Annotated in this window: 53 protein-coding genes (1 of these 53 only partly in view); 30 read left to right on the top strand and 23 right to left on the bottom strand. The window is 66.0% G+C overall.

Features of this window, described 5'->3' with window-relative positions; genetic code table 11:
- From AC3WXD_RS12705 to AC3WXD_RS12685, 5 genes are all read left to right on the top strand, one after another.
- On the top strand, positions 1-498 hold the 3' end of the coding sequence (locus AC3WXD_RS12705; protein ID WP_492323842.1) for an FAD-dependent oxidoreductase. 837 nt of this gene lie to the left of the window's left edge; only the last 498 of its 1335 coding nucleotides appear in the window; its start codon lies off the left edge, out of view; its stop codon occupies positions 496-498.
- The gene (ilvD, locus tag AC3WXD_RS12700) at positions 495-2180 is read left to right on the top strand and encodes a dihydroxy-acid dehydratase (protein ID WP_454732874.1); all 1686 of its coding nucleotides are present in this window, start codon (positions 495-497) and stop codon (positions 2178-2180) included. Before AC3WXD_RS12705 ends, ilvD begins: the two co-directional genes overlap by 4 nt.
- Before the next feature lie 22 nt (positions 2181-2202).
- Complete coding sequence (locus AC3WXD_RS12695) at positions 2203-3180, top strand: Bug family tripartite tricarboxylate transporter substrate binding protein (RefSeq protein ID WP_492323841.1); 978 nt, start codon at positions 2203-2205, stop codon at positions 3178-3180.
- Positions 3181-3315: 135 nt separating this feature from the next.
- Positions 3316-3660 (top strand): ArsR/SmtB family transcription factor, encoded by a 345-nt coding sequence (locus tag AC3WXD_RS12690; RefSeq protein ID WP_020200654.1) that lies wholly within the window; start codon positions 3316-3318, stop codon positions 3658-3660.
- Entirely contained in the window at positions 3657-4142 is a 486-nt protein-coding gene (locus AC3WXD_RS12685; protein WP_059413649.1) for an SRPBCC family protein, read from the top strand. The genes AC3WXD_RS12690 and AC3WXD_RS12685 overlap by 4 nt, the downstream gene beginning before the upstream one ends.
- 88 nt (positions 4143-4230) lie before the next feature.
- On the opposite strand, the gene AC3WXD_RS12680 is transcribed toward AC3WXD_RS12685, so the two are convergent.
- The 10 genes from AC3WXD_RS12680 to fisR all read right to left on the bottom strand — a co-directional run bounded on the left by AC3WXD_RS12680 (position 4231) and on the right by fisR (position 13172).
- On the bottom strand, positions 4231-5211 hold the full coding sequence (locus AC3WXD_RS12680) for an ABC transporter substrate-binding protein (RefSeq protein WP_059413648.1): 981 nt from the start codon (positions 5209-5211) through the stop codon (positions 4231-4233).
- 124 nt (positions 5212-5335) lie between these two features.
- On the bottom strand, positions 5336-6433 hold the full coding sequence (locus tag AC3WXD_RS12675) for a mandelate racemase/muconate lactonizing enzyme family protein (RefSeq protein ID WP_492323840.1): 1098 nt from the start codon (positions 6431-6433) through the stop codon (positions 5336-5338).
- Between the two features lie 35 nt (positions 6434-6468).
- Entirely contained in the window at positions 6469-7164 is a 696-nt protein-coding gene (locus tag AC3WXD_RS12670) for a GntR family transcriptional regulator (RefSeq protein ID WP_492323839.1), read from the bottom strand.
- 311 nt (positions 7165-7475) lie between these two features.
- Positions 7476-8297 carry a sulfite exporter TauE/SafE family protein gene (locus AC3WXD_RS12665; RefSeq protein WP_059413646.1) on the bottom strand — a complete coding sequence of 274 codons (822 nt, stop codon included), beginning with the start codon at positions 8295-8297 and terminating at the stop codon, positions 7476-7478.
- A 57-nt stretch (positions 8298-8354) separates the two neighbouring features.
- Complete coding sequence (locus tag AC3WXD_RS12660; protein WP_020423624.1) at positions 8355-8600, bottom strand: cyd operon YbgE family protein; 246 nt, start codon at positions 8598-8600, stop codon at positions 8355-8357.
- A 29-nt stretch (positions 8601-8629) separates the two neighbouring features.
- Positions 8630-8746: a cytochrome bd-I oxidase subunit CydX gene (gene cydX, locus AC3WXD_RS12655; RefSeq protein WP_020200647.1), complete on the bottom strand. Its 117-nt coding sequence runs from the start codon at positions 8744-8746 to the stop codon at positions 8630-8632.
- A gap of 18 nt (positions 8747-8764) precedes the next feature.
- Positions 8765-9901, bottom strand: a complete 1137-nt coding sequence (cydB, locus tag AC3WXD_RS12650) for a cytochrome d ubiquinol oxidase subunit II (RefSeq protein ID WP_492323838.1) — start codon at positions 9899-9901, stop codon at positions 8765-8767.
- 10 nt (positions 9902-9911) lie between these two features.
- A complete protein-coding gene (locus AC3WXD_RS12645) occupies positions 9912-11480 on the bottom strand; it encodes a cytochrome ubiquinol oxidase subunit I (RefSeq protein ID WP_492323837.1) in 1569 nt (522 codons plus the stop codon).
- Entirely contained in the window at positions 11477-11671 is a 195-nt protein-coding gene (cydP, locus tag AC3WXD_RS12640; RefSeq protein ID WP_020200644.1) for a cytochrome oxidase putative small subunit CydP, read from the bottom strand. Before cydP ends, AC3WXD_RS12645 begins: the two co-directional genes overlap by 4 nt.
- Before the next feature lie 190 nt (positions 11672-11861).
- On the bottom strand, positions 11862-13172 hold the full coding sequence (fisR, locus tag AC3WXD_RS12635) for a sigma 54-dependent transcription regulator FisR (RefSeq protein ID WP_492323836.1): 1311 nt from the start codon (positions 13170-13172) through the stop codon (positions 11862-11864).
- Between the two features lie 238 nt (positions 13173-13410).
- Here fisR and AC3WXD_RS12630 point away from each other — a divergent pair, with 238 nt between their 5' ends.
- A complete protein-coding gene (locus AC3WXD_RS12630; protein WP_059413644.1) occupies positions 13411-14307 on the top strand; it encodes an MBL fold metallo-hydrolase in 897 nt (298 codons plus the stop codon).
- Positions 14308-14337: 30 nt separating this feature from the next.
- Positions 14338-16014, top strand: a complete 1677-nt coding sequence (locus AC3WXD_RS12625) for a bifunctional protein tyrosine phosphatase family protein/NAD(P)/FAD-dependent oxidoreductase (RefSeq protein ID WP_492323835.1) — start codon at positions 14338-14340, stop codon at positions 16012-16014.
- 127 nt (positions 16015-16141) lie between these two features.
- Here AC3WXD_RS12625 and AC3WXD_RS12620 read toward each other — a convergent pair whose 3' ends face one another.
- Positions 16142-19672, bottom strand: coding sequence for an autotransporter domain-containing protein (locus AC3WXD_RS12620; RefSeq protein ID WP_492323834.1), 3531 nt, complete (start codon positions 19670-19672; stop codon positions 16142-16144).
- A gap of 138 nt (positions 19673-19810) precedes the next feature.
- On the opposite strand from AC3WXD_RS12620, the gene AC3WXD_RS12615 reads away from it, so the two are divergent.
- A complete protein-coding gene (locus AC3WXD_RS12615; RefSeq protein ID WP_454732884.1) occupies positions 19811-20647 on the top strand; it encodes a helix-turn-helix transcriptional regulator in 837 nt (278 codons plus the stop codon).
- Positions 20648-20760: 113 nt separating this feature from the next.
- Here the strand turns inward: AC3WXD_RS12615 and AC3WXD_RS12610 are convergent, their stop codons facing one another.
- Positions 20761-22965 carry an OsmC domain/YcaO domain-containing protein gene (locus AC3WXD_RS12610; RefSeq protein ID WP_492323833.1) on the bottom strand — a complete coding sequence of 735 codons (2205 nt, stop codon included), beginning with the start codon at positions 22963-22965 and terminating at the stop codon, positions 20761-20763.
- A gap of 253 nt (positions 22966-23218) precedes the next feature.
- Positions 23219-23353: a hypothetical protein gene (locus tag AC3WXD_RS12605; protein WP_269432177.1), complete on the bottom strand. Its 135-nt coding sequence runs from the start codon at positions 23351-23353 to the stop codon at positions 23219-23221.
- Positions 23354-23631: 278 nt separating this feature from the next.
- On the opposite strand from AC3WXD_RS12605, the gene AC3WXD_RS12600 reads away from it, so the two are divergent.
- On the top strand, positions 23632-24126 hold the full coding sequence (locus AC3WXD_RS12600) for a hypothetical protein (RefSeq protein WP_029043103.1): 495 nt from the start codon (positions 23632-23634) through the stop codon (positions 24124-24126).
- Between the two features lie 11 nt (positions 24127-24137).
- Here the strand turns inward: AC3WXD_RS12600 and AC3WXD_RS12595 are convergent, their stop codons facing one another.
- Complete coding sequence (locus tag AC3WXD_RS12595) at positions 24138-25040, bottom strand: LysR family transcriptional regulator (protein ID WP_492323832.1); 903 nt, start codon at positions 25038-25040, stop codon at positions 24138-24140.
- Positions 25041-25201: 161 nt separating this feature from the next.
- On the opposite strand from AC3WXD_RS12595, the gene AC3WXD_RS12590 reads away from it, so the two are divergent.
- The 4 genes from AC3WXD_RS12590 to AC3WXD_RS12575 are packed head-to-tail and all read left to right on the top strand — an operon-like array spanning position 25202 to position 28539.
- Positions 25202-25948, top strand: a complete 747-nt coding sequence (locus tag AC3WXD_RS12590; protein WP_059413640.1) for an SDR family NAD(P)-dependent oxidoreductase — start codon at positions 25202-25204, stop codon at positions 25946-25948.
- A 31-nt stretch (positions 25949-25979) separates the two neighbouring features.
- Positions 25980-27083 (top strand): alkene reductase, encoded by a 1104-nt coding sequence (locus AC3WXD_RS12585; RefSeq protein ID WP_492323831.1) that lies wholly within the window; start codon positions 25980-25982, stop codon positions 27081-27083.
- A 40-nt stretch (positions 27084-27123) separates the two neighbouring features.
- Complete coding sequence (locus AC3WXD_RS12580; protein ID WP_059413638.1) at positions 27124-27870, top strand: SDR family NAD(P)-dependent oxidoreductase; 747 nt, start codon at positions 27124-27126, stop codon at positions 27868-27870.
- A 36-nt stretch (positions 27871-27906) separates the two neighbouring features.
- The gene (locus AC3WXD_RS12575) at positions 27907-28539 is read left to right on the top strand and encodes a glutathione S-transferase family protein (RefSeq protein WP_492323830.1); all 633 of its coding nucleotides are present in this window, start codon (positions 27907-27909) and stop codon (positions 28537-28539) included.
- A 244-nt stretch (positions 28540-28783) separates the two neighbouring features.
- On the opposite strand, the gene AC3WXD_RS12570 is transcribed toward AC3WXD_RS12575, so the two are convergent.
- The gene (locus AC3WXD_RS12570) at positions 28784-29212 is read right to left on the bottom strand and encodes a hypothetical protein (RefSeq protein ID WP_492323829.1); all 429 of its coding nucleotides are present in this window, start codon (positions 29210-29212) and stop codon (positions 28784-28786) included.
- A gap of 315 nt (positions 29213-29527) precedes the next feature.
- On the opposite strand from AC3WXD_RS12570, the gene AC3WXD_RS12565 reads away from it, so the two are divergent.
- Positions 29528-29926 carry a hypothetical protein gene (locus AC3WXD_RS12565; protein ID WP_492323828.1) on the top strand — a complete coding sequence of 133 codons (399 nt, stop codon included), beginning with the start codon at positions 29528-29530 and terminating at the stop codon, positions 29924-29926.
- Between the two features lie 296 nt (positions 29927-30222).
- On the opposite strand, the gene AC3WXD_RS12560 is transcribed toward AC3WXD_RS12565, so the two are convergent.
- Positions 30223-30546: a hypothetical protein gene (locus AC3WXD_RS12560; protein WP_082079824.1), complete on the bottom strand. Its 324-nt coding sequence runs from the start codon at positions 30544-30546 to the stop codon at positions 30223-30225.
- Positions 30547-30861: 315 nt separating this feature from the next.
- On the opposite strand from AC3WXD_RS12560, the gene AC3WXD_RS12555 reads away from it, so the two are divergent.
- Both AC3WXD_RS12555 and AC3WXD_RS12550 read left to right on the top strand, forming a co-directional pair.
- Positions 30862-31365 carry a helix-turn-helix domain-containing protein gene (locus AC3WXD_RS12555; protein ID WP_492323827.1) on the top strand — a complete coding sequence of 168 codons (504 nt, stop codon included), beginning with the start codon at positions 30862-30864 and terminating at the stop codon, positions 31363-31365.
- On the top strand, positions 31362-32066 hold the full coding sequence (locus AC3WXD_RS12550; RefSeq protein ID WP_492323826.1) for a nucleotidyl transferase AbiEii/AbiGii toxin family protein: 705 nt from the start codon (positions 31362-31364) through the stop codon (positions 32064-32066). The genes AC3WXD_RS12555 and AC3WXD_RS12550 overlap by 4 nt, the downstream gene beginning before the upstream one ends.
- Positions 32067-32189: 123 nt before the next feature.
- On the opposite strand, the gene AC3WXD_RS12545 is transcribed toward AC3WXD_RS12550, so the two are convergent.
- The 3 genes from AC3WXD_RS12545 to AC3WXD_RS12535 form a co-directional block, all read right to left on the bottom strand.
- On the bottom strand, positions 32190-32717 hold the full coding sequence (locus AC3WXD_RS12545) for a hypothetical protein (RefSeq protein WP_155887903.1): 528 nt from the start codon (positions 32715-32717) through the stop codon (positions 32190-32192).
- Between the two features lie 324 nt (positions 32718-33041).
- Positions 33042-35138, bottom strand: a complete 2097-nt coding sequence (locus tag AC3WXD_RS12540; RefSeq protein ID WP_492323825.1) for a hypothetical protein — start codon at positions 35136-35138, stop codon at positions 33042-33044.
- A 315-nt stretch (positions 35139-35453) separates the two neighbouring features.
- Positions 35454-35795, bottom strand: a complete 342-nt coding sequence (locus tag AC3WXD_RS12535; protein WP_492323824.1) for a hypothetical protein — start codon at positions 35793-35795, stop codon at positions 35454-35456.
- A 542-nt stretch (positions 35796-36337) separates the two neighbouring features.
- Here AC3WXD_RS12535 and AC3WXD_RS12530 point away from each other — a divergent pair.
- On the top strand, positions 36338-36619 hold the full coding sequence (locus tag AC3WXD_RS12530; protein ID WP_020200626.1) for a hypothetical protein: 282 nt from the start codon (positions 36338-36340) through the stop codon (positions 36617-36619).
- A gap of 34 nt (positions 36620-36653) precedes the next feature.
- Here AC3WXD_RS12530 and AC3WXD_RS12525 read toward each other — a convergent pair whose 3' ends face one another.
- Positions 36654-36854: a DUF3606 domain-containing protein gene (locus AC3WXD_RS12525; RefSeq protein ID WP_492323823.1), complete on the bottom strand. Its 201-nt coding sequence runs from the start codon at positions 36852-36854 to the stop codon at positions 36654-36656.
- 278 nt (positions 36855-37132) lie between these two features.
- On the opposite strand from AC3WXD_RS12525, the gene AC3WXD_RS12520 reads away from it, so the two are divergent.
- The 9 genes from AC3WXD_RS12520 (at position 37133) to AC3WXD_RS12480 (ending at position 47159) form a co-directional block, all read left to right on the top strand.
- On the top strand, positions 37133-38341 hold the full coding sequence (locus AC3WXD_RS12520; protein WP_492323822.1) for a porin: 1209 nt from the start codon (positions 37133-37135) through the stop codon (positions 38339-38341).
- A 175-nt stretch (positions 38342-38516) separates the two neighbouring features.
- Entirely contained in the window at positions 38517-39704 is a 1188-nt protein-coding gene (locus AC3WXD_RS12515; RefSeq protein ID WP_492323821.1) for an alpha/beta fold hydrolase, read from the top strand.
- A 72-nt stretch (positions 39705-39776) separates the two neighbouring features.
- Positions 39777-41498 (top strand): AMP-binding protein, encoded by a 1722-nt coding sequence (locus AC3WXD_RS12510; RefSeq protein WP_492323820.1) that lies wholly within the window; start codon positions 39777-39779, stop codon positions 41496-41498.
- A gap of 1 nt (position 41499) precedes the next feature.
- The gene (locus AC3WXD_RS12505) at positions 41500-42360 is read left to right on the top strand and encodes a VOC family protein (protein ID WP_492323819.1); all 861 of its coding nucleotides are present in this window, start codon (positions 41500-41502) and stop codon (positions 42358-42360) included.
- Between the two features lie 11 nt (positions 42361-42371).
- Positions 42372-43547, top strand: coding sequence for an FAD-dependent monooxygenase (locus AC3WXD_RS12500; RefSeq protein ID WP_492323895.1), 1176 nt, complete (start codon positions 42372-42374; stop codon positions 43545-43547).
- On the top strand, positions 43544-44011 hold the full coding sequence (locus AC3WXD_RS12495; RefSeq protein ID WP_492323818.1) for an acyl-CoA thioesterase: 468 nt from the start codon (positions 43544-43546) through the stop codon (positions 44009-44011). Before AC3WXD_RS12500 ends, AC3WXD_RS12495 begins: the two co-directional genes overlap by 4 nt.
- A gap of 81 nt (positions 44012-44092) precedes the next feature.
- A complete protein-coding gene (locus tag AC3WXD_RS12490) occupies positions 44093-44848 on the top strand; it encodes a maleate cis-trans isomerase family protein (RefSeq protein WP_020200618.1) in 756 nt (251 codons plus the stop codon).
- Between the two features lie 76 nt (positions 44849-44924).
- Positions 44925-46181, top strand: coding sequence for an MFS transporter (locus AC3WXD_RS12485; protein ID WP_492323817.1), 1257 nt, complete (start codon positions 44925-44927; stop codon positions 46179-46181).
- 204 nt (positions 46182-46385) lie between these two features.
- Positions 46386-47159, top strand: a complete 774-nt coding sequence (locus AC3WXD_RS12480) for a TetR/AcrR family transcriptional regulator (RefSeq protein ID WP_454732902.1) — start codon at positions 46386-46388, stop codon at positions 47157-47159.
- A gap of 9 nt (positions 47160-47168) precedes the next feature.
- Here AC3WXD_RS12480 and AC3WXD_RS12475 read toward each other — a convergent pair whose 3' ends face one another.
- The 3 genes from AC3WXD_RS12475 to AC3WXD_RS12465 all read right to left on the bottom strand — a co-directional run bounded on the left by AC3WXD_RS12475 (position 47169) and on the right by AC3WXD_RS12465 (position 51055).
- Positions 47169-48623 carry a purine-cytosine permease family protein gene (locus tag AC3WXD_RS12475; RefSeq protein ID WP_492323816.1) on the bottom strand — a complete coding sequence of 485 codons (1455 nt, stop codon included), beginning with the start codon at positions 48621-48623 and terminating at the stop codon, positions 47169-47171.
- 70 nt (positions 48624-48693) lie between these two features.
- Positions 48694-49833, bottom strand: a complete 1140-nt coding sequence (locus tag AC3WXD_RS12470) for an acyl-CoA dehydrogenase family protein (RefSeq protein WP_020200614.1) — start codon at positions 49831-49833, stop codon at positions 48694-48696.
- Positions 49826-51055 (bottom strand): CaiB/BaiF CoA transferase family protein, encoded by a 1230-nt coding sequence (locus AC3WXD_RS12465; RefSeq protein ID WP_492323894.1) that lies wholly within the window; start codon positions 51053-51055, stop codon positions 49826-49828. The genes AC3WXD_RS12470 and AC3WXD_RS12465 overlap by 8 nt, the downstream gene beginning before the upstream one ends.
- Positions 51056-51220: 165 nt before the next feature.
- Between AC3WXD_RS12465 and AC3WXD_RS12460 the strand changes: the two genes are divergently transcribed.
- From AC3WXD_RS12460 to AC3WXD_RS12445, 4 genes are all read left to right on the top strand, one after another.
- Positions 51221-52123: a LysR family transcriptional regulator gene (locus AC3WXD_RS12460; RefSeq protein ID WP_059413624.1), complete on the top strand. Its 903-nt coding sequence runs from the start codon at positions 51221-51223 to the stop codon at positions 52121-52123.
- Positions 52124-52270: 147 nt separating this feature from the next.
- Complete coding sequence (locus tag AC3WXD_RS12455; RefSeq protein WP_020200611.1) at positions 52271-53935, top strand: DUF262 domain-containing protein; 1665 nt, start codon at positions 52271-52273, stop codon at positions 53933-53935.
- 200 nt (positions 53936-54135) lie between these two features.
- Positions 54136-54663 (top strand): 2,4'-dihydroxyacetophenone dioxygenase family protein, encoded by a 528-nt coding sequence (locus tag AC3WXD_RS12450; RefSeq protein ID WP_020200610.1) that lies wholly within the window; start codon positions 54136-54138, stop codon positions 54661-54663.
- A gap of 129 nt (positions 54664-54792) precedes the next feature.
- Positions 54793-55684: tripartite tricarboxylate transporter substrate binding protein (locus AC3WXD_RS12445; protein WP_492323815.1), on the top strand; the 892-nt coding region annotated here is incomplete at its 3' end.

The raw sequence follows: 55684 nt of genomic DNA, 5'->3' as shown, positions 1-55684 counted from the left end.
GTCTGCACCTACCTGAAGGCATTCCGCAAGTACGTGCCCGGATTCGAGTCCGCCTTTGTCATGGATACGGGCGCGGTCATTGGCATCCGGGAAAGCCGGCGCACCATCGGCAGCTATGTCCTCACCGACCGGGACGTGCTGGAGGGCGCGCGCTTTGACGACGCCATCGCCTGCTGCGCGTGGCCGATGGAGGATCACGCCGCCGGCAGGGCCACCAAGTGGATCTGGCTGCCGCCCGGCACGTATTTCCAGATTCCCTTGCGCTCGCTGCTGCTGGAAGGCTTCGACAACCTGATGGTGGCGGGCCGGTGCGCGTCGGCCACCCACGGCGCGCAGGCCTCGATCCGCGTGACCGCGCAATGCTTCGCGATGGGCGAGGCGGCCGGCCACACCGCCGCGGCTGCCGCGGCGCGCGGCACCAGCTTCCATCGCGTGCCGGTATCCGATATCCAGCAGGTGCTGGAAAACAATGGTGCCTTCCTTGGAGCCCCGCAATGACTTCCCCGAAATACCGTAGCAATTTCGACCCGGGCACCACCCGATGGGCGCTGCGCAAGGCCCAGTGGCAGGCGCTGGGCCTGAGCGACGCGGACCTGGACAAGCCGAAGATCGCGGTAGTCAACACGTCCTCGGAGCTCTCGAGCTGCTTCAGCCATCTCGACGGCGTGTCCGCGCAGGTCAAGGCGGCAATCCGCGCGGCGGGGGGCGTGCCCTTCGAGATCCGCACGGCCGCGCCCAGCGACTTCATCACCAGCGCGGGCAAGCAGGGGCGCTACATCCTGCCGTCGCGCGACCTGATCGTCAACGACATCGAAGTGCAGGTCGAGGGCGCGCAACTCGACGGCATGGTCTGCCTGGCGTCCTGCGACAAAACCACGCCGGGGCAGATGATGGCGGCGGCGCGGCTCGACATACCGACGCTCATGGTGATCTGCGGCTACCAGGCCAGCGGCCAGTACAAGGGCGAGCATGTCGACATCGAAGACGTCTTCGAGAAGGTGGGCATGCACGTGACGGGCCAGCTTTCCTTCGAGGACCTGGACGGGATGTGCAAGCGCGCCGTGCGCAGCCCTGGGGTGTGCGCCGGTCTCGGCACGGCGAATTCGATGCACATCGTCTGCGAGGCCCTGGGTCTGACGCTGCCGGGTGCCAGCCCGGTGCTGGCGAACTCGCCCGCGATGGTCGACCAGGCCCGGGCAGCCGGCGCGCGCATCGTCGAGATGGTCAATGAGGGGCTGACCCCGCGCAGCATCCTGACTCCGGCGGCGTTCCGCAACGCCGTGCGGGTCGCGCTGGCGCTGTCGACGTCGATCAATGTGCTGCGCCACCTGCAGGGCGTCGCGGAAGAGGCCGGAACGGAGGTCGATCTCTACGAGCTGTTCGATCGCCTCGGGCGCGAAGTCCCGCTGCTGGCAACGGTCAAGCCCAATGGCCCGCACCGCACCGAGGCGCTCGAAGCGGCGGGCGGCACGCTGGCGACGATCAAGCGGCTGGCGCCGATGATCGAGCAGACCTGCCTGACGGTCTCGGGCAAGACGTGGCAAGCGATTCTCGATGCGTACGAGGCGCCGTCGCCGTCCATTCTCCGGACGCTGGACGATCCGGTCTCGACCAAGCCGTCGCTGGTCATCCTCAAGGGCTCGCTGGCGCCGGAGGGCAGCATTCTCAAACTTGGCAATGCCGGCGAGAAGGCGGAGAGCTTCCGCGGCAAGGCCGTGGTCTTCCACTCGCAGGAAGAAGCGCTTGCTGCGCTGGCCGATGGCCGGATCACGGCCGGAACCGTGGCGTGCCTGCGCGGCATGGGGCCCATCGGCGGCCCGGGCGTCGCCCTGGCCTCGTCGTTCGTCGCCGCTGTCGAAGGCGCCGGCTTCAACGGCAAGGTCGCGGTGGTGACCGATGGGCAGTTGTCGGGCCTGAACCGGGGCGTCGCCGTGGGACAGGTCTGCCCCGAGGCCGCCGCGGGCGGTCCGCTGGCGCTGGTCAAGGACGGCGACGACATCGAGATCGACATTCCCGGCCGGCAGATCAACCTGCTGGTCGACGAGAGCGAGATGGCCGCGCGCCGCGCCGTGGCGACGCCGATTCTGGGCGCCGCCGAGCAGGGCTGGCTGAACATCTACAGCAAGACGGTCAAGCCGCTCGCAAGAGGCGCAGTACTGATACCCATCCAACCTCGATAATCAAAACCTGGAGGAGACACCCATGAAAACACGAATCCACATTTCCTGGCGCCTGGCGATCGGCGCGGCAGTTCTGGTCTCGGGCGCGGCGGCGGCGGCGGCCTATCCGGACAAGCCCGTGCGCATTGTCGTGCCATACCCCCCGGGCGGTGCATCCGATACCACCGCGCGTGTCCTGAGCGAAAAGCTGAAGGATGTCACGGGCGGCACATTCGTCGTGGAAAACCGGCCTGGCGCCAACGGCAACATCGCGGCGGAGTTCGTCGCCAAGTCGCCCGCCGACGGCTACACGCTCCTGATGGCGAACGTCGGCCCCAACGCCATCAGCCAGACGATCTATCCGCGCCTCAACTACGACGTCAACAAGAGCTTCGCGCCCATCGGCCAGACCACCACCGTGCCCATCGTGCTGGTGGCCGGACCCAAGGTTCAGGCCGCGGACATCAGCGGGCTGGTGGCGGAGGTCAGGGCGAATCCGGGCAAATACACGTTCGCTTCCGCCGGCAACGGCTCCTCCAACCACCTCGTCGGCGAGATGTTCAAGTCCGGGCTGAAGCTGGACATGATGCACGTGCCCTACAAGGGCGATGGTCCGGCGATGACGGATGTCATGGCCGGGCAGGTGTCCATGATGTTCACCACCGCCGTCGCCGCGCGCCCGTTCGTGACGGGCGGCAAGCTCAAGCTGATCGCGGTGGCAAGCAAGAAGCGCGTGCCGGCGTTCCCGAATGCGCCAACCATCGACGAATCGGTGCTGAAGGGCTTCGACGCATCCTCGTGGGGCGGTCTCGTCGCGCCCGCCGGCACCTCGCCGGAGATCGTCAGGCAGTTGAACGCGGCCCTGACCAAGGTGCTCGCCATGCCGGAGGTGAAGGGCAAGCTGGCGACACTCGGCGCGGAAGTGGTGGCGACCAGGCCGGAAGAGTTTGCCGGCTACATCAGGAGCGAAACGGACAAGTGGGGCGCCGTCGCCAGGTCGGCGAATGTCGTGGCTGAATAAGGCCTCTCCACCTTGCACCGTTGAGGCAGGCTTCGGCCTGCCTTTTTTGTCGGGGTTGGCGGCGACGGGCGGCGTTCTTCGTGTTCCCGGATTCTGGTATTGCGCATTCTTCTGAGCGACCCTATACTTAGCTTTATGGATAAGTATTTACCGCCGATCAGCGAGGTCTTCCAGGCACTGTCGGATCCGACACGTATCGCCATCGTTTGCGCGCTGGTCGGCGGTGCGCAAACCGTTTCCGCATTGGCAGCGCCTTTCGACATGGCGCTGCCGTCCTTCATGAAGCACCTGACAGTGCTTGAACGCAGCGGCCTTATCCATACGCAGAAGGCCGGCCGCACGCGCACCTGCGAGCTGAGGCCGGAGACACTTTCGATGGCCGAAAAGTGGATAGCGGAACAAAGGGCCATGTGGGAAGCCAGATCGGATCGCATGGTCCGGTTCGTTGAACGACTTCATCAAGCGGAGCAAAAGAAATGACCCAGAACGTAGCCGATAGCGCTGATTCCCGTGATCTCGTCATCACCCGCGTCCTGCGCGCCCCGCGCGCCGCGTTGTGGCGCGCCTGGTCGGAGCCCGAGTTGTTGAAAGAATGGTGGTGTCCGAGACCTTGGCAGACTGAGGTTGTCGCCTTCGACCTGCGGCCGGGCGGTGCCTTTCATACCTTCATGAAGGGTCCGGACGGGGGTAGCAGCGACAACCCGGGCAGCTTTCTCGAAGTTGTTCCGCAATCGCGCCTGGTCTTCACCTCGCTGCTTACCGCGGGCTGGCGTCCGACCAGGCCCATGCTGGGCTTCACGGCGGTGATCACGATGGAAGACGAAGGCGAGGGAAGCCGCTATACCGCCCGCGTAATGCACCAGGACGAAGAGGGCCGCGCCACGCACGAACAGTATGGCTTCTTCGACGGCTGGAACAGCGCCATCACGCAGCTCGACGAATTCGCGTACTCGCTTCGTTGAGTGCTTTCCGCTACCGAAGGCGCGGCAGCCCGTGGCGAGCCCGGGGAGATCGCGCGCCGCCCGCCAGACTATGCCCGGCCGATGCCTGTCACGTCGCCAGCGATTGTTCCGCGATCGACCTGACATCGATGCGCTTCGGAATGATGTTCCAGGCGGACGCCGCGTCGGACACCTTCTGCAGCGTGGCCACGTCATCGTCGGTAAAGCGGCGGATGTTGATGAACGACCGGTTCGTGATGAGCTTGGCCGCTTCCGGCGGCACGCGCGTCAGCTCGCCGTAGATGCGTGTGTAGGCTTCCGCGTTGTTCTTCGCCCAGGCGCCGGCTTGCTGCAGGCGGCGAAGGTACTCAGCCAGCGCGGCGCGCTTGGCCGGGTCGGCCAGCGACGTCTGCGGCGCGGTGACGAAGAACAGCCCGCTGTTGATCCGGCTGCCGTCGCGCAGGATGCGGCCGCCGCGCTGCTGCGCCACGCCGAAATACGGGTCGAAGGTGCCCCACACTTCGATCTGCCGCGACGCGAACGCGGCCGCCGCATCGGTCGGCAGCACAAAGCGGACCTGGACGTCGTCGGGTTTCAGGCCGGCCTCCGCCAGCGCGCCATACAACTGGTATTGCGCCACGCTGCCACGCGCGGACGAAATCACCACGGTCTTGCCCTTCAGGTCGGCAACCGACCGGATTTTGGAGTCGTCCTGCACCAGCAGGCCCAGCGACGATGCCTGCCCGCCCAGCGTCGTCACGATCTTGAAGGTGGGGTCGCCGACCGATGCGGCGAGGATCGGCAGGTCGCCGCCCCAGGCAACGTCCACCGCGCTCGCGCGCTGCGCCTCGAACAACGGCGCCGCGCCCTGGAAGCTGGCCCAGCGATACTTGAAGCCCGCGTCCTTGAGTACGCCGGACGCCTCCACCAGGCCACGCAGCAACCCGGCCTGATCGCCGAGCACAAGCGTAGTGTCGGCGCTGGCGGCGCGCGAAGGCAGGCTGACGCCCAGGCCCGCCGCGGCGGCCGTGGCAAGCGCCGGCGTGGCGATGAGGAATTTGCGGCGGGACAGCGAAACGTGACGACTCATGACTTACCTCTTTGGAATGGTTGAGAGACGGGGGATTCGATAAAAAATGCGCGGCTGGCCGCTCCCTCACTGGTTGTCCCACCATTGAGGTCCGATCGGTGATGCGTCGCGCGACGCCGATGCGTCAGCGCACGCGGTATTTTTCGACGATGGCCGGATCCGGATCGAGGCCAAGGCCCGGGCCTGTCGGCACCCGGATATTGCCGGCCACCGGATTGGCGCGGCCGCCGTAGAGGTCTTCGTCGAAGTCGCAGTACAGCCGCTCCACGACCGGCATGGACCGGGTTGCCGCATTGATGTGGAACGTCGCCACCTGCCCCGGCCCGAACAACGCGCAGTGCGGCACGAAATCGACACCGGTGGCTTCGCACAGCGCGCGGATTCTCAGCAGCTCCGTCACGCCGCCCGTCTTGGCCACGTCGGGCTGCGCGATGTCGATGGCGCCGGCGGCAATCATCGCGGCAATATCGAACAGGCTGCCCTGATTCTCGCCGGCGGCGATCGGAAACGGCCCCGCGGCCCGCACCTGCGCCAGGCCGCTGTAGTTCTCCGGCGGCCACACCGGCTCCTCGAACCAGATCAGGTCGACATCCGACAGCGACTTCGCCTGGCGGATGGCTTCGGAGACCGGCCACGGGCAATTGGTGTCGAGCATGAAGCGCGCACGTCCCGCGCCCAGGTTCACGGCAAAGCGGATCAGGCCAGGATCGATCTCGTGCAGCTTGATATACCGGTAGCCGCGCCCGATCGCCTGCTCGATGGCATCGCCGAGATGCGTTTCGTCGGCGTAGCGCAGCAGGCTCGCATATGCCGGCAAGGTGTCGGCGAACGCGCCACCGATCAGGTCCACCAGCGGGCGGTTCACGGACTTTCCCAGGATGTCCCACAGCGCGATATCCACGGCCGAGATGCCGTTCATGACGCCGCTCACCCGCCCGAAGTTGTGCAGGTTGAATTCGAGATCGTGCTTGATCCGGCCGATGGCCGACGCCTCCTTGCCGATGACGAGCGGCAGGATCTTCGTGCGGATGGTCTCGGCCAGCGCCCGGTCCTTGTTGCGCGAGAACGCCTCGCCCCAGCCGACGATGCCGGTGTCCGTCTCGATGCGGACCAGCAGCGTGTCGAAGCAGTTTTCCGCCTTGTCTCCCCAGCTCCACGGGGGAATGCCGATGGGCTGGAACGGGATCGAAACGAGGATGGCGTCGGCGTTGACGATTTTCATGATGAAGAGGGTGAGGGGGAAGGCAAGGGATGCGGTTACAGGGTGGACGCGGGCGCGCTGGCCAGCATGTCGGCGATCATCGCGCCGGCGACGCGGCTATGGTCGCGTGCGGCGCCTTCCGCGTCGGCGGCGTGGCCGGCCAGGAGCGCGTCCTTCATCGCGTCGTGGTCATGCACGATGTCGCGGAAGCGCCCCCGGATGCGGTTGGCGGTGGCCACGTAGATCTTGATGTGCTGCTGCACGAGCTGATACTGGTCGACCAGCCTGGGATTGCCCGACTCCAGCACGATCTGCGTATGAAAGGCGTGGTCGGACGCACTCATCCGCTGCATGACGCCTTCGGTCGCGGCGGCCTGCATCGCCTCGTATTGCATGGCGATGCGCGCCAGGCTGGCCGGATCCGCGCGCTGCGCCACCGTGGCGGCCGCGACCCCCTCCAGCGCGCCGCGCAGCATGTAGAGGTCGAGCGCATCCTGCGCGGTAGGCGTAAAGATCCGCCAGCCTTTGTACTGCTGCTGGACCACCAGCCCCTCCAGTTCGAGCAGCCTCAGCGCGGTGCGCGCCGTGCTCCGCGAGATGCCCAGCATGGTGCCGAGCGCCGTCTCATTGACCGCCCGGCCGGGATGCAGCGCGCCGTCGATGATGGCTTGCCGGATGGCGGTGGCGCCCTGGACGTCGAGAGAGACGCGGCCGGGCAAGGGCGGTACGAGGAGAGTGGAATCGGAAGGCATCGGACAAGCGAAAGCGTCGTTTTCCTAGAGTGTTAACACTTAACACTTCGGCGTCCAAGACTCATTTCGTCGTTCGATAGCCACCGGATGCATATGGAGGCGGAGCGTTCCTGCATCCCGGCGGGGCCGGATCCCGCCGCGCCGGATGCCTGGCGGGCCAACCGCTACGTGCAGGGAGAAGCTGGCGACAGCGCGAAACCGGCCTGAATGCTCTACGCTCGCCGCGCTCGGTGTTCTGCTTTCCACATCCCAGCCGTAAGACACCGCCGCGCATCCGCGCGGATTTTCCCACGGGCGCCTGTTTGCCTGTCTCAGGCTGACATGACCACCTTCGCCACCATGCCGATGGCAATCAGCCCTGCCACCACGGCAAAGCCTTGCTGAAGCCTGGCGCCGCTCAGCCGGCTCGCGACCAGCCGGCCGCCCAGCATGGCCAGCACGGCGCCCGCGGCGAACGGCATGCCCACCTGCCAGTTCATGTGCCCGGCAATGGCGGTCGAAACCACGCCTGATGCGGATACCAAGGTGATGACTGCGAGCGATGTCGCCATGATGGTGTGCAGCGGCGCGTTGGTGGCCTTCTTCAACGCGGGAACGATGACAAATCCGCCGCCCACGCCCAGCAAGCCGGAGAGAAACCCCGCGCTCACCCCCGAGAGCGCCAGCGCGCGGCTGCACGAGGCGGTCCAGACAAAGCGCCCCGAGCGGTTGTCCAGTTGGCAGGGCTGGACGGACTGGCCTGCGTCCGCCACGCGCGCCGTCCCGCTGCCGGCGGCCTGCCTGAACATGCGCAATGCCACGAACGCCAGCACCGCGGCGAAGAGCAGCGTCAACGGTCCGTTCGGCAGGCGATGCGCGAACCATAGGCCGATGGGCGAGAACAGCGTGCCGGACACGGCCATCAGCAAGGCGGCGCGGTAGCGCACAATGCCGGCGCGCAGTCCGAGCAAGGCCCCGACGGCTGCGGACAGGCCCACCGCGAGCAAGGCAACCGGCGCGGCCTGGGCCACGCTCAGATGCAGGACGAAAAGCAGCAGAGGGACGGCGAGAATGGCGCCGCCCGCGCCGGTAAGCGCCAGGATGAGGCCGACGACGGCACCTAGTGCCGCACTGTTGGCAACGACGTTTTCCATCTGTTCAAGGTCGGGATCGAGGGGGACGGGATCGGGGACACGATCGGGGCCGGGAGACTACACGAAGCGCGCGGCAAGGCAGCCGGCCAGCGCCGCCGCGCTCGCCCAGGCGGAGAGCAGCCAGCGTCCCGCCGGGTGCGCCGGGACAAAGCCGACACCGCGCACCAGTGCCGCGCTCATGGCCCAGCACAGCAGGGCCGCGGCAAGATGCGTGCGGCCGGGACTCGCCGAAATCAGCGCGCGGGGATCGACGCTGACGACCAGCATGACGGCGACGCCCGCCAGCAATGCCGGCCAGTGCATGCCGGGCCGCTGCGCTTTCGCCCGCGGGCTCATACGTCCTCTTCCCGGCTGGCGCGGCGCGCCTCCTCGTTCTCGCCCCACATGGCGTTCATGATGGCGAGCAGGACAGCAAAGCCCACGCCGAGAACCCAGCTGAAGTACCACATTCGCAAACTCCGTTGATGTCAGTAGGCGCTATGCTCGTTGGCTTTGACGTATTCCACGGTCACCTTGCCGCGCATGACGCGATAAGCCCAGGACGTGTATCCGATCACCAGCGGCATGAACAGGACGGTCGCGCCCAGCATGATCGTCAGCGTCAGCTGGCTGGACACGCTGTCCCAGACCGTCAGGCTGTGGGCCGGCACGCTGCTGGATGGCATGACGAACGGGAACATGCTCGCCCCCGCCGTGCCGATCACGCCGGTCATGCTCAGGCCGGTGGCCACGAACGCGGCCAGCGTGCGCCGCGCGCGCTGGAGCCAGGCGCCGGCCAGCGCGCCCGCCACGCCCAGCACGGGCAGCAGCCACAGCGCGGGCACGCGCGCATAGTTGGCCAGCCAGCCGCCGGCCTCGCGCACGACGGCCTTGGCGGTCGGATCCGCGACGGCGGCCGTATCGAGCGCCGAGACGATCCGGTATCCGTCGAGCTTGCCGACCCACAGCCCCGCGGCGACAAAGGCCACGCACATGACCAGGGCCGCCCAGCCGTTGGCGCGCACCGCGCGCGCCTGCAGCCGTCCCTGCGTGCGGTGGGCAAGGTACGCGGCGCCGTGCATGGTGATCATGGCGCTGCTGACCACGCCGGCGAGCAGGGCGAAGGGGTTGAGCAGGCCCCAGAAGCTGCCGGTGTAGGTGGAGACCATGTACGCGTCGAAATGGAACGGCACGCCCAGCAGCAGGTTGCCGAACGCCACGCCGAAGATCAGCGGTGGCACGGCGCCGCCGATGAACAGGCCCCAGTCCCATGTGCGGCGCCAGCGCGGATCATGGATCTTGCTGCGATAGTCGAAGCCGACCGGGCGGAAGAACAATGCCCACAGCACGGCAAGCATGGCCCAGTAGAAACCGCTGAACGCCGTGGCATAGACCAGCGGCCAGGCCGCGAAGATGGCGCCGCCCCCGGTGATGAACCAGACCTGGTTGCCGTCCCAGTGCGGGCCGACCGTGTTGATGACGACGCGCCGTTCTTCGTCGCCGTGGCCGACGAAGGGCAGCAGCGTGCCGACGCCCATGTCGTGCCCGTCCATGATGGCGAAGCCGACGAGCAGCACGCCGACGAGCAGCCACCAGACCAGCTTCAGGGTGGTGTAGTCGAACATCCGGTTCTCCTTATGCGTGCGCGTGGACGTGGACGGGCTCGCGCTCGTAGCGCCCGGTGCCGAGACTGCCCGGCCCCTGCCGCGCAAACTTGACCATCAGATAGACCTCGACGACCAGCAGCACGGTGTAGAAGCCGACGAAGCCCGCCAGCGAGCCATACAGGCTGGCCGCGCTCAGGGTGGAGACGCTCAGGTGCGTGGGCAGCACGCCATAGATGGTCCACGGCTGGCGGCCGTACTCGGCGACGAACCAGCCCAGCTCGCAAGCCAGCCACGGCGCCGGCAGCATCCAGATCGCCCAGCGCAGCAGCCACGGGCGCGAGCGGAACCGGCCCTTCAGGGTCGTCCAGAACGACAGGGCGAACAGCGCCAGCATGGCAAAGCCCAGGCCCACCATGACGCGGAACGCCCAGAACATCGGCGTGACGCGGGGAATGGTGTCGCGCACGGCGCGCTCGATCATGGCCGGCGTGGCCTGGCGCACGTCCGTCGCATAGCGCTTGAGCAGCAGGCCGAAGCCAAGGTCGGCCTGATGCCGCTTCAAGGTCGCCAGCGCACGCGCATCGTCGCGATGGCTGCGCAGCGTCTCCAGCGCGCTCACCGCTTCGATGCCGTTGCGGATCCGCTCGCGGTTGCGCGCCTGGATCTCGTGAATGCCCGGGATCTCCCTGGTGGCCGACCGGGTGCCGATCAGGCCCATGACCCAGGGAATCCGCACCGCCCAGTCATTGCGCTGCGCGGCCTCGTTGATGCCGGCCACCACGTTGAACGACGCGGGCGCGGGCTCCGTCTCCCACATGGCCTCGATCGCGGCCATCTTGGTCTGCTGCGCCTCGCCGACCGTGTAGCCGCTTTCATCGCCCAGCACGATGACCGAGCAGACGCTGGCCAGCCCGAACGCCGCCGCCACGCGGAAGCTGCGCTTGGCGAACTCCACGTCGCGCCCGCGCAGAAGGTACCAGGCCGACACCGACAGCACGAACATCGCCCCGGTCACATAGCCGGCCGACACCGTGTGCACGAACTTGGCCTGCGCGTCGGGATTGAAGACGATGGCCCAGAAGTCGGTCATCTCCATGCGCATCGTCTGCCAGTTGAATTCGGCGCCGACGGGGTTCTGCATCCACCCGTTGGCGATCAGGATCCACAACGCCGACAGGTTGGTGCCGAGCGCCATCAGGCTGGTCACGACGAGGTGCTCGACGCGCGAGAGGCGGTCCCAGCCGAAGAAGAACAGGCCGATGAACGTGGATTCGAGGAAGAACGCCATCAGCCCCTCGATCGCCAGCGGCGCGCCGAAGATGTCGCCTACGTAGTGCGAGTAGTAGGCCCAGTTCGTGCCGAACTGGAATTCGAGCGTGATGCCCGTGGTCACGCCCAGCGCGAAGTTGATGCCGAACAGCTTGCCCCAGAAGCGGGTCATGTCCTTCCAGACCACCTTGCCGGTCATGACATAGACGGTCTCCATGATGACGAGGAGCCATACCATGCCCAGCGTGAGCGGGACGAACAGAAAATGATAGAGAGCGGTGGCGGCGAACTGCAGCCGGGAAAGGTCCACCAGTTGTTCCGAAATCACGGACGGGCTCCTTGCAGGCGTGTGTGGCTGGACACGATGGGCGCGGAGCGCAGGTGCGCGGAAGCGGCGGCGGCGTCGACCGGCACGCGCTGCCCGGCGACGAAGGCCAGCCAGAGGCTCGCCAGCAGCAGCATCTTGATCGCCAGGATCCAGCACAGGTGACGTAACAGGTTTTGATCGGGATCGTTCATGACGGCATATGAACAAGTTCCGTGCCATCCCGGCGCGTGGGCCGAAAGGGCAGACAAAACAATCACTTGCGCGGAAATGGCGTGGCAACGCCGGCACGGCGGGGCTGTCAGCCGGGTGTCAGTGCTGCCAGCGGTGGCAGTGAATGGCAGTGCGCTGGCAGGGAAATGCCAGCTGCCTAGGAAGCGCGGCTCAGCCGATGCCCAGTTCCTTGAGCCGGCGATACAGGCTGCGCTCGCTCATGCCCAGCGCGTGGGCAAGCGCGCGCCGTGTGCCCTTGAAACTGCGCACCCGTTCGCGCAATGCCTCGTCGTCGTTTTCCCGGGCGCCCGGCATGTGGCGCCTGGCCACCGGCGCCAGAACCGGCTCGCCCAGCCCCGGTGGCAGGTCCTTCACGCGGATGACGCCGTCATCGGCGTAAAGGCGCGCGCGGTCCAGCACGTTGCGCAGTTCGCGGATGTTGCCAGGCCAGTGGTACGCACGCATCCACGCCAGCGCCTCCGCACTCAGGTGAAGCTGGTCCCGCAGCCCGCCGCCGCGCTGCAGGATCGATTCAGCCAGCAGCGCGATGTCGCCAAGCCGCTCGCGCAGCGCCGGCAGGTGGATCGGGAAGGCGGCGATCCGGAAGAAAAGGTCCTGCCGGAACAGGCCCTGGCTGACCATCTGCTCGAGCGGCTTGTGCGTGGCCGCGACCAGCCGGAAGTCCGCCCGCCGCGTTTCCACGCTCCCCACGCGCCGGTAGGTGCCTGATTCGATCAGCCGCAGCAGCTTGACCTGCATCGACAGCGGCACGTCGCCCATTTCGTCGAGGAACAGCGTGCCGCCCTCGGCCGTCTCGACCAGGCCCGGCTTGCGCGTGAGCGCCCCCGTAAATGCCCCCTTTTCGTAGCCGAACAACTCGCTCTCGAACAGGGACTCGGTCAGGCCCGAGCAGTCCACCACGACGAACGGCCCGCCGGCGCGGGCGCTGGCCTCGTGCACCGCGTGCGCGAACATCTCCTTGCCGGTGCCAGATTCGCCCAGCAGCAGCACCGGCAGCGAAGACGGCGCCACGCGCTGCACGGCCTCCAGCGCCGCGTTGAACGCCTCCGAGCGGCCCACCAGCCCTTCCGCGCTCGGCCGGGCCGATGCGCTGCGCACGGTGCTCAGCCGCTCGACGTAGGCAACGATCTGCTGGTCCTCGTCGAGGATCGGGCGCAGCTCGACGTTCACGTGCTCCGGCCCGCGCGGCGTGTGGTGGATGTGCAGGACGCGGTCCGGGCCGCGCGTCTCGAAGGCCTTGCGCATCGGGCAGTGCTCGCCGGCCTGGTCGCACGGCACGTCGTAGCCATGCGAAATCCGATAGCAGGGCTGGCCCAGGTAGGGGCGCTGGACGGCGCCGAACTGCCTCCGGTAGGCGGTGTTGGCGGCCAGGATGCGGTAGTCGGTGTCGAGGACGATCATCGGCTGGCTTTCCTGCTCCAGATAGGAGAGGAGAGCCTGGAGACTGGCTTGGGGATCCATTGGGGGGGAGCCTGGGGCTGGCGGCGGGCCGGCATCATGCCGGCATCGGGAAGGTGCCATTCTGCCAAATCCTGCCATCACTGCCAAGTGGCAGCGCCGCCTGGCGCCCGGCAGCGCGCAATCCGGCATGGCGCACATGGAAATCACAAGAAAATCAGCACCTTGCGGCACACCTCGCCGTTGGCACGAGTCTTGAGACAGGGGAGCCGATCCCGTCTCAACCCCAAATCGACAACGCATGACGCCGACCGAGCCCCGTACCTCGCAAATGGAGATCGAAGCCTTCTTCGATCCCGACACCTCGACCCTCAGCTACCTCGTGCTGGACCGCACCAGCCTGCAATGCGCGCTGATCGACAGCGTGCTGGACTATGACCCGAAGTCGGGGCGCACCCGCACCGCCAGCGCAGACCGCATCGTCGGGCGCGTGCGGGAACTGGGCGCGACCGTGCGCTGGATCCTGGAGACCCACGTACACGCCGACCACCTCTCGGCCGCCCCGTACCTCAAAGAGCGGCTGGGCGGGCAGACCGCCATCGGCAGCCACATCACCACCGTGCAGCAGGTGTTCGGCGAGCTGTTCAACAGCGGCGCCGACTTCGCGCGCGACGGCCACCAGTTCGACCTGCTGCTGCACGACGGCGACGCCTTCCGCATCGGCGAACTGCAGGCACTCGCCATGCACACGCCGGGGCATACGCCGGCCTGCATGACCTATGTGATCGGCGATGGCGCGGACACCGCCGCCTTCGTCGGCGACACGCTGTTCATGCCCGACTACGGCACCGCTCGCTGCGACTTCCCCGGCGGCGACGCGCGCACGCTGTACCGCTCCATCAACAAGGTGCTGAGCCTGCCGCCGGACACCCGCCTGTACATGTGCCACGACTACCAGCCGGGCGGACGGGAAATGCAATATGCGACCACGATCGCGGACGAGCGCGCGCACAACATCCACGTGCGCGACGGCATCAGCGAAGAAGAGTTCGTCGCCATGCGCCAGGCGCGCGACGCCACCCTCTCGATGCCCGTGCTGATCCTGCCCTCGGTCCAGGTCAACATGCGCGCCGGCGAATTGCCGCCGCCGGAGGACAACGGCGTGCGCTACCTGAAGATACCCCTCAACTTGCTCTGAGCCACCCGCCCCAGAAGGAACAGACAGACCATGCAACCCCGCGCCCTCACCAGTGAACTGTCGGTCAGCCCGCAGATTCTTCCCGACGACGTGCATACCCTCGCCGCCAGCGGCTTTCGTTCGCTGATCTGCAACCGCCCCGACGGCGAAGGCCCCGACCAGCCCGGCTTCCAGGAAATCGAGCGCAATGCCTCCCTGCTCGGCCTCCAGGCGCACTACCTGCCGGTGGAGTCGGGCAAGGTCGGCGACGAACAGGCGCAGGCGTTCGGCAAGCTCATGGACAGCCTGCCGAAGCCGGTGCTGGCCTACTGCCGCACCGGCATGCGCTCGGCCACGCTGTGGGCCTTGTCGCAAGCCACGCACCGGCCCCTGCCGGACATCATCGAGCGCGCCGCGGCCGCCGGCTACCAGCTCAAGGGCGTGGTCAGGCGCATTGCCAATGGCGGCCGCACGCCAACGGACATTGCCGACGCCAGCCATGCCGTCGTCGTCATCGGCGGCGGCGCCGCGGGAATCGCGGTGGCATCGAGCCTGCTGGCACGCAGGCCCGGGCTCGACGTCGCCATCATCGACCCCGCGGATATCCACTACTACCAGCCCGGCTGGACGCTGGTGGGTGGCGGGGTCTTCGAGCCGGCCCATACGGCTCGCACCATGGCTTCGGTGCTGCCGCGCGGCGTGGCCTGGATCAAGGCGGCCGTGGCGGCCTTCGAGCCCGAGCACAATACCGTCATCCTCGACGGTTGCCGCGTGGTGAAGTACGACCAGCTCGTGGTGTGCCCCGGACTCAAGCTGGACTGGGAGGCGATCGAAGGCCTGCCCGAAACGCTGGGCCGCAACGGCGTGACCTCCAACTACCGCTATGACCTCGCTCCCTACACCTGGCATCTCGTGCGCGAGCTGACCCGCAAGGGCGGCGGCAAGGCGCTGTTCACGCAGCCGCCCATGCCGATCAAGTGCGCGGGCGCGCCGCAGAAGGCCATGTACCTGTCCGCGGACGCGTGGCGCCGCGCCGGCATGCTTGACCGCGTGGACATGGATTTCTGCAACGCCGGCAACGTGCTGTTCGGCGTAGCCGACTACGTGCCGGCGCTGATGCAGTACGTGGAGCGCTACGGCATCGCCCTGAACTTCGGCGAGACGCTGGTGAAGGTAGACGGCGCCGCGCGGCGGGCGACGTTCCGGCGCGCCGTGGCCAACGGCGCGCCGGAGATGGTGGAGCGCGAATTCGACATGCTGCACGCCGTGCCGCCACAAAAGGCGCCGGATTTCATCCGGGTCAGCCCGCTGGCGGATGCCGCCGGCTGGGTCGACGTCGATCCGGCAACGCTGCGCCACAAGCGGTTCGACAATATTTTCGGGCTGGGCGATGCTGGCAACATGTCGAATGCCAAGACGGCCGCCGCCGCGCGCAAACAAGCCCCGGTGGTCGCGCACAACGTGCTGGCCACGCGCGGCGAGGCCAGGGGCGAAGCGCGCTACGACGGCTACGGCTCCTGCCCGTTGACGGTGGAACGCGGCAAGATCGTCCTGGCCGAGTTCACCTACGGCGGCAAGGTCGCGCCGAGCTTTCCGCGCTGGTTCATCGATGGCACGCGGCCCTCGCGGCTGGCGTGGTGGCTCAAGGAACGCATCCTGCCGCCGCTCTACTGGCAGGGCATGCTCAAGGGACGCGAATGGCTTGCAACGCCTGAACTGCAAGGGTGACGCCAGGGATTTCCAGCGTTCACACGCCCGCCCTGGCGCCCGGGCAGCAGCCCGTCTTGTCGAGAGGCGTCGGCATCGCAACCTGCTGCGGAACGAACGGCTGGTGGCGATTGCCGGGCGCCACGGTTCAGAACCGGTGGTCGACGCGCACGTGCACCGACTGCGCCGACACGTGGCCGGTATTGAGCACCGCATCCACCCCCAGCGCCACGGTAGTCGCCTTCGACGCCAGCAGGCTGACGCTGGCGCCAGTGGTCAGGAACGAGCGCGGCAGGTCCGTCCCCGGGGCGGCGAACACGGTGCCATCCTGGCTTTGCACCAGCGCAACGCGGCTCCCGCCCAACGCTTCGTGCGCATAGCCCAGGCGCAGCTGCACGTTGACGGGGCGCGCGGCATCGCCAAAGGCTTTGTCGAGCGCCACGCCGACGTAGGGCTGCAGGCTGCGCGCGTTGTCCGCATCCACTTGCAGGTTCTGGCCGCCGGCACCGCTCTCGCCGAAGCCATTGGCGCGGATGTAGGCATAGCGCAGGCCCGCTTGCGGCGTCAGCACGAATCCGCCGGCCTGCATGGGCAGGCTCGCCTGCATCGCCGCCGTGAATTCGTGGCCGATATGGTCGCCCTCGGCCGTGCCCAGCCCGGCAAACGGCCGCTTCTGCGACAGAAAATCCAGCCCATAACCCAACGTGGCCGACAGGTTGACCACGCCCACGGGCTGGTTGCCATAAAGCGCCAGCCGCAGCGTATCGATGTCGCCGGACGAGCCGGTGCCATCCTCGCCGATGGACGTATGCGTGTAGCCGCCGGCAGCGCCGACCGTGGCACTGCCGAGCTGCCCGTCGGCGCCGGCCAGGAAACCGTAGGCGTGTGTCTGGAACCCCGGCGCGCTGCCGGTGCCGCCCACCTTGTTGCGGGTGCCGTTGGCCTTGATCCACACGTCCCTGGACGTCTCCAGGCCGTGCTGCACATTGGCCAGCCGCTCGAGCAGCGTCGCGCTGGCGCCCTGCGCCTGCGAGAGCGCCGTCGTGCCAAGCGCCGTGTAGATCGATGTGTTGGCAGGCGCCACCACCAACGGGTCTGTCGGCGAGGCCGCCGCCAAGGTCAGGGCAACGTCGCCAAGACCATAGGTGACGGACGGCTGCAGCGTGCCGAGGCTGGCTCCGGCGGTTGCCGTGGTGACGTTGGCAAAGCGGCCCGTCACGCCATTTGCCGCGCTCAATACCGTGTACTGTCGCGCCGAGTAGGTACCCGGCGTGAACACCACAGCCAACGTGCCACCCAGCGCGGCGGAACCGCTCACGCGCAGTTGCGACGCGTCCGTCGGACTGACTTCGATCGACAGGGTGCCACTCGCCGCCTGGGCATAGTTGCCACCGACCGACAGCGTGCCGATGGAGCCGCCCGGCGCCACGAAGCCGCTGTTGTCGACATTGCCCAACACTGTGCCGTGGCCGCGCAGCGTGCCAGGCGCGTTGACCAGCACGTTGCCGCCGAGCGTCGCATTGGCGTTGGCCGCGTCACCCACGGCCAGCGCGCCGCCCGCCACGGTCGTGGTGCCGGCGAAGGCGCTGTTGGTGCCGTTGAGCGTGAGCGTGCCGCTGCCTTGCTTGATCAGGCCACCGGTACCGGCCAGGCTGCCGCTGAACGCTTGCGAGGTGTTGTCGGTCAGCGTGAGCGTATTGGCGCCCAGCGCCACCTGGCTTCCCCCCACGCCCGAGAGATGTCCCACGGACTGGCTGCCGCCGGCGGACAGGTCCAGCCTCGCGCCGGTACCCGCCAGCGCCACGCCGGTATCCACGGCCAGGCGGCCCGCGCCGGCCAGGGCCAGCGTGCCGGCATTGATGGTGGTGGCGCCGGTGTAGGTGTTCACGCCGGACAGCGTCTGCGTGCCGCCATCGAGCGTGAGGCCGCCAGTGCCGCCAATCGCGCCGCTGAATGTGCCCGCGGCATTGTTGACCGTCAGCGTCTGGCTGCCCAATGCCACGGTGCCGCTGCCCGACAGTGCGCGCACCGCCGCGCCGCCCGTCGTGCCGGAGATGTCGAAGCTGCCGTTGTTGATCAGTCCGCCGGAGCTTGCAATGCTGCCCGCGCCCGTCAATGCCAGGGTGCCGGCGTTGATCGTGGTGGTGCCGGCATAGGTATTCAGGCCGGACAAGGTCTGCGTGCCACCGCCAAGCGTCAGGCCACCCATGCCGCCGATCACGCCGCTGAATGTGCCGCCGCCCGTGCCGCCGCCCGTGCTCACCGTCAGCGTCTGGCCGCCCAGCGCGACGGCACCGGTGCCGGACAACGCAGCGATGGTCGCACCGCCGGACTTGCCGGAAATATCGAAAGTGCCGTTGTTGACGAGGCCACTGGAACTGGCAATGCTGCCCGTGCCGGTCAGCGCCAGCGTGCCGCCGCTGATGGTGGTGACGCCCGCATAGGTATTCAGGTTTGTCAGCGTCAGCGTGCCGGCGCCCGCCTTCGTCAAGCCGCCCGCGCCGGCGAGGGCGCTTGCCACGGTCACATCGTTGCCATTGGTGTCGAACGTGCCGCCAGCCGTGCCCAGCGCATTCAGCCGGCCGGAAATATCCGTCGTGTTCCCCGAGGCCCATTGCAGGCCCCCGCCATTCAGCGTGATGTTGCCCGATCCCAGGTTGCCGCCATTGCTGAAGCTGATCAGGCCGGCGTTGACGGTCGTGCCACCCGAGTAGGTATTCGCGCCGGTCAGGAAGGTCGTGCCGCTGCCGTTCTGCGTCACCGTGCCGGTGCCGGAGATCGCCGTGGAAAACGTATATGCCGCGTCGGACTGGTTGAAGTGGATCGCGCCGGCATTGTTGATGCTGCCGGCCAGCCCGTTGATCGTACCGGCGCTCGCCCCATTGGCCGTGGCGTTGCCGATGTTCAGCGTACCGTTGCCGGTGATGGTGAAGGTGGCGCCCGCCAGGTTCAGCGTGCTGCCATCGCCGAGGTTGAACACGCCCGCGCCACCGGCGCCGCCGTTGCCGGAGCAGCCGCAGTTGCCGCCCGCGCCGCCCAGGCCGCCAATGTATAACTGAGTGCCGACCGTGATGGCCGTGCCGCCCGTGGCCGTCAGCGTTCCACTGCCGCCCGTGCCGCCATTGCCGCCGCGAGTCTCACCGGCGCCCCCCGAGCCGCCACCGCCACCGGCGCCTCCGATGAGCAGCGCGTTGGCAACGTTCAGTGTCGCCCCGTTGAGGTCCAGCACCCCGTCGCCGCCGTTGCCGCCATTGATGCCGCCCAGGTTGGCGCCGTCCCCGCCGCCGGCGCCACCTCCGATGCCGACGTAATCGTAAGTCGGCAGGAGGCTACCGCCATTGGCGGTGCCGGGAATCGTCTGCGTTGGAGCGGGAACGCCGCCGGCACCGCCGGGGCCCGGAAGGAAAAAGTCCGCCCCGCCGCCACCGCCGCTGATGCCGCCATTGCCGCCGTCGCCGCCACCCACGCCCCCGGTACCCACGAGAAGCACATCGACCGCGCGCGCCATCGGCGCGGCCAGGCTCAGCGAGAGCGCCACTACCGCACTCGCTCCGGCACGCCGCCGGAGATGGCGCCTCCCTCCCTTGCCGGATCCCTTTGCGCGCGGCGCAGCCAGTTCCGATACAGCCTGCCAGACACCCAACGCCCCGTTCCACACCAGCCGGTAAATGCAATTCATCCCGATAACCCCTCGTCTTTTTTTGGACTACGTGGTCATAGCCGCGTTTGTTCCGCGTGACACAGGCGCGGCAAGCACATCAAGGCGCGCTAATGTAAGATTTGCCGCAGAAAAATGCCATTACCCGAACGAGTAGTCATGCACACCGACCCCATCCTGCTGCAGGAAATCGTGCGTCTGTATGAAACCGAGCCTGACCTGCTGACGTTGCCAGGCGTTCTGTTCGATGGGGTAATCAGGTTGACCGACGCCGACGTCGTCGCCTGGACGGAGATTCACCATCGAAGCGGAGAACTGCGCGCGCTGCTGTCGATCGAAGACGCCCCCGGCCGGCGCGAGCAGGCCTTCGCGGCCTACGCGCGCCATGCCGGCAGCCATCCTTTCTGGCAGAAAGACCCGGCCTTCTATGGCGAGCGGGCCATTCGCGAGTCGGACATCTTCAGCGACGATGAATTCATGGCGCTGCCGATGGCGCAGGAAGTGTTCCTGCCATCCGGCGCCCGCCGCATCATGGGCGTGCTGATCCAGCACGGCGAATACTCGCTGGATCTGAGCGCGCATCGCATCGTTGGCCGGTCGGCGTACAGCGATGCCGAGCGCGACCGGCTACAGACCTACCGCGCGCACGTGCTGCGCGTCTATCGCCAGGCACAGCAGCGCACGGTCGACAAGCTCTCCGCCGCGGACCGCCTTCACTTTGCCTTTCCCGGCCTGACGCAACGGCAGATCGAAGCGGCCGTATGGCTGGCCCAGGGCAAATCCAACGAAGCCATCGCCGCCGCAATGAACGTCGGCCTCGATACCGTCAAGGCGCACCTGAAGGCCATCTTCAGCAAGATCGGCACGGACAGCCGCCTTGCACTGGCCAGGCTGGTCCATACCGTGCCGCCGTTTTCGCAGATGCCGCCGTTGTGGAAGCTGCCGACGGAGTCGTGGAAAACGCAGACGGTGCCGGTTGTTGTGGATGCGAAGTAGGCGCGAGTCCTGCCGAACCTCGACGCGATGCTACCCGCTTGCTAGCCTCGCGCTTCCACCGGATATTGCATTTCCGTCGGCATCCGCGTGCTGCAGAACGGAGGGCCTTAGCCTTAACCGGCTGTAGCCGCCGCGGTTGCCCGTGCCGAGTGCAATTTTCTGTAGCTGTCAATCAGGCGGTGGTGTCTGTCGAGGCCCTCCAATTTCATACTGGTTGGCGTCAAACCAAAGAAACGCACGCTGCCGTCCACTGAACCCAGCACCGCGTCCATCCGCGCATCGCCATACATCCGACGGAAGTTGACCGCGTAGTCGTCCAGGTTCAGGTCGTCATCCAGCAGCACCTCCAGCACCACATTCAAGGCCTGGTAAAACAGTCCGCGCTCGACCGTGTTGTCGTTGTACTGCAAGAAGGCGCCCACCAGTTCGTGCGCCGCCTCAAACTGCTGCAAGGCGAGCTGAATGAGCAGCTTCAGCTCCAACACCGTCAACTGTCCCCAATCCGTATTCTCGTCAAATTCGATGCCGATCAGCGTGGCGATGTCGGCGTACTCATCGAGTTCGCTGTTGTCCAGACGCTCAAGCAGAGCCTCCAGGCTTGCGTCGTCCAGGCAATGCAGGTTCAGGATATCCGCGCGGAACGACAGTGCCTTGTTGGTGTTATCCCAGATCAAATCTTCTACAGGATAGACTTCCGAATAACCCGGCACCAGAATCCGGCAAGCAACGGCGCCAAGTTGGTCATACACCGCCATGTACACCTCTTTGCCCATGTCCTCAAGAATGCCGAGCAAGGTCGCTGCTTCCTCGGCATTGGCGTTCTCGCCCCGGGCGGAAAAATCCCACTCGACAAAATCGAAATTCGCCTTGGCGCTGAAAAAGCGCCACGACACCACGCCGCTGGAATCAATGAAGTGTTCAACAAAATTGTTTGGCTCAGTCACGGCGTTAGTGACAAAGGTGGGCTGCGGCAAATCGTTCAGGCCTTCAAAACTGCGACCCTGTAGCAATTCTGTCAGGCTCCGTTCCAGCGCCACTTCGAAGCTGGGATGCGCGCCGAACGAAGCAAAGACACCGCCGGTTCGCGGGTTCATCAAGGTGACGCACATCACCGGATAAATTCCGCCCAACGAAGCGTCCTTCACCAATATCGGAAAGCCTTGCTCTTCCAGCCCCTGAATGCCAGCCAGAATGCCAGGGTATTTCGCCAGCACCTCGCGGGGCACATCGGGCAGTGCCATTTCGCCTTCCAGAATTTCGCGCTTTACCGCCCGTTCGAAAATTTCCGACAAGCATTGCACCTGCGCTTCGGCCAGTGTATTACCGGCACTCATGCCATTGCTGGCGTAGAGGTTTTCGATCAGATTGGACGGGAAATACACCACATCGCCGTCCGACTGCCGTATATACGGCAGCGAACAGATACCGCGCTGCGAATTTCCCGAGTTGGTTTCGTACAGGTGCGAGCCGCGTAACTCGCCATCGGGATTGTAAATGGGCAGGCAGTATGCATCGAGAATTTCAGCCGGCAGCGCATCTTTAGGCCCAGGCTTGAACCAGCGCTCGTTCGGGTAATGTAAAAATGCGGCATTGGCGAAGTCTTCGCCCCAAAACGTACCTGCATAAAAATGATTGCAACTCAGGCGCTCGATAAATTCCCCCAGCGCCGATGCCAGCGCGCTTTCCTTGGTCGCTCCCTTGCCATTGGTAAAGCACATTGGCGAGTGCGCATCACGGATATGCAGCGACCAGACATTGGGAACGATATTACGCCATGAAGCGATTTCTATCTTCATCCCCAGGCCCGCCAGAATGCCTGACATATTGGCGATGGTCTGCTCCAATGGCAGATCCTTGCCCGCAATATAGGTGCGGGCGTCGGTTGCCGGCTTCAACGTCAGCAACGACTGGGCATCGGCATCCAGGTTCTCTACCTCTTCGATCACGAACTCGGGTCCGGTTTGCACCACTTTTTTTACCGTACAGCGATCGATGGAACGCAAGATGCCCTGGCGGTCCTTGGCGGAAATATCCGTCGGCAGCTCGACCTGAATCTTGAAAATCTGCTGATATCGGTTTTCCGGGTCGATAATATTATTCTGCGACAGGCGGATGTTTTCGGTCGAAATGTTGCGGGTTACGCAGTACAACTTAACAAAGTAAGCCGCGCACAAGGCCGACGAGGCCAGAAAATAATCGAACGGACCCGGTGCGGAGCCATCGCCCTTGTAGCGGATGGGCTGGTCGGCCACTACCGTGAAGTCATCGAACTTGGCTTCAAGACGTAGCTTGTCGAGAAAGTTGACCTTGATTTCCATGGGGGAATTCCAAAAAAAATGGTGCTAAAAATGATGCGACCGCTATTGTCCGGCTCCGTGCCGGAGCTGCCTTATTCGTCGTGGGGACGGAATGTGATGGTGATGCTGTCCGGCCCTTTGCCGTGACACCACCGCGCTCGGGTCCTCCGCGATGTCCTCGGTGACTGCGATGTTCGCCTTGCCGCCCGGCTCGAGTCTGGAACGACGTTCAAACCGCGATTGAAACACTTTTCGCCACAAGGCGAATGTCCCTTCAGGCCGATTCCTGCGCTGGAGCGCGCTTGTCCGCACGATAGCTGAAATGGTTGAAGGTGGCGGACGCGCGGTCGAGTACGACATTGACGCCGCCGCGCAGCGTGACCGCGGCGCAGCGTGACCAGCGTGACATTACGGACGGAGATCATGGGGGCCACTTCGGAGAGGATTGGCATCATAGCCGACCGGACGTGCGGGGCCGTCTCTTTTCCGAGCCGCTGCGCCCGCCGGCCGGTCGCGGTCCCTGGCAGGCAGGTCAGCGTCCGGCCGCCGTCATGACCTGGGATTGCCGCCACCGTGCGCGACCCGGGTGAACTTACAACGATCCCTTGGTCGGCAGACTTACAATTAGTTACTATCCCGTCTCCCATCACAAGACACCAACCCGACGCTGATCGTCGAGATCCCCCAATGAACCCTGCACGGCAATTCGTAGTTGCGTTGATCGCGTCATTGTTCGCTATCGGCATAGCCGAAAATAGCGCATATTCGGCGGAGCCGGCTTCGGATGCCAGCCCCGACGCGGAAGTGGATATCTCCAAAGACGGCGAAACCCCGGCGAACGATCTTCACGGCGACCTCGGCGAATTCTGCTTCTTCGCGCACCTCCCTCCCGCCAGCCAGAAATACAAGATCATCAAGAACATCAAGATCGGCAAGGGAACCTACGGCAGCGTGCAGGACATTCTGCCGAAAATGGCGGAGTACGCCCAATTGCGCGGAGCGGACGCAATCGTCCAGTACACCGGATCACAGCGGTTTGGCTTCTGGCCGTGGCGCATGGTCCGGCCGGTCGTTCGCGGCGTCGCGGTCCAATGGACTGATACGAAGCCTTCCAGTTGCGAATCCATTGGCGGCACAAAACTGAAGACGATACTTTCCTCGGGGCAGCCGCCCGCGCAGTAAGAGGGCGGCACTCACCGCCCGGCGCGCCCGGCGATCCTCGATCTCAGTTCGTCGAGCCGGGACAGGAACAGCCGCAGCGTAGGCGCGGTATTGCTCGGGCTATACCCGACGACGAGATCGATGGTCGGGATTTCACCGGTCAGCGGCCGGCTGACCACCGACCACGGCATCAGGTTCTCCACATAGGCGGGGATCAGCGTCACGCCCCGGGTCGATGCAATCAGCGACATCACCATGGCCGGATTGTCGACGCTCTGCGCGATCTCGACGTCTACGCCCGAACTGGCCAGATAGGCGTCGACGACCTGCCGCAGCACTCTCGCCTTGTCTCCCATCGCGATGAACGGCTCGTTCCGGAGATCCTCCGCGCGCAGCGCGTCGCGCGCGGTCAATGCATGGTCGCTCGGCATCAGCACGACCAGCGGTTCCCTGGCAACGACCTGGTATTCGAGGTCGTATCCGGGCTCGGCGCGCATGAAGGCGACGTCCAGCTTGCCGTGGGCCACCGCGGCGGCTAGCTCCGTGGAGTAGTCGCTCGACACGCTCACCTCGATATTCGGCAGCTCCGCGCGCAGCAAGTGCATGGCGTCCGTCAGCCATGTCATCTCCTGGCCGGTCAGAAAGCCGAGTGCGAAGCGCGGCTTGGCGGGTTGTGCCGCGCGGCGGGCCGCTTCCACCGCGGCGTCGACCTGCGCCATGGCCAGCCGCGCATGGTCGATGAAGGCCCGGCCTGCGTCCGTCAGCGTCACGCCGTGCGCGCTGCGGCGCAGTAGTTCCACGCCGACCTGTTCCTCCAGATTGCGGATCTGCCGGCTTAGCGAGGGCTGTGACGTATGAAGCCGATTGGCCGCGGCCTCGGTCAGGCTGCCCGCTTCCGCCACCGCGATGAAATATCGAAGATGTCTCAGTTCCATCCGTGTGCCATCCGCCTCATGCCTGACAGGCATGCCTACAGGCTTACAAAGTCTTTTTCGCGGGTGCTGAAAGCCCCTAGATTGGCTCCTGTAGCGACCGTGTTCCGCTATCCGCGCAACGCCAACCCATGCGTGGCAGCGATACTTTACAGGAGTTTCCCATGAGCAATCCCGTCGTTCTCATCACTGGCGCACTGACCGGCATCGGCCGCGCCACCGCCGTCGCATTCGCCCGCACCGGCGCGAAGCTCGTCGTCTCGGGCCGCCGGCCCGCCGAAGGCGCCGCGCTCGAAGCCGAGCTGCGCGAGCTCGGCGCTGATGCCTTCTTCGTGCAGGCCGACGTGCGCCACGACCAGGACGTCCGCCATCTCGTCGATCAGGCCGTGACGCGCTTCGGCCGGCTGGATGTCGCCGTCAACAATGCCGGCACCGAGGGCAGGCCAGGTCCGGTGACCGAGCAGACCGCCGACAGCTATGCGGCCACGTTCGACACCAATGTGCTGGGCACATTGCTCAGCCTCAAGCACGAGCTTCGCGTCATGACGGCGCAGCGTTCCGGTGTCGTGATCAACATCTCGTCCACCTACGGCCACGAAGGCGCGGCCTATGCCTCGGTCTACGCGGGCAGCAAGCATGCGGTGGAAGGCATCACGAAGTCGGCGGCGCTCGAAGTCGCCGGCACCGGGGTGCGCGTCAACGCGGTAGCGCCGGGACCCACCGAAACCGGCATGCTCGACCGCTTCACGGGGACGCCGGAGAACAAGGCCGCGCTGGCCGGCGGCGTACCGCTGGCCCGCCTCGGCAAGCCCGAGGACATCGCGGCGGCCGTGATCTATCTCGCGTCCGCGGGCGCGGCGTTTGTCACGGGCCAGATCCTCACCGTCGACGGCGGCAAGACCGCCGGTTGATACGCGCCACCTCATTCTGGAAAGAACCATCATGTCCAACACCAACACACTGTTCAGCTCGCTGGAGCTGGGCGAGATCCGGCTGGATCATCGCGTCGTCATGGCGCCGCTGACCCGGCTGCGTGCCGACCGGGACGGCGACGTGCCCAATGCCCTGATGCGCGACTACTACGCGCAGCGCGCGTCGGCGGGCGGCCTGATCATCGGCGAAGCCACCACGGTCTCGGCCACGGGCCGGGGCTACCTCGGGGCGCCCGGGCTGTACACCGATGCCCAGATGGCAGCCTGGAAGCCGATCGTGGCCGCCGTGCATGCGCGCGGCGCGCGTATCGTCGCGCAACTGTGGCATGTCGGCCGGACCTCGCACGCGAGCCTGACCGGCGGCGCGGCGCCGGTCACGGCCTCGGTCGTGCCCTACGAGGGCGTCGCCTTCACGGCGGACGGGTGGACGCCGGTCTCGCCGGCGCGGGCGCTCGAAACCACGGAGATTCCCGCTGTCGTCGACGACTATGCCAGCGCCGCCAGACGTGCCCTGCAGGCCGGGTTCGATGGCGTGGAGATCCACGCCGCCAATGGCTATCTGCTCGACCAGTTCCTGCAGGACGGCAGCAACCGGCGTACCGATCGCTACGGTGGCCCGATCGAAAACCGCGCGCGCCTGCTGATCGAGGTGGTGGATGCCGTCCGCACGATCTGGGGCGCGGGACGTGTCGGCGTGCGGCTGTCGCCGAGCAGCGGGTTCAACGGCATGTCCAACAGCGATTCCGAGTCGGATTTCCGCTATGTGGCGCAGGCGCTGTCGGGCCGGCAACTGGCCTACCTGCACGTCGTGGAACCGCGCGTGGTGGGCTCGGAAGAGATCGCCGCCGGCCTGCATGCCGTTGCGGCGCGTGACCTGCGCGCGCACTTCGGCGGACCGGTGATCGCCGCGGGCGGGTTCGACGGCACGGAGGCGCAGGCCGAAATCACGCGCGGCCATGTCGACGCGGTGGCCTTCGGGCGGCACTTCATCGCCAATCCGGACCTGCCGTCGCGCCTGCGCACGGGCTTGCCGCTGAATCCCTACGATCGCGCCACCTTCTACGGCGGCGACGCGCGGGGCTACACCGATTACCCGGTCTGGAAAGCGGCATGAAAGCGGCATGAAATCGGCACAAACGAGGGAACCATCGATCATGAACACATTGACTGGTAAGACCGCGCTCGTGACGGGCGCATCGCGGGGCATCGGCCGCGCCAGCGCGCTCGCGCTGGCCAGGGCTGGCGCGCAGGTGCTGGTTCACTACGGAAAGGCGGCGCGCGACGCGGATGCGGTCGTGGCCGAGATCCGCGCACTCGGCGGCAAGGCCGAGAAGATCGCCGCCGATCTGCGCGCTCCCGATGGTCCCCACGCGCTGGCAAAGCAGGCGCGCGCCATCATCGGCGGCCGGCTCGACGTCCTCGTGGCCAATGCCGGCATCTCGCGCGCGGCGACCATCGAGGACACCACGGTGGAAGACTTCGACGACCTGTTCGCCGTGAACGTAAGGGCGCCGTTCTTCCTCGTCCAGCAATTGCTGCCGGTCATGTGCAAGGGCAGCAGCGTGGTGCTGCTGTCGTCGCTCGCGGCGCATGCCGCCGTGGGCACACTGCCGGCGTACTCGGCAACCAAGGGCGCCATCGACACGCTCGTCAGGCACTTCGCCTCCGCACTTGGCGAGCGCGGCATCCGCGTCAACGCCGTGGCGCCCGGCGTGGTGCCGACCGAGATGTCCAGCTTCGCCAGGAGCGAGGAGGGCAGGGCCTTCACGCTTGGCATGCAGGCACTCAAGCGCATGGCCGAACCCGACGACATCGGCGCGGCGGTCGAGTTTCTCGCCTCCGACCGGGCGCGATGGATTACCGGCGAGACGCTGCGCGTCGACGGCGGCTCGAAACTCTGAAACTTTGAAATTCCGAAACGCCAAGTGGAGAAAACAATGAAGCTTTATCATGCCAACGGCTCGCCAAACTCGCGCCGTGTCAGGATGCTGATTGCGGAAAAGGGGCTGGAAGTGGAACGCGTGCCGGTCGATCTCGGCACGCGGGAGCAGCTCTCGGAAGCCTATCGCGCGATCAATCCGCGCGGCGTCGTGCCGACCCTGGTGCTCGACGACGGCACGGTCATCGGCGAAGCATCAACGATCATGCGCTATCTCGACGATGCCCACGCGCCGCCATCGCTGTATGGCAAGACCGCGGCAGACAAGGCCGTGGTCGCGATGTGGGAACGGCGCATGGAGATCGAGGGGTTCGCCGCAGTGATGGAAGGCGTTCGCAATGCCGTCGCGGGACTCAAGGGGCGCGCCATTTCGGGGCCGCACGGGTACGACCAGATCCCGGCGCTGGTCGAGCGGAGCAAGCAGCGGGTCGCGAATTTCTACGACGATCTGGAGACGCAGCTGGGCCGTGCCGCGTTCATTGCGGGGGACAGCTTTTCCGCGGCGGACATCACCGGACTCGCTGCCGTTGACTTCGCGACGAAGGCGTTCGCGATGCCGATTCCCGAGACGCACGTCGCGGTGAAGCGGTGGCATGAGGTTGTTTCCGCACGACCTAGCGCCGCAGCGTAGGGGGGGCGGTACGAGCGTGGGGCTGTGTTGCTGAGAGGCATTGGCTGGCGGCATGGGATATGCGGGATGCCGCGGCCGTTGCCGACCCTGAGCGGTCTCTCGACAGACTCAAAAGCAGTCAGCCATCTGTGCACGATTCGAGCAGCGATCGCGCGCGGATTTCCTTCGTAGGAACAGTCATCACTCACGCGACTGTGCGCGAACCCCGTGATGCCTGTCCCTGTCTCGGATTGTCCGCCTGCTGTCAGGCTATTTCGCTGGCAGCTTCGCCAGCCAGCGCGACTTCCGTCTCGTTGGTCACCGTACTTTTCGCTATCGCATTGTCGACTTCGGAAACCATGTCGCCCAGACCGATGGCGACCGTGATATTCGGTGTCCAGTTCTTGCGGTCGGTGCTGACCTCGGCAAACGTGGTCACCGTTGCGGTGTAGCCCTGCGCTCTGAGGTCGTCGGCTAGCCGTTGCGCGCGCGGTTCTAGCGCTGCTTGCGGATTGTCTTCATTGATGTCAAGTACCAGTCTGGTCTCGAATTCTTCCTTGCCCTTCTGGATTGCCGTTTGCATTGCCTTGAGTTGCTTGTTCGCGAGCGCGACGAGCTTGCTGTACCTGGATTCTTCCTGGCTGGCGCGCAGGGCCTTGGCGGCGTTGATGATTTCGGTGCGGTCCACGAACATGATTGCCTTTCGAGGTGGGGAGAGAAAGCACGGGCGCCGCACGAGCTTGACTTCAGGAGTCAACCTATCCGGGATGCGGCGAGTACTGTACAAATATACAGTACTCGCCGGCTAACCGGCAAGAGGTAAGCGAAAGTCCCTCGTAGCAGAAGGTATGGCGAATCGCGCTACCGTTGACGCGTCGATCCCGACTCCTGCAAGAAATGGCGATTTGACTGGTCCGTGGCCACACGGCGGGCAATCAGAGGGGCGCGGACAGAGCCTGTTCGACAGCCGTGCGAAAATCCGCATATGTATTCCCATGTCAGTCGACTGATGAAGACACCCCATATCTTCCTCGCCGCATTGCTGGTCGCCATCGTTTCCATGGCCGGATGCTCGGATCGCGACTCGTCCTCTCAGAAGAATGCGGAAAACATGCCGGCTACCGCCAGCGCACCGCGCACTGATGAATGGCTCGGCAAGTGGACCGGACCGGAAGGCACGTTCCTTGAGCTGGCCGGTGGCCATGGTAAGTACGATGTCACCGTGCAGAATCTCGATGGTCTGCGCAAGTTCGAGGGCAGGTATGCCGATGGCGGAATCGAATTCGACCGCGACGGGACCAGGGAGGTCATTCGCGCCACCGACGGCGCCGAGACCGGAATGAAATGGCTCGCCGACAAGAAGAACTGTTTGACGGTCCGGACGGGCGAAGGCTACTGCAGGGACTGAGCACGCGAAGCATGACCGCTTCCAACCGCAGCCGGGTACTGAGCCTGTACGTTTAGGGTGATGGGCGGTCGCTTCAATCGTAAATGTCACGAACACGGTCGCAGTCGGAGTTCCGTCGCTGAGCCATATCGGCGCCACAACGTTTACGCGAAGTCGCTCGCCAATGTTCGCAGATGGCCGGTAAGTGCCCGATTGCCCAGGGCGGCTGGTGAACCCAGCGGCGACGGGCTGTGGTCGACCCTTGGCGGACCGTCGCCGCAGGAAGCCTAAAGGACGAACGAGAGAAGGACTCGGCGCTACTTTTTGTCGGACCACCCAGTTGCAACGCCATTATGGCCAATGACAACGAAACCACGGAAATCCCGGTCGGCTATGTGGATCTCGCCTTCACCCCAGTGAGCGGCAGTAAATTTAATAGCCTCATCTCTGGCAATATAGCCGCCAAGCTTTCGATGTACTTCGATGAGAACAAAGTCTGCTGGGATAAATCTCTCTAGTAGATGCAGTAGTTCTGGTTCGCGAAGACCATCAGGAGCGATGATATGAATCCATTCTCTTGATGCCGCGTCCACAGATGGAAAATGCTGACGCATAAGTTCGTGAACGCGTCGTGGATTCATGAAGCCCCCCCAGGGTAGGCGCGTAGATCTCAGGACCAAGCTTACATTTTAGACTGCTTCTACATAGGAAAATCGATTGAGGCGCTGTAAAACCAAGTGGACAGCAAACCGTCGATGACCGCTCCTGGCCGTTGGCGGTCATATCGGTTAGGGGGCATGGCGGCCTCATCGGGGCAATCATCAAGCCCGCTTTCGCTTTGGTTGGCTGAAATGATATGCGGCTACGTCCCAGACGGCGCAGGGTATATCCTGTGGCCCAGAAAGCATAGGCCAAGCCAATTTTGTCGTCTATACTTGACAAAATTGGAGGACAAGATGAACGCAGCAACGCTAGGTACTGCCGTCCAGAGCAAGCGGATCGCTTTGGGCCTCACGCAGCAACAATTGGCGGAGATGGCTAATGTATCGCGTCAGTCACTCAATGGGATAGAGCAGGGTCACGTCAATGCCACACTCGATACCCTGGGGCGACTGCTGGATGTGCTTGGTTTGTCGCTGGAGGTGGGCGATCCGGAATCCAAACGGCGAGCCGAGGGAAGGCCAACCAGGGCGCTGTGGATGGCCGCGAAAGGGGCCAGTGTCAGCTATGTCGGAGAACTGACGCCCGAGGAACTTGAGCAGGCGTTGGTCACTGGCCAGGTGCCGCCGGCCTTCCGTCCGCATCTCGCCCAGGTCCTCGACGAAGCCCCGCTCCAGCTAGTCACCAAGGTCGTGGCGGAAGTCGCCACCAGGCAGCAGCGCAAACCATCTGAGATCTGGAAGAACTTGCGCAAGTTGGCGCAGGCGTTGACGGCCACGCGCGGAGGTCTGTGGGCATGAAGGTGAAACTGAGAGGCGACACCTGGGAAAGCCTGTTTCCGCATGCCTTTACCTTGATGGACGAGGTGCGTAAGTATGGTGGGATCGAGCCGTTCTGGACATTTGGCGGTGGCACCGTTCTGATGCTTCGCTATGACCATCGGCTGTCCCGCGATATCGATCTGTTTGTGCCAGACCCGCAATATATTGGCTATGTGACGCCCCGTCTAAGCGATGTGGCGGAAGCGATTTCGGCCGACTATCTGGAGCAAGCAAACTTTGTCAAGCTGGTCCTCGATGCGGGCGAGATCGATATCGTCGCCGCTCAGAACCTCACCGAAAACCCCTTCGAGGTCTGGGAAATCATGGGACAGCCTGTCAAGGTCGAAACCGCGGCGGAAATCGTGGCCAAGAAGCTCTACCATCGGGGCGACCGTGCGACGGCGCGGGACTTGTTCGATCTGGCTATGGTGATCGAGCGGGAGCCACAAGCGTTGAGTGCCGCCGCGCAGTATCTGAGTCGGCATGCACGGGCTTTTGTCGAGCAAGTAAGGGCTGGCGTGCCGATCATGCGGGAGCAGTTCAACAGCATCCGGCGGCTAGGGTTTCAATTGAGTTTTGATTCGTGTGTGGAACTGGCAGGTGATTTTCTGTTGGGGCTTGGCGGGGACGAGTTAGGTGGATCCAATGGAGGAGGGGGCTTTGATTCACCTAGCCACTAACGGGTGTCTTGTGCCAAAGGCTCACCTGATACGAACGGCTGCCGCGGTCTTTCAATAGTGCCAAGAGCGACTATCCATCCACGGCATTGCCCCAGCACACCCGGAAGATGGCGAACATCAATGTCAACTGCGGTGAATCTGAACGTTGAAGTTGCCCTGCTGGACGCTTTCATTTTCTGACGAAATCGAGACTGCGACTGTTGGCTCGTCGACGGAGGCGACGTCAACAATATGATTTAGACAGAGCGCGGCCCAATGCCTGTATGGGCCGGGGTAGTCCGCACAGGCCCAAGAAGCCTGCTTGAGATAGTCCAGGTAGGTGGACGACGTATATTCGACAAAGAGATGACCAATGCGGATAGAAGTCTCCGGCTCTGGTAGCGCGAAGCTTTCGTTGAGCACAGAATATCCAACATAGCTCGTCCACGTAATTTCGAAGATACGGCAACCCGCACAATGCTCAATGGTCTTCGCGTTGCCGAGATGCTCCTTCAGGGGCTTCAACGGTTCGGCGTCCAGAAGTGAGGGTGGGATCGGACCATTTCCCCTAGCCTCGAGGATTCGCATCGTCAATTGATTCTCGGTCGGTTCGAACAACCTGTCGAGATAGAGGTACTTGCAGTCTGCAAAGATATCGGTTAAGTGTGTCATGACTGGTGCTTTTCAGTTGGCGTCTTGTGAGGAGCAATTACCGTCAATTCTCGATCAAGGTCACTGCTCGTGGGTTCCGAGAGTCTTGGCTTCCCAATCGAGCAGAAATTCAGCGGGATGCCGCGGCCGTTATCGACCCTGAACTGCCCTTCGAACCAAAACCATCTCAACGACCGCTTTCAAGCTCGAACAGCCACAGGAAATTCCGCGGCGAACGGCAGACGATCGGCCAAACCGGTCCTCAAAAACTTGGACAACAAAGGCCGCTTTACACAGTCTTCCGGACAGACTCAGCTTCGTTCCCGGCCTCGGCCAATGCCGACGTTAAGAAGGCTGACCGGCGCTGCGCATCTTCTGCTGGTGAAAGTGTTCAAGAAGTACATTTAAGGTCGAGTACGTCATGGGGATGGATAGCCTCTTCCTCACCTCGGTCAGCGATTGCACGCTCTCCAATAGAATGTCGAGTTGGGCCACGCTCGCGGAGCCGGCATTGAGCGGATGCGCGTTGATGTGTTGGCCTGCCGCCTCAAGCAGGCGTGTCTCCTTCTGAAACAAGCGTAGATGCGTGTTGAATTCCTCGACTTGCTTTTTTTTCGTATAGCCAGAATCGCAGGTGAATTGGGCCGACAACAAAGCGTTATAAACGTTCCTAAGCATCCACCGATCCTGGAGCGCGCCGTGGTCCAACAGGGTCACCGTGAGGCGCGTGATGTGCCGGTCTCGAAGCTCGAGACTCGTCCCGTCGCAGAAATGTATCGCGCCCACACTTCGCAAAATACGCTCATGCCTGAGAGCCTGAGCTTGAGAAGCAAACAAGCCACCTGCAAAATCAAGTAGCGCATCGCCCTGCATGCCAGTCATGGCGCCCCGCGTTAGCGCCTTCGCTTTGCACTCGACAAGGATGATATTTTCCTCATCCTCGAAAACGAGATCGCACTCGCCGGCACCTTGTTCACCCAGATTGTAGATCGCGCTCTCGAAGCTCGGTTGAAAGTCGTGCTTGGCGAATATGTATTTCGTTAGTCGCTCTGCCGCATCGCCTCTCAGACGGGCGATTTCCTGATCGGTCTTGTTGGTTCTCCAAGCTGCGAATGTGGCTTCGAACAGGGCTGGGCCCAGTACCGAGGCCGCCGGCAGAACAACGCTGTTTCCCTTGAGCAGAATGAGCGGCTTGAAGATTACGTCAGGACCCGCGGCCCCGAAGGGGGAGCGATAGTGCTTGTTGGCCTCTCCCTCTTTGTGCGCAAAGAACGGCAACATGGATTTAAAGATCCCCAGGTCGAAGCCGGTTTCAACCAACCTGGAGATCGGTACGACCTGAGTGCCAGGTGCGGCGTGCGCTTTAAGAACCTGGGCCAGCTCTATTGCATCCGCAACGTTCCAGCCGAGCCGCTGCTTCATATCGCCATCGAAGCTTTCACCGAAAAAAATGGCGAGAAACTGAGGCGTGAAGCTGAGGTGCCACTGACGAAGAGAGAAGCAGTGGTCGTAGTGAGCGACCTCTCGCAGTCCATCCTCCAAGGTTTCGGCGTTCAATCCTAAGAAAGCAAATTGTGAGTAGGGTTCGAGATCGAGCATCGCCACGAGATCGCGCGCTAGGCAGACGGCCTTGTCCCAGAAGGACCTGGCATTGCGTTCGTTGGATCCCAGGGCCGGCAGCTTGACGGCAATGTTATAGAGCAGACCGATCGGCAATCCCGGGGGCCGATAGCCAAGGCCGCCGGCATATTTCCTGCCGAATAGAATTTGCTCGTAGGCGTAGTCTTGGGTCTCTAGGGCCACCCGCATGATATTCGAGAGCGCGTTGAGAGAGCCTACGCGCTGGAGCCATTTCCAAATTTGGCCGACGATATTTTCGATACCCTCAGGGCTGATCTGGTATCGGCCTGAGCGGATTGAAAAGGCGTAGCCGAACCGTTTGATCCGAGTCGCTGCGTCCGCAACCGCCTTGGTGCGAGCGTTGGAAAAAGGAAATCGCTTCAGGACCGTGAAGGCGCGGCCTATGAGCATGGCTTCCAGCCAAGCCGACTCATTGTCGAGTGCTTTCACGAAGGCAGTGACTTGCGGGGAAGGAGATGCGCCTGGTTGAACGGGCCCAGATGGAATCCTCGTTCCGTCGGGCTGAGCAATTCCGGGCAGGCAAGCCGCAATGTTGTTGAGCGCCTCGGCGATCGGTTCGCTCACGTTATCCAGCACATTGGCCAAAAAGAAATGATTGGCTAGAGAACGCACGGTGCCAACTGTTTGGTCAGTATTCTCCAAGACGATCAATAAATCGAAGAGTCGGTCCGTTGCGTGCTGCAGGCTCTGATAGGCTTCCAAAGCCTTATTCGCAGCAGTTTCATCTTTCATCGGCACGGCTGTGGCGGAATTCAGATAAATCGCTCTTAGCTTTTGCACCTGATCGTCCAGGTCCTGCATCCGGGTCTCCTTAAGGCGAAATGTTTGATGAAGAGCAATGCCGTGAATTTAAACGCGCATCGCACGCTGGCTATAGCGGGGCATATTCAACCAGCTACTCAACAAATTGGCTCTCCCAGCGGCATAATATATAGTAGTCGTCCTGTCACGATCAGAAAATTTGATTGATTCGGCCGAAGAGGTGAGCTGTGCACTCACCCTGGGATGACCGCTATTTGAGGGGAACGGTCGTCCGAACGTCTACAGCGAGCTTTCGGATAATGACCGTAGATGGCCGATATCAGCCATCCTCACCAAACAAATATCCCCCATCCCTCACCCCCGCCTAACCCCCACCACCTTCCCATCCTTAACATCCAACGTCCGCCGCTGCGGGTTGTAGTCCATCGTTCCAGGCATATGCTGGCCTTCCCGATTACCGAAGCGCCACGCGCAGCCTTGGAGCAGGGCGATGGCATCAGCTTCGGTCTTGCCAATCAGGGCGTCGTCGCCGAGCTTGTCGGCTTGGCAGCCTTCGGGGGTGCCGCGGGCACCTTGTGGGCCGGGATTGGGGATTGGGGTCATGGGGGATTGGGTGGCGCAGCCTGCGAGGAGGGTGGCGAGTGCGATGGCGCCGGCGGCGGTGTGTCGGGTCCAGGGGTGTGGTTGCTTGGGCATGTGTGTCCTTGCCGCGTGGTTCGAGCCTCTAAATTAGCAGGCCGGCACTGGAGGAGGTATGGGCGACCCTCGGTATGTTGTAAGCGGCCAACTGGATGGCGGTGTACCTCCCACGTAGTGCATGATGTTGTCGCTGGCGGATCGGAATCAAAAGTTTACACATCCGTTCCCTGGCGCGGCTTCCAGCCTAGTGCGGCCAAAGGTATACTTCGTGGGTCGCTGAAACAACGGCGACGGGGTTTGACAGCCCGAACACAGGCGGATGGCCGCCGATTTCCTGGCGGCTTTTTTTCGTCCGTTATGCCTTCGCACGCCCCTACGGGCGGGCCTGGGTGGGGGAGCCTTCGGGCTCGCCGGTCCTGTGTCGGTCTGTCAACCCTGCCTTGCGCCCGCCCACCTCGATTGACAGCGGGGTGCGGGATTGAAGTCCCGTTCACAGGAGGCACTCATGCCGAAGTCTTCATTCGCCCATTCCGGGCACTCATCTCTCTTCATCGTCCGTATCTCCGCCCACCCGCCCATCCCCCAAGCGGAGGCCGCCCATGCCTAAGCACACCCGCCAGGGCATCACCGTCGAGCACACAGGCGCCGACATGTTCGTGACCGCCCACATGCCGTGCGAGACGCCGCTGAGCGTGGCTGCCGAGAAGGCGGCGCAGTTGCATGCGCTGTTGTCGGTGGCAAGCGATTACGCCGCGTCGGGCGGGAACAATCCGGCGGCGGAGCTGCACGGGCGGCTGTTGTCGCTGGCGGCCGGGCTGGCGCAGGAGACGCTGGTGCTGAGCGAGATGGTCGCGCCGGACGCGCGGCAGGCGCTGCCTTGACCGGCCGCTGAGCCGTACCGCGGGCGGCCGGGGCTTACCCGTGCCGCCTGTCGGGATACAGCGCTTCGAGCCGGGCGCGCACGGCGGAGATGTGGTCGCCCACGCTGGCCACGGCTTCCTGCAGTTCGGCGGGCGAGCAGTTGAGCTCCGCGCACCAGTATTGCAGTTCCACGCTGTCCATGGTGTTCACGCGGCCGGGGTCCAGGGGCCTGAAGTGCTTCGGGTCGTGGGGCATGCGGTTCTCCGGGCGGTTGCGGGCCTCGCCGGAGGCGCCGTCGCGCTTTGCATTGTAGCCGCCCGCGCGCGGCGGATATCGCCGAAGTGCTTCCCTGATGTGCACTGGCCACCGCGCGTGGCGCTCTCTTCGCTCGTACCCGGGAAAACCATAAATTGAGTCACTATCAAAATTAATCTACATTAATTGCCATGATGGCAATATGAGGGGTGGGATGTAGCGGTAGAGGTAGATGGCGGCGGTGTAGACAAAACATAAATCAAAGGAGGAGACCAGACATGAAGTGCAGACAGTACGGGCGGCATGGGCAGTACGGGCGGTATGGGCGATACGGACGGATCGCGTTGGCTTGCCTGCTCGCCGGTTCGGGCGCGGCGTGGGCGCAGTCGGGGGTGACGCTGTATGGCGTGGCGGACATGAACCTGGAGTTCGTCAATCACGCGGGCGTGGTGCCGACGGCGGCCAACGGCTTCAATCCGGGGGCGTCTAACAATGTCTACCGGCTGAGTTCCGGCGGCTTGTCCGGCTCGCGCTGGGGCTTGCGCGGCGTGGAGGATCTGGGTGGCGGGCTGAAATCGCTGTTCGTGCTGGAGACGGGGTTCAACCTGGATACGGGCACCACGCAGCAGAGCGGCCGGTTGTTCGGCCGCCAGGCCTATGTGGGCTTGCAGAGCGCGCGGTATGGGCAGATCACGCTGGGGCGGCAGTACACCTCGCTGTTCGACAACATCGCCAACTTCGTGCCGGCATACTTTGCGACGCAGTACGAGCCGATCGTGATGCTCACGGGCGCGAACTTCCGCGAGGACAACGTGGTGAAGTACACGGGCACGTTCGGCCCGCTCACGGCGGTGGCGCACTGGTCGTTCGGCACCGGGCTGGCGTTGCCGCAGGTGGCGGCCGCGGGCACGGCGATCGGCGGCAATGGCGAGGTGCCGGGGCAGTTCCGGCGCGACAGCGCTTATGGCGTGGCGGCAGCGTATTCCGCCGGGCCGTTGAGCATGACGCTGGGCTATGACCAGTTCAACCCGACCATCGGCGCGGGCAGCGGCACGGTCAAGAAGGCGGTGGCGGCGGCAAGCTATGCGTTCGGGCAGGCGCGGATCATGGGCGGCTACCGCTGGGGGCAGAACCGGGACCAGAACGGCACGCTGACCGGGCGCGACGATTTCTACTGGGTGGGCGCCATCTACCAGGTCACGCCGGCTTTCGGGCTGACCGTGGAGTACGACTACGACAATCTCAAGAACCTGTACGGCAGCAGCCAGGTGGCCAATCCGTGGCAGGTCTCGCTGATCGCGGACTACAACCTGTCCAAGCGCACCGATGTCTACGTGACCACGGCCTATGCGCGCAATGCCGGGCTGATGCTGGATTCCGCGTCGATCGGGTTCGCCAACAGCCTGTCGCTGGGCAACAGCTATGCGCTGGCCAACGGCAGGAACGCGATGCTGGGCGTTGCGCTGGGCATCCGCCACAAGTTCTGAGGCATGCGGTTCGCCGGCCAGTGGCGCGTTATTAATTGACAGTATATCAAATTAAGTCTAGATTATTGAGATGATGGCATTTAAACGAGAAGAAACGAAAGGGGACGTCGTGACGGACAACGGCAAGGCGCAGGTGACTGCGGGCATGCGGGGCGCGTCGTGGGACGCAAGGCTGATGACGCGCCCTTATCAGATGGTGCCTTACGCGCTGGGCACCGCGGACGGCCAGCGCACGCTGGGCTTCCTGTTCACGGTGACGGGCGCGGAGAAGACCGTGGTCTGCCTGATGCATCCGCGCGAGATGGCGATCACGCATTACCTCGTGCCGTTCATCCTGGACGCCGGCTGCGCGTGCTGGGTGCAGGGGCCGCGCTCCATCGGCAACGACCTGCGGCTGGAGCACGAGATTGCGCTGTTCGACGTGACGGCGGGCATGTCGCACCTGCGCGAGCTGGGCTACGCGCGCATCGTCCTGCTCGGCAACTCGGGCGGCGCCGGGCTCTACACCTTCTACAACCAGCAGGCGCTGACGCCGCGCGAGCTGCGCATCGCCCGCACGCCGGGCGGCCGCCCGACCAACCTGGGCGAGCTGCACATGCCGGAGGCCGACGGCATCATCCTGGTGTCGCCGCACCCGGGGCAGGGCAAGCTGCTGATGAGCGGGCTCGACCCGTCGGTTGTCGACGAGGACGATCCCATGCGGACGGACCCGTCGCTCGATCCGTTCTCCGCGGCCAACGGCTTCGATGCCGCCAGCGGGCGCGGGCAGTATGCGCCGGCGTTCGTGCAGCGCTACCGGCAGGCGCAGGCCGAGCGCGTGGCGCGCATCGACGCGCGCGCGCGGCAGATGCTGCGCGCCAAGCACGAGGCGCGGCAGCGCCTCAAGGCGGGCAGCGGCGCGGACGAAGACCGCCGCCTCGCCGCGCACGCGCCGGTGTTCGAGGTCTGGCGCACCGATGCGGACCTGCGCTCGTGGGACATCTCGCTCGATCCGTCCGACCGCAAGACCGGCTCGCTGTGGGGCAAGGACCCGTTCGTCTCCAACTGGGGCAGCGTGGGTTTTGCGCGCGTGGTGACGCCGGAGTCGTGGCTGTCGACGTGGTCCGGGCTGGCGTCCAACGCGGCGCTGGACAAGACGCTCGGCGCGGTCCACCAGCCCACGTTGCTGCTGGAATACACGGGCGACCAGTGCACCTTCCCGGCGGACATCGAGGCGATTTACCGGCAGATCCCCAGCGGGCACAAGCGCCACATCCGCGTGCGCGGCAACCACCACGGCATGGCGCTGGGCCGCGACGAGGAACCGGGCCAGCAGATCGCGGGCCGGCACATCGTGGCGTGGTTGCGCGAAACGATGGTGTAGGCGCAACAATGCGGACAACGCGGCGCGCCCTCGCCGGCGGCCCGTGAAAAAAACAGACGAGGTAGACAAAACATGCAGCAGATTTCAACCGTGCGCCCCGCCGAGCCCCTGGCGGGCGTGAGATACCCGGACGAGCAGCGCCTGCGGCGCTACGTCGCCGAGGGCGTGCTGACGCAGGAGACGCTCACCGGCGGCTTCCAGGCGTCGTTCCGGCAGTATGCCGGCCGCGTGGCGCTGGCCGGCCCGGAGGGCGACATCACCTATGGCGAGCTGGACGAGCGCACCGACCGCCTCGGCGCGGCGCTGCTGGCGCTGGGCATGAAGCCGCTGGACCGCGCGGTGTTCCAGTGCGGCAACTGCAACGAGCTGCTGCTGGCTTTCTTCGGCTGCCTCAAGGCGGGCATCATCCCGCTGTGCTCGCTGCAGGCGTTCCGCAAGCTGGAGATCGGCTACCTGGGCAACCTGTGCGCGGCGCGCCTGCACTTCGTGCAGGGCGACGACCCGAAGTTCGACGACGTGGCTTTTGCCGAGGAGATGCAGGCCGAAGTGCCGAGCCTGGCCTACATCCTCCAGGCGCGCGGCGAGCGCCGCGGGCGCGCCGTGCTGCTGGCGGACCTGATCGACGGCATGCCGCTGGAACGCGCCCGCGCCATGCTGGCGGACGTCACGCATGACCCGTTCCAGGCCGCCGTGTTCCAGCTCTCGGGCGGCACCACCGGCGTGCCCAAGATCATCCCGCGCTTTCACAACGAGTATCTCTACAACATGCGGGCCGTGGTCGCCTGCAACGGCTACACGGCGCAGGACGTGCTGTTCTTCCCCACGCCGTACATGCACAACCTGAACATGGGCTGCTTCTTCGGGCCGTTCCTGCTGATTGGCGCCACCGTCACCGTGACGCCCGACATCGGCGAAGAAAGCCTGCAGGCGCTGGTGCGCAACTACCAGCCGACGTGGTTCGGCGTGGCCGGCCCGATCCTCACGCGCATTGCGCCAGAGCTGGCCCGCGCGGACGCGGCGGGCCGCGCGCGCCGGAATTTCGTCGCGCCGAAGAATGCCGCTGGCCTGACGCGGCTGACCGGCTCGCCGGCGCACCACATCTTCGGCATGACCGAGGGCGTGATCATGTTCGCGCGCCGCGACGATCCGCAGGAGATCCGCGATACCTCCGTCGGCAGCCCGGTTTGCGCCCACGACGAGGTCAAGATCGTCCACCCCGGCACCGAGGACCCGGTGGCCGACGGCGAGGTGGGCGAGGCGCTGTTCCGCGGCCCATACACCATCCGCGGCTATTACAAGTCGGAGCAGGAGGACGTCACGCGCTTTACCGCGGACGGGTTCTACCGCTCGGGCGACCTGATGTCGTCGCGCGTGGTCGAGGGCAAGCGCTATTACTTCTTCTGCGGACGCATCAAGGACGTGGTGGACCGCGGCGGCGAGAAGATCAACGCCGAGGAGCTGGAGAACGTCATCAACCTGCACCCGCTGGTGCTGGCCTGCGCCGTGGTGGGCATGCCCGACCGCGTGTACGGCGAGCGCGTCTGCGCCTTCGTCATCCCCAAGCCGCCGGCCACCGACCTCACGCTGGCGCAGCTCACGGCGTACCTGCAGGAGGCCGGACTGGCCAAGTTCAAGTGGCCGGAGCGGCTGGAAGTCGTCCGCGAGTTTCCGCTCACGGCCTCGGGCAAGTTGAGCAAGGCGCTGCTGCGCGAGCGGATCGTCGGAATGCTGGTGGCCGAGGCGGCCAGCGGCACCACAAGCACCACCATCAGCACCACAACCGAAGGGAAGTGACATGACAGAAGCGAAAAACCTTGGCGCGGCGCCGTCCGTGCAACTGCATGGCGTGCACCACACCGCGCGCCCGACCTGGAAGCTGGGCGAGACCGTGCACTTCTACCGCGACCTGCTCGGCCTGCCGCTGGTGCACGCGATCTCGGCGAAGGGCTGGGGCCCGGACAACCATGCCGATTTCCTGCACTTCTTCTTCGACAGCGGCAACGGCAGCACCATCGCCTTCTTCTACTACATCGGCACCGAGCGGCCGGACTGGCTGACCGTGCGCGAGCACTACCAGGACCGCGCCACCCACACCGCCTGGCGCGTGCGCGACGAGACCGAGCTGCTGCAATGGCGCCAGCGCGTGGAGGCGGTGGGCATTGCGCTGCGCTACCAGATCCGCCACGAGGTCATCGAGTCGATCTACTTCAACGACCCCAACGGCTACCCGATCGAGATCACCTGGCAGGTGCGCCCGTTCAGCGCGGCGGACGCGCGCGACGCGCAGCTCACCATCGACGCCGCCATCGAGCTGGAGGAAGAGGGCGCGGGCTTCGGCTCCATCGAGCCCGTGTGGCAGCGCAAGGCCGCGCGCATCGGCGCCGCGCCGCGGCCGGGCGGCAAGGCCTCGGTCTACGTGCTGGACGTGCCGGAGTTCGCCGCGCTGATCGACGTGGCGCGCGGCACCGAGGGCTACGCCGCCACGGCGCTGGGCAATGGCTATGTGCGCATCGATGGCAACCCTCGCATCGCGCTGCGGCGCAAGGCGCTCGGCTTCAAGCCGGCGGTCTGGTATGGCGCGCTGACCGGCGGCCTGGCGGGGCGCATCGAGCAGTTCGACATGGATGCCTTGCTGATTTCGCCGGAGGATGCGTGATGAAGGGCGTGATGAAGGTCGCGATCATCGGCGGCGGCCCGTCGGGGCTGTTTCTTGCCATCCTGCTCAAGGAGCGCCTGGCGGCGGTGGAGATCGACATCTACGAGCAGAACCCGGAGGATGCCACCTTCGGCTTCGGCGTGGTGCTGGCGGACACCGGCCTGTCCAGCCTGCGGGCGGCGTCGCCCTCGGTGGTGGACGCGCTGGCCGGCGCCATGCGCTTCAGCGACCGGCATTCCATCGTCAGCCACGAGCACCCCATCACCATGAAGCGCCCGGGCGCGGGCGGCGGCGCGATTCCGCGCATCCGGCTGCTGGCGATCCTGCAGGCGCGCGCGTGCGAGCTGGGCGTGCGCATTGCCTACCACACGCGCATCACGGATTTCTCCGCGCTCGATGCCGACCTCGTGGTGGGCGCCGACGGCGTGAATTCGCTGCTGCGCGCGGCCAACGAGGCGGGCTTCGGCACCACGCGGCGCAACCTGACCAACCATTTCGCGTGGTACGGCGTGGAGAAGGCGTTCGCCAACCCGGCGCTGGTGTTCCGCAAGTACGAGGGCGGCTACTTTATCGCGCACTATTACCCGTACTCCGACACCATGAGCACCTTCGTGGCCGAATGCGATCACCAGACCTGGACCGACTTCGGCATGGAGGCCATGCCGCAGGAGGCGCGCCAGGCGCTGTTCGAGCGGATCTTCGCCGCCGAGCTGGGCGGCTACAGGCTGGTGTCCAACAATTCGGTGTGGCGCCAGTTCCCGGTGATCGTCAACCAGACCTGGCACTGCGGCAACCAGGTGCTGATCGGCGACGCGCTGACCAGCGCGCATTTCTCGATCGGCTCGGGCACGCGCATCGCGATGGAGGACGCCATCGCGCTGGCCGACGCCGTGGTCGCGTTCCCCGGCGACGTGCCGGCGGCGCTGCGGCGCTACGACGCGGTGCGCCGCCCGGAGAAGGCCAAGCTGATCAGCGCGTCGGAAGCCTCGTACAACTGGTACGAGCGCATCCGCGAATGGATGGATCTGCCCACGCCGCACGAGTTCGTGTTTCGCTTCATGACGCGCACCGGCCGCGTGGACCTCAACCGCCTGCGCGAGCAGTATCCCAACCTGATGGCCGAGCTGGCCGCGGGCGGGGTGGGTGGCATGGGCGGCATGGGCGGGTCCGCCGCGACGCAGCCATGATGCGCGCCACCGAGTACGTGCTCGGCGAACAGCCCTTCGTGGTGCGCCGCGTGGTCCGCTGGGGCGACTGCGACCCGGCCGGCGTGGTCTACACCGGCCGCTTCACCGACTACCTGCTCGGCGCGGTCGGCCTGTTCTCCGACCACCTCGCCGGCGGCGCCGGGCGGCTCGGCGCCGTGCATGGCGTGGGCACGCCGTGCAAGGGCATGCGCTTCGAATTCATCGGCACGCTGTGGCCGGACGACGTGATCGACATCGAGTGCTGGGTGGAGGCCATCCGCACGCGCTCCTACGACATCCGCTGCGTGGCGCGCCGGCCGGACGGCACGCCGGTGTTCGACGCCATGTTCTCGCCGATCTGCGTGCGGCTGGACGAACGCGTGGGCACGCCGATTCCGGATTCGCTGCGCGCGGCGCTCGCCGCCTTCCAGCGCACCGCGGGCCACGCGGCAGAAAGCGCGTAGGCGCATAAGCGCATAAGCGCATAAGCGCATAAGCGCATAAGCGCATAAGCGTGCATAAGCGCGCATCACATTCACGACATCATGCAATACAGAATCGGACAGATCGTTCCCAGCTCCAACATCACGATGGAGCGCGAGGTGCCGGCCATCTTCGCCGGCCGCATGCAGGCGCTTCCCGAGCGCTTCTCGTTCCACGCCAGCCGCGTGCGCATGCACCGCGTGGTGGCGGAGGAACTGGCGCGGATGAACCAGGACATGGGCCGCTGCGCGCTGGAGCTGGCCGACGCACGCGTGGACGTCATGAGCACCGCATGCCTGGTGGCCACCATGTGCATGGGCAAGGGCTATCACCGCCGCGTGGTCGAGGACCTGCTCGCCGCGCTCGAGGACGTGCCGTACCAGCCGGCCATCATGACCTCCGCCGGCGCGCTGGTGGAGGAGCTCAAGGACTTCGGCGCGCGCCGCATCTCGCTGCTGGCGCCATACAGCGACGCGCTCACGCGCACGGTGGTGGAGTACGTGGAGAGCGAGGGCATCGAGGTCAAGGACGTGCTGAACTTCTCGATTCTCGACAACCTCGCGGTTGGCGAGCGCGATCCCATGCAACTGCTGGAGGACGTCAAGCGGCTCGACACCGCCGGCGTGGATACGGTGGTGCTCTCCGCCTGCGTGCAGATGCCGTCGCTGCCGGCGATCGAGCCCGCGCAGCGCGCGCTCGGCATCCCGGTCACGTCCACGGCGGTCTGCACGGCGCGCCAGATGATGCGTCGGCTCGGCATCGAAGCGGTGGCGCCGAATGCGGGCGCCTACCTTGGCAGCAGAACGGGCCTCGCATAACGGCCACGGTTTCATCGGCATCACCTCATCGCAGCCGCCCGCAGAGGCGGCTTCACCCGAAACGGAGACAAGCACCATGCAGCATTCCCGCCAACCGGCCGGCGCCCCCGGCCGATGGACCTATATCGCCGTGATCTTCGGCGCCGCGCTCGGCATGCTGGCCGGCTACGCGCCCTTGTTCAACGCCACCGCCGGCGTGTTCGTGCGGCCGCTGGCCACCGAGTTCGGCTGGGGCCGCTCCGAGGCGTCGCTGTCGTACGCGGCGTCGATGTTCGGGCTGGCGGTGGTCAGCCCGCTGGTGGGCACGCTGATGGACCGCTTCGGCATCCGCCGCGTGATCGCGGTGTCGGCGCTGGTGTTCGGCGCCGCCACCGCCTGCATGGCGCTGCAGAACGGCAGCAAGGCGTTGTGGATCGGCTTGTCCGCCGTGGTGGGCGTGTTCGGCGCGGCCACCTCGGTGCTGGGCTATCTGGCGGTGCTGCCGCAATGGTTCGACCGGCGCCTGGGGCTGGCGCTGGGCATCGCCATGTGCGGGCTGGGCGCGGGCACCGTGCTGATGCCGGCGGCCGCGCAGTACCTGGTGACGGGTTTCGGCTGGCGCACGGCCTATGTGGTGCTGGGCATCGGCTCCGTCGTGCTGTCGCTGGCGGCCTGCGCGCTGCTGCGCGAGCGCAGGGCGCCCGGCAAGGGCACGGCGAAGGCGCCGGCCGGCGAGGGCGTATCGTTCGGCCAGGCGCTGCGCAGCTACCGCCTGTGGGCGATCTGGGCGGTCTTCGTGCTGGCCTCGTCGGCCACGCTGTCGCTCGGACCGCACCTGCCGGCGATGTTCGCCGACCGCGGCTTCAGCCCGGCCGATGCCGCGCGCAGCGCGTCGATGGTGGGCGTAGGCCTGCTGGCGGGCCGCATCCTGACCGGCATCCTGATCGACCGCATCCACGCGCCGTTCGTGGCCTGCGTGTTCTTCGTCGGCGGCGCGCTGGGCATCTTCCTGCTGCGCGCGTCGCACGACTACCAGATGCTGCTGCTGGCCACCACGCTGATCGGCCTGACCATCGGCGCGGAGGGCGATCTCATCTCCTACCTGGTGCGCTCCTACTTCGGGCTGCGCGCGTTCGGCGCGCTGTTCGGCATCGCGTTCTCCGGCTATGGCTTCGGCGCGGTCATCGGGCCGGTGAGCCTGGGCGCGTGGTTCGACCGGCACGGTAGCTACGACGTGCCGCTGCTGGCGCTGCCGTGCATGCTGCTGGTGGCCGGCTTGCTGACGTTGTCGCTGGGCCGCTACCTGCGCCCGGGCGGCCACGCTGCGGCGGTGCCGGAGCCCGCCGGCGCCTGACTCGCCATCGCCGGGGCGGGCGGGTAGAATTAGCAGGGGCGCAATTTCGCCGCGCCCGGCGTCCGAGGACGTCCACTGCGCGTTCACCGCGCATCCACTGAGCTGCCGATTCCCATGCCCGCCGCCCGTACTGCTGCCCGTAAGCCCGCCGCCGAGCCTGACCACAAGACGCCGACCGCGAGGAATGCGCCGAATGCGCCGAACGTGCCCGGCGTACCGGAGGCACCGAACCCGCCGCGCCGCCGCGGCCGCCCGTCCAAGGCGGATTCCGCCATCGGCGCGGAGCCGATGCTCAGCCGCGTGGCGATCCTCCAGCACGCGATCCAGCTTACCAAGTCGGTGCCGCTGGACCAGATCTCGATGGTCCAGCTGGCGAAGGACTTCGGCGTGGCGCCGGGCCTGATCCACTATTACCTGGGCGGCCGGGACCAGCTGGTGTCGGGCGTGCTGAACGACTACTACCGTCAGCGGCTGACGCGCATCCCCTCGCTGACCGGCGACTGGCGTGCCGACGTGGAAGCCATCGCGCGCCTGAGCTTCGAGGTGGCGGTGGAAAATCCCGGCGTCAGCATCTACGTGGCCTCGCACAACCGCTTCCGCCTGTTCCAGGACGTCGAGCCGGGCGAGATCGATTACGGCATGGAATTCTTCAACCGCATGACCTCCGCGTTCATGCAGGGCGGCTTCACCGCTGAGCAGGTCGCGCTGGCCTACCACCTGCTCGCGCAATACCTGGTCTCCGCCAGCATGGCCGAAGCCTCGCGCCAGTTGCCGGCCCATCACCAGGCGTTCATCGAAAAGAAGCTCGGCTCGGTCTCCGCGCTGCAATATCCCGGCGCGCGCTACGTCAGCAAGGCGTTTTCGCGGCTGTCTTCCGACACGGCGTTCGAGGAAGGGCTGCGCATCACGCTGGACGGCATCGCGGCATGGCAGCGGGAGCCCCGGCCGGCGCGCAAGCCGCGGGCCCGGGCAGCCTGAGGGCGCGGTTCAGCCGCCGGCGCGTTCTGCGCTGCCCAGTTCGTCGGGCAGGATCAGCGCGGCTGGCGCCATGCCGGCCCGGCAAGCCACGTAGTACAGCGCCGCCGGCACGGCCAGCCCGATGATCCACGAGATGTCCACGCCGCCCAGCGGCGCCACCAACGCGCCGGTATAGAACGGCGTGGCGATGAACGGCAACTGCACCAGCACGCCAAGCGCGTAGATGGCGATGCCGGCCAGGTTCCAGCGCCCGTAGCGCCCGTCCGGGTCGAACAGAGCGGGCACGTCGTAGCGCTCGCGCGTGACGAAATAGTAGTCGACCAGGTTGATCGCGCTCCACGGCGTGAAGAACGCGAGCAGGAACAGCAGGAAGGCCGAGAACTCCCTGAGGAAGGCGCGCTCGCCGGCCAGCGCCAGCGCGGTCGAGAGGCCCACCATCAACAGGATGCAGCACAGCCGCGTCCGCCCGGAGATGGCGCGCCGGCCGCTGAAGCCGGTCAGGATGGCAGCCACGGACATCACGCTGCCGTAGGCGTTGAGCGTGGTGATGGTGAGCTTGCCCAGCGCAATCGTGAAATAGAGCAGGGCGGCGACCGCGCCGCTGGCGCCCAGGCCGACGATGAACGCCACTTCGTGCCCGGCGAAGCGGTCGCCGGCCAGCGCGGCGGCGAACACCCCGAACGTCATGGAGATCTGCGCGCCCGCCACCGAGCCCACGCCGACGGCGAGGAAGGTTCCGAGTGCCGGTGTGGCGCGCGGCAGATAGCGCGAATAGTCGGCCACGTAGGGGCCGTAGGCGATCTGCCAGGAAGCGGACAGCGACATCGCGAGCAGGAAAGAGGCCATCGTGAAATGCCGCCGCTGCAGCAGCGCGCCGATGTCGTTGCCGTGCAGCAGGCTGGCGAACAGGTACAGGAATGCCAGCACGCCGACGAGGCTGGAGATGCGCCCCATCGCATGGATGGTGCGGTAGCCCAGCGCCGCCAGCATCACCACCAGCGCCGCGAAGAGCAGGATGGCGCTGCCGTTGGCAATGCGCAGCAACTGGCCCAGCGCCTGCCCGGCCAGCATCATGCCGCCGGCGGAGAAGCCGACGTACATCACGCATGCGAGCGCCAGCGGCAGGATGGCGCCGTACACGCCGAACTGCACGCGGCTGGAGATCATCTGCGGCAGGCCGAGCCGCGGGCCCTGCGCGCCATGCAGCGCCATCACCGTGCCGCCGGCGAGCTGGCCCGCGAACAGCCCGACGAGGGACCAGAACACGTCGCCGCCCAGCACCACCGCCAGCGCGCCGGTTACCACCGCCGTGACCTGCAGGTTGGCGCCGAGCCACAACGTGAACTGGCTGGACAGGCTGCCGTGGCGTTCGGCGTCGGGGATATAGTCGATCGAGCGGCGCTCCATCAGTGTGGGCGCGGACGTGTGTGCGGCGCGCGTGCGCGCGTTCTGGTCTGCTGTCATGTGTGTCTCCTGCACGGGAATGCGCCGCCGTGCGGCGTTGCCGCCGGCGGTCGCGTCATGGAAGGTCAGCTCAGGCGAATGCCGCGCGCGCGATCACGAGGCGCTGGATTTCCGACGAGCCTTCATAGATGCGCAGGATGCGCGCGTCGCGCACCAGGCGCTCCAGCGGCATCTCGCGCGTGAAGCCGTAGCCGCCGTGGATCTGCAGCGCGGCATCGGTAACGAAGCCGACCATCTCGGAGGCGTAGAGCTTGGCCATCGAGGCGTGGTCGGTAAATGGCTGGCCCGCCCCGCGCCGCACCGCGGCCTGCAGCGTCAGCAGCCACGCCGCTTCCAGGCGCGTGCGCATGTCGGCGACCATCCATTGCAGGCCCTGCTTGCGCGCCAGCGGCTCGCCGCCCACGTGGCGCTGCCGGGCCCAGCCGGTGGCGGCTTCGAGCGCGGCCTCGGCAATGCCCAGGCTGGTGGCGGCCACGTCGAGCCGGCTGTTGTCGAGCACCTTCATCGCCGTGCGGAAGCCGCTGCCCTCGGCGCCCAGGCGGTTGGCGGCGGGCACGAAGCAGTCGAGCGCCACCTCATGCGCGGGCGCGCCGCGGATGCCCATCAGCTTTTCCGCCGGGGCCACTTCCACGCCGGCGCTGCGGCGGTCCACCACGAAGGCGCTGATGCCGCGCGTGCCGGCCGAGGGGTCGGTCTTGGCGTAGATCACGATGAAGTCCGCCGCGTTGGCGTTGGAGATGAAGTGCTTCACGCCGCGCAGGCGGTAGCCGTCGCCCTCGCGCGTGGCGCGCGTGGCCATGTCGGCTGGATTGGAGCCGGCGCGCGGCTCGGTCAGCGCGAAGGCGCCGAGCCGGGTGCCGGCGGCGGCGTCCGGCAGGTAGCGCGCGCGCAGCTCGTCGTCGCCGCCGATCAGGATGGAGTCCGTGGCCAGATAGTGCGCGCCGACCATGGACGAGGTGGACGCGCAGGCCCTGGCGATCTCCGCCAGCGCGAGGATCAGTGCCACCGGCGTGGCACCGATGCCGCCCCAGCGCTCGGGCAGGTTCATGCCCATCACGCCGAGTTCGGCCAGTTGCGGCACGTAGCGCGTGGCGGGGATTTCGTCGCGGTCGACCTCGGCGGCGTTCGGCGCCAGCTCGGCGCGCGCAAAGCGGCCGATGGCGTCGGACATTTCCAGGTCGGCCGGCTGCACGCCCAGTCGTTCAAGCATGATGGTTCTCCAGTTCGGGTTTGTCGTGTGGGGCGAGGGCGGTGTCCGGGCCGAGCGCGCCGCCGGCGCGCAGCGCCTGGACCTGCAGCGGGCCCAGGCCGAGCGCGCGCAGGATGGTGTCGGTATCCTGGCCGAGCGCGGGCGCGGGGCGCAACGGCGCGGCGTGCTGGCCGGAGAACTTCACCGGCTGGGTGGGCACGCGGGCGAGGCTGCCGTGCTTGCCGGCCACCTCGGCGAGCAGGCCGCGGTGCGCGGCGAGCTCGCTTTCCAGCGCCTGCCTGACGTTGCGGATCGGCGCCACCGGGATGCCGGCCGCGCCCAGCACGCGGTTGACCTGCGCGACCGTGCGCGTGGCGGACCAGTGCTCGATGCAGGCGCGCAGGTCGGCCTCGTGGGCGCAGCGCGCCGGATCGTCGGCGAAGCGCGGATCGGCCGCCAGCGCGGGCTGGCCGATGGCGCCGGCCAGCGCCTGGAACAGCTTGTTGTTCAGCACCGCCACCACGTAGAAGCCGTCCGCCGCGCGGAAGGCGCCGAACGGCGCGGACGAGGGATGGCGGTTGCCCACGCGCCGCGGCGCCTCGCCGGTGGCGGCGTAGCGGGCCACCAGCGTGGCGCTCAGGCCGAGCGTGGCATCGAACATGGAGACGTCCACGTGCGTGCCCTTGCCGCTGCGTTGCCGCGCCAGCAGCGCAGCGAGGATGCCCCACGAGGCAAAGAGGCCGCTCACCACGTCGGAGACCGCCTCGCCCAGCACCGTGGGTGGGCCGTCCGGCGCGCCGGTGGCGTCCATCAGGCCGCACATGGCCTGCAGGATGATGTCGTAAGCCGGGCGGTGCGATTCCGGACCGGTCTGGCCGAAGCCCGACACGCTGGCGTACACCAGTCCCGGATTGTCCGCCTGCAGCGTGGCGTAGCCGATGCCGAGCTTGTCCGCCACGCCGGGGCGGAAATTCTCCACCACCACGTCGGCGCGCGCGCACAGCGAGCGCGCCAGCGCCCGCCCGGCCTCGGTCTTGAGGTCGATGACGATGCTCTGCTTGTTGCGGTTCATGGCGCGGAACAGGCCGCTCTCGCCATCGGCGAACGGGCCGATCGCGCGGTAGTCGTCGCCGCCGGGCGGCTCGACCTTGATGACCTCGGCGCCGAGGTCGGCCAGCAGCGCGGTGCAGTACGGGCCGGCCAGCACACGCGAGAAATCGATCACGCGGATGCCGGCCAGCATGCCGGGCGGCGCGTCGGGATGGGGCACTGGATAGGCGGCTTGCACTTGTCGTTCCTCCTGGTTTTGTTGCGGGCGCCGGCCTGGGACACCCGGATCAGTGGATTCTGTGCATCCGTGGCTATCAAGTAAAATATTGAAATCCACTATGACCTATAAGATTTCTTGATGCGTGTCTCCTTGCGCCTGCTGCGCTACTTCGCCGCGGCGGCCGACACCGGCAGCACCACGGCCGCGGCGCGGCAGCTCAACGTGTCCCAGCCGTCGGTCTCGGTGGCCATCCGCGAGCTGGAAACGCTGTTCGGCGCGGCGTTGTTCGCGCGCGACGCCGGCGCCAGGATGACGCTCACGCGCTTCGGCGTGCGCAAGCTGGCCGAAGCGCGCGAGATCCTGCGCGCGGCCACCGCGTTCGAGGCCGGCGGGCCCGGCGACGGCGCCGCCGGCGAGGTGCAGATCGGCGTGTTCAGCACGTTGGCGCCGGTCTACCTGCCGGTGCTGCTGCGCCTGGCACGCGAGCGCTACCCGGCGCTGACCGTGCGCTTCGTGGAAGGCGACCTCGCGCAGATGGAGGAGGGCTTGCGCAGCGGCTATATCGAGTTCGCGCTGACCTATGACGTGGGCCTGCCCGCCGAGATCGACCGCGAATGCCTGGCCGAGCTGCCGCCCTACGGGCTGGTGCCTGCGGCATCGAAGCTGGCCAGGGGGCGCGGCGGCGTGTCATTGCACGCGCTGGCGCGCGAGCCGCTGATCCTGGTGGACCTGCCGCACAGCCGCGAATTCCTGATGGCGCCGTTCTGGCAATATGGGTTGCACCCGGAAGTGCGCTACCGTGTTGCCTCGCTGGAACTGGCGCGCGGCATGGTGGCCAACGGGCTGGGCGTGGCGCTGCTGATCACGCAGGCGCCGCCCGCCACCGTGGCCGGCGGCGTGGCGCAGCGGCCGATCCGCGAGCAGACGCTGCGCCAGCCGCTGGTGATCGCGCGCCTGGCGGGCGCGCAGCGCAGCGCGGCATCGGAACTGCTGGCCGGGTGCGCGCGCGACGCGGTGCGGGAGGCGATGGCGGCCTCGTGAGTCCCGTGAACCTGTGTCGAACCTGTCGGCCCCTCTTGCGCATGGGCCGCCGCGGGGATGGCGGCTAAAGAAATTGTCCCGCTTGCCGTAGAGCAGGCGGCGGCCTCCGCGCGTGGGAGGCAGGCTGGAAAACAACGTCCCGAAAACATGAAAAACCAAAAAGAAACCATCCGCAAGATCGTCGGCTACCTTAACAACCCGGACGAGGACGGCGGCTTCTGGCTGCCGAACATCCAGCGCCCGTTCGTATGGGGAGAGGAGCAGATCTGCCGCCTGTTCGACTCGATCCTGCGCGAATACCCGATCAGCACGCTGCTGGTGTGGAAGACCACCAGCGGTATCCGCCGCCGCAAGTTCATCGACAACTGGACCGATTCGCTCAAGCTGAGCACGTTCTTCGTGCCCGAGGACGAGAAGAGAAAGTGCCTGGTCCTCGACGGGCAGCAGCGGCTGCAGAGCCTGTACATCGGCTTGTGTGGCAGCTTTGCCGGCAGGGAGCTTTGCTTCGACGTGCTCAGCGGGACCGCGACGCTGCCCGACGACATCAAGTTCCGCTTCGCCTTCCGCGTGGCCAGGGAGTCGGCCTTTCCGTGGGTGAAGTTCAAGGACCTGGTCATGACCAGCCGCCGCAAGCGCGACCTGCTCCGGGAGATCGAGGCCAGCGCGGGCCGCGAGCTGACGGCCGAGGAGGAGGACCGGATCGACAACAACCTCGACCTCGTGGACCGCACCTTCAAGATGGACGAGTCGATCACGTACCAGGAGCTGGACAGCATCGACAATCCCACGCTCTATACCGAGGACGACGTGGTCGAGGTCTTCATCCGCGCCAACTCCGGCGGCACCAAGCTGGAGAAGTCGGACCTGCTGTTCTCGCTGCTGAACGCGACCTGGGACGTGGCGGACAACCGCATGGAGGAACTGCTGGACGACCTGAACCGCTACGGCTTTGCCTTCGACCGCGATTTCGTCCTGAAGACCTGTCTCGTGCTGCTGGACCAGGGCGCGCAATACGAAGTGTCGAAGTTCAGGAAACCGGGCGTGCGCGAGGCGATCGAGGCGGACTGGGAGTCGTTGTCCGACTCCATTCGCGCGGTGGCCGACTTCGTCCGCAGCAAGACGTACATCCAGGGCGACAAGGCGCTGCCTTCCTACATCGCGCTGATTCCGCTGATCTACGTCCGCCATCATTTTCCGCAGGCCTGGAAGGAGGCGCGGCACATGGACGTGTTCCTCGTGCGCACGCTGCTGGCCGGCGCGTTCAGCGGCCAGTCGGACCGCATCGTGGATGCGCTGGTCAAGCGCTTCCGGGAACTGGGGCGCTTCGACGCGGAGGAGGGCTACGGCGTGATCCGCTCGCAGAACCGGAGCCTGGAGCTGACCCGCGAGCGTTTCTTCGAGATGGGCTATGGCTCCAAGACCATCCACCTCATTCTCAATTTGTGGTATCCGGCGTTCACCTATGCGCCGGCCTACGACAACAACCTGCCGCAGGTCGACCACGTGTTCGCGCAGAGCCGCCTGAGGGCGGTCAAGGTCGTCAACGAGCAGAGCGGCCGGCAGGTCATGAAGTACCGCGATGCCGCGCGCAACCAGTTGGCCAACTGCATGCTGCTGACGCGGGCCGAGAACGGCGCGGGCGGCAAGGGCGACGCGCTTGCCGCGGAGTGGTTCGCCGACAAGTCGCCGGACTATCTCGCGCTCCACCTGATTCCCGCCGATCCGGCGCTCTGGCAACTGGAGCGGTACGAGGATTTCATCGAGGCCCGCAAGGCGTTGATCGCCGACAAGTTCAGTTGGCTGCTGGTCTGACCTTGCCATTCGCATCGGCGGGCGCGGGACGGCGCCCGGAGCGTCTCGCATACCGTCGCGGCGCAGGGACCGTCCGCGGGGGCTAGGGCGTTCCGCGCCACCGCTTCAGGGAAACCCCGGGGTTCGTCGCGCCGCCAGTCTTCCTACAATGAGTCCATATTATAAGTTTCAATTCCATAATATGGACTAATGGACCTCCGATGCCACTAGACACCCCCGACACCGAACCCCTCACGCCCTACCAATATCCCAATCCGCCGCACGCGCTGCCCGAGATCGTGGTGCCGCACGCCATTCCCACGGACGAGCGGCTGTGGGTGCCGCAGGCGGAGAACGTGTGGTTCCGGCCGCTGTGCCTGAACGCCAGCCAGGGCTACTGGATGAACCTGCTGCGCGTGCGCAAGTCCGGCGTGCTGAGCCGGCACCGCCATCCGCAGGCCGTGCACGGCTTCGTGCTCAAGGGCCGCTGGCGGTATCTCGAGCATGACTGGGAGGCCACCGAGGGCAGCTACGTCTTCGAGCCGCCGGGCGAGACCCATACGCTGTACGTGCCGCCCGACGTGGAGGAGATGATCACCTATTTCCAGGTGAACGGCGTCATGTACTACACCGACCCGTGGGGTAAGGGCATGGGCTACGAGGACGTGTTCACCAAGATCGAGATGTGCAAGGCGCATTTCGCGGCGGTGGGCCTGGGCGCGGAATACGTGGACCAGTTCATCCGCTGAGTGCCGCGCGGCGCATGGCGCCGGGAAATATGAGCCGGCCAGCGAGCCGGCCGGAGAAGCCGCGCCAGATGCGCAGTCGCGGCAGCCAACAGCAAGACGCGACAAGACAAGACCACAAGAGGAGACAACATGACAAGGCAGCCCCGTTTTGCCCCGATGCGCGTGCGCGCCATGCTGGCCGTGGCGGGCGCGTTGCTCGCCGTCGCCAGCGCGCCGGCGATGGCGCAGGCCACCGCGCAGGCAACCCCGCAGGCAACCCCGTTCCCCACGCATGGCATGGAACTGGTGGTGCCGTTCCAGGCCGGCGGCGGCACCGACGCGCTGGCGCGCGCGTTCGCGGAGTCGTCGCGCAAGCACCTGCCGCAGAGCATCGTAGTGGTCAACAAGCCGGGCGCCAGCGGCGCGATCGGCTGGGCCGACGTGGCCAACGCGCACCCGGACGGCTACAAGCTCTCGCTGCTCACGGCGGACCTGACCATCGTGCCGCACCTGGGCCTGACCAAGCTGACCTACGAGAACTTCGTGCCGATCGCGCGGCTCAACGCCGATCCGTCGGCCATCACGGTGCGCAGCGATTCGCCGTACACCACGGTGGAGGCGTTCCTGGAGGCCGCGCGCAAGGATCCGGGCGCCATGCGCGTGGGCAATGCCGGCAACGGCTCGATCTGGCACCTGGCCGCCGCCGCGCTGGAGGACAAGACCGGCACCAGGTTCAACCACATCCCGTTCCAGGGCGGCAACCCGGCCGTGCTGGCGCTGCTGGGCGGGCATATCGACGCGGTCACGGTCAGCCCGGCCGAGGTGTCGGTCTACGTGGCGGCCGGCAAGCTCAAGACATTGGCGGTGATGGCGGACCAGCGCGTCAAGGGCTTCGAGTCGGTGCCGACGCTCAAGGAGCGCAACATCGACCTGTCGATCGGCACCTGGCGCGGCATCGGGGGGGGGGGGGGGGGGCCGACCGAGGTGGTGGCGGGAGTGTGTACGGCGGCCGCCAAGACCGCGGAGGAGCACGCGCTGCGCG

This window comes from Cupriavidus sp. FW216-B1, from assembly GCF_058789195.1.
Note: the sequence above shows the minus strand (reverse complement) of the source record. Positions and strands in the feature narration are given on the sequence as shown.

What these genes read in the sequence shown, in the direction of transcription:
- AC3WXD_RS12495 (WP_492323818.1), top strand. Translation starts at nt 43,544, where the DNA reads ATGATGCGCGCCACCGAGTACGTGCTCGGCGAACAGCCCTTCGTGGTG.
- AC3WXD_RS12590 (WP_059413640.1), top strand. Translation starts at nt 25,202, where the DNA reads ATGAGCAATCCCGTCGTTCTCATCACTGGCGCACTGACCGGCATCGGC.
- AC3WXD_RS12455 (WP_020200611.1), top strand. Translation starts at nt 52,271, where the DNA reads ATGAAAAACCAAAAAGAAACCATCCGCAAGATCGTCGGCTACCTTAAC.
- AC3WXD_RS12565 (WP_492323828.1), top strand. Translation starts at nt 29,528, where the DNA reads ATGAAGACACCCCATATCTTCCTCGCCGCATTGCTGGTCGCCATCGTT.
- AC3WXD_RS12620 (WP_492323834.1), bottom strand. Translation starts at nt 19,672, where the DNA reads ATGAATTGCATTTACCGGCTGGTGTGGAACGGGGCGTTGGGTGTCTGG.
- AC3WXD_RS12460 (WP_059413624.1), top strand. Translation starts at nt 51,221, where the DNA reads ATGCGTGTCTCCTTGCGCCTGCTGCGCTACTTCGCCGCGGCGGCCGAC.
- AC3WXD_RS12680 (WP_059413648.1), bottom strand. Translation starts at nt 5,211, where the DNA reads ATGAGTCGTCACGTTTCGCTGTCCCGCCGCAAATTCCTCATCGCCACG.
- AC3WXD_RS12450 (WP_020200610.1), top strand. Translation starts at nt 54,136, where the DNA reads ATGCCACTAGACACCCCCGACACCGAACCCCTCACGCCCTACCAATAT.
- AC3WXD_RS12545 (WP_155887903.1), bottom strand. Translation starts at nt 32,717, where the DNA reads ATGACACACTTAACCGATATCTTTGCAGACTGCAAGTACCTCTATCTC.
- AC3WXD_RS12690 (WP_020200654.1), top strand. Translation starts at nt 3,316, where the DNA reads ATGGATAAGTATTTACCGCCGATCAGCGAGGTCTTCCAGGCACTGTCG.
- AC3WXD_RS12630 (WP_059413644.1), top strand. Translation starts at nt 13,411, where the DNA reads ATGACGCCGACCGAGCCCCGTACCTCGCAAATGGAGATCGAAGCCTTC.
- AC3WXD_RS12510 (WP_492323820.1), top strand. Translation starts at nt 39,777, where the DNA reads ATGCAGCAGATTTCAACCGTGCGCCCCGCCGAGCCCCTGGCGGGCGTG.
- AC3WXD_RS12505 (WP_492323819.1), top strand. Translation starts at nt 41,500, where the DNA reads ATGACAGAAGCGAAAAACCTTGGCGCGGCGCCGTCCGTGCAACTGCAT.
- AC3WXD_RS12600 (WP_029043103.1), top strand. Translation starts at nt 23,632, where the DNA reads ATGAACCCTGCACGGCAATTCGTAGTTGCGTTGATCGCGTCATTGTTC.
- AC3WXD_RS12500 (WP_492323895.1), top strand. Translation starts at nt 42,372, where the DNA reads ATGAAGGTCGCGATCATCGGCGGCGGCCCGTCGGGGCTGTTTCTTGCC.
- cydB (WP_492323838.1), bottom strand. Translation starts at nt 9,901, where the DNA reads ATGTTCGACTACACCACCCTGAAGCTGGTCTGGTGGCTGCTCGTCGGC.
- AC3WXD_RS12530 (WP_020200626.1), top strand. Translation starts at nt 36,338, where the DNA reads ATGCCTAAGCACACCCGCCAGGGCATCACCGTCGAGCACACAGGCGCC.
- AC3WXD_RS12540 (WP_492323825.1), bottom strand. Translation starts at nt 35,138, where the DNA reads ATGCAGGACCTGGACGATCAGGTGCAAAAGCTAAGAGCGATTTATCTG.
- AC3WXD_RS12490 (WP_020200618.1), top strand. Translation starts at nt 44,093, where the DNA reads ATGCAATACAGAATCGGACAGATCGTTCCCAGCTCCAACATCACGATG.
- AC3WXD_RS12675 (WP_492323840.1), bottom strand. Translation starts at nt 6,433, where the DNA reads ATGAAAATCGTCAACGCCGACGCCATCCTCGTTTCGATCCCGTTCCAG.
- AC3WXD_RS12470 (WP_020200614.1), bottom strand. Translation starts at nt 49,833, where the DNA reads ATGCTTGAACGACTGGGCGTGCAGCCGGCCGACCTGGAAATGTCCGAC.
- AC3WXD_RS12615 (WP_454732884.1), top strand. Translation starts at nt 19,811, where the DNA reads ATGCACACCGACCCCATCCTGCTGCAGGAAATCGTGCGTCTGTATGAA.
- ilvD (WP_454732874.1), top strand. Translation starts at nt 495, where the DNA reads ATGACTTCCCCGAAATACCGTAGCAATTTCGACCCGGGCACCACCCGA.
- cydX (WP_020200647.1), bottom strand. Translation starts at nt 8,746, where the DNA reads ATGTGGTACTTCAGCTGGGTTCTCGGCGTGGGCTTTGCTGTCCTGCTC.
- AC3WXD_RS12535 (WP_492323824.1), bottom strand. Translation starts at nt 35,795, where the DNA reads ATGCCCAAGCAACCACACCCCTGGACCCGACACACCGCCGCCGGCGCC.
- AC3WXD_RS12570 (WP_492323829.1), bottom strand. Translation starts at nt 29,212, where the DNA reads ATGTTCGTGGACCGCACCGAAATCATCAACGCCGCCAAGGCCCTGCGC.
- AC3WXD_RS12660 (WP_020423624.1), bottom strand. Translation starts at nt 8,600, where the DNA reads ATGCACTGGCCGGCATTGCTGGCGGGCGTCGCCGTCATGCTGGTCGTC.
- AC3WXD_RS12595 (WP_492323832.1), bottom strand. Translation starts at nt 25,040, where the DNA reads ATGGAACTGAGACATCTTCGATATTTCATCGCGGTGGCGGAAGCGGGC.
- AC3WXD_RS12610 (WP_492323833.1), bottom strand. Translation starts at nt 22,965, where the DNA reads ATGGAAATCAAGGTCAACTTTCTCGACAAGCTACGTCTTGAAGCCAAG.
- AC3WXD_RS12665 (WP_059413646.1), bottom strand. Translation starts at nt 8,297, where the DNA reads ATGGAAAACGTCGTTGCCAACAGTGCGGCACTAGGTGCCGTCGTCGGC.
- AC3WXD_RS12465 (WP_492323894.1), bottom strand. Translation starts at nt 51,055, where the DNA reads ATGCTGGCCGGCATCCGCGTGATCGATTTCTCGCGTGTGCTGGCCGGC.
- AC3WXD_RS12695 (WP_492323841.1), top strand. Translation starts at nt 2,203, where the DNA reads ATGAAAACACGAATCCACATTTCCTGGCGCCTGGCGATCGGCGCGGCA.
- AC3WXD_RS12605 (WP_269432177.1), bottom strand. Translation starts at nt 23,353, where the DNA reads ATGTCACGCTGGTCACGCTGCGCCGCGGTCACGCTGCGCGGCGGCGTC.
- AC3WXD_RS12515 (WP_492323821.1), top strand. Translation starts at nt 38,517, where the DNA reads ATGACGCGCCCTTATCAGATGGTGCCTTACGCGCTGGGCACCGCGGAC.
- AC3WXD_RS12625 (WP_492323835.1), top strand. Translation starts at nt 14,338, where the DNA reads ATGCAACCCCGCGCCCTCACCAGTGAACTGTCGGTCAGCCCGCAGATT.
- AC3WXD_RS12585 (WP_492323831.1), top strand. Translation starts at nt 25,980, where the DNA reads ATGTCCAACACCAACACACTGTTCAGCTCGCTGGAGCTGGGCGAGATC.
- AC3WXD_RS12560 (WP_082079824.1), bottom strand. Translation starts at nt 30,546, where the DNA reads ATGAATCCACGACGCGTTCACGAACTTATGCGTCAGCATTTTCCATCT.
- AC3WXD_RS12475 (WP_492323816.1), bottom strand. Translation starts at nt 48,623, where the DNA reads ATGACAGCAGACCAGAACGCGCGCACGCGCGCCGCACACACGTCCGCG.
- AC3WXD_RS12525 (WP_492323823.1), bottom strand. Translation starts at nt 36,854, where the DNA reads ATGCCCCACGACCCGAAGCACTTCAGGCCCCTGGACCCCGGCCGCGTG.
- AC3WXD_RS12685 (WP_059413649.1), top strand. Translation starts at nt 3,657, where the DNA reads ATGACCCAGAACGTAGCCGATAGCGCTGATTCCCGTGATCTCGTCATC.
- cydP (WP_020200644.1), bottom strand. Translation starts at nt 11,671, where the DNA reads ATGAACGATCCCGATCAAAACCTGTTACGTCACCTGTGCTGGATCCTG.
- AC3WXD_RS12520 (WP_492323822.1), top strand. Translation starts at nt 37,133, where the DNA reads ATGAAGTGCAGACAGTACGGGCGGCATGGGCAGTACGGGCGGTATGGG.
- AC3WXD_RS12575 (WP_492323830.1), top strand. Translation starts at nt 27,907, where the DNA reads ATGAAGCTTTATCATGCCAACGGCTCGCCAAACTCGCGCCGTGTCAGG.
- AC3WXD_RS12550 (WP_492323826.1), top strand. Translation starts at nt 31,362, where the DNA reads ATGAAGGTGAAACTGAGAGGCGACACCTGGGAAAGCCTGTTTCCGCAT.
- AC3WXD_RS12670 (WP_492323839.1), bottom strand. Translation starts at nt 7,164, where the DNA reads ATGCCTTCCGATTCCACTCTCCTCGTACCGCCCTTGCCCGGCCGCGTC.
- fisR (WP_492323836.1), bottom strand. Translation starts at nt 13,172, where the DNA reads ATGGATCCCCAAGCCAGTCTCCAGGCTCTCCTCTCCTATCTGGAGCAG.
- AC3WXD_RS12485 (WP_492323817.1), top strand. Translation starts at nt 44,925, where the DNA reads ATGCAGCATTCCCGCCAACCGGCCGGCGCCCCCGGCCGATGGACCTAT.
- AC3WXD_RS12580 (WP_059413638.1), top strand. Translation starts at nt 27,124, where the DNA reads ATGAACACATTGACTGGTAAGACCGCGCTCGTGACGGGCGCATCGCGG.
- AC3WXD_RS12555 (WP_492323827.1), top strand. Translation starts at nt 30,862, where the DNA reads ATGAACGCAGCAACGCTAGGTACTGCCGTCCAGAGCAAGCGGATCGCT.